Origin of the sequence: Anaerotruncus sp. DFI.9.16, assembly GCF_024461615.1 — a bacterium.
GTDB lineage: Bacteria > Bacillota > Clostridia > Oscillospirales > Ruminococcaceae > Anaerotruncus > Anaerotruncus massiliensis.
In genome coordinates this window covers 1-44038 of sequence record NZ_JANFZX010000023.1, presented here as the reverse complement: position 1 = coordinate 44038, position 44038 = coordinate 1, and the positions used below count along the sequence as shown (strand labels likewise).

Genomic DNA, 44038 nt, shown 5'->3' with positions numbered 1-44038 from the left:
CAATCTCCGCCGCCGAAGGCGGCACATTTGGAGCGCCCCGGAGGGGCGCGAAAAAAGCCTCGCCGGGCGCAGCGCGGCAAATCGAAAATCAGCGCGCGGCGGAACGCGCTCGTGATTCTTGCCGCTTGGAAAGCGGCAATTCCCGTGAAAGCTGGGCCGCTCGCTGGGCGGCATCATTCAAACCCCGTTGGGAGGGACCCGGATGAAATTCTATACGCTGAGCGACAACGTCGACACGCTGATGGGGATGCGCCTCGCGGGCATTGAGGGCGAGGTCATCCACACGGCGGACGAGGTGCTGGCTTCGCTGCGGCGGGTGATGGCGGACCCGTCGATCGGGATCGTGCTGATGACGGAAAAGCTGATCAACACCTGCCCGAACATCATCTACCGCTACAAGCTGACCCAAAAGCGGCCGCTGATCGTGGAGGTCCCCGACCGCCACGGGGAAGGGGACGTTTCACAGACGATCGAAAAATATGTGAGCGAGGCGATCGGCATCAAACTCTAAAGGGCGCGCGCCCGGAAAATGAGGTGAAACCAGATGGCTGATATGCAGGAAGATAAACTGGAGCTGTTTGAACAGGAGATCATGCAGCGCGCCCAGGCCCAGCGGGACGCGATCCTGAAGGAGGCCGAGCAGATGAAGCGGGATGCGCTCGGGCAGGAGGAAAACCGCCTGCTTGACGAGAGCTTCCACAGGATCCAGTCGCAGATTGACGAGATCAAGACGGAAAATATCAAGGAGATTTCCCGGGAAACGCTCGCGCTCAAGAAGGAGCTTTTCAAGCAGCGGGAGCAGTATCTCTCGCAGATGATCGCCGAAGCGCGTGTGGAGCTCGGGAGCTTTGCGAAAAGCGAGCGGTACGAGGCGTATTTCCTGGGAAAGATCAGGGAACTGGCCGCTTCCTGGAAGCTGGAGGGCAGCACGATCAAGGTGCGTCCGGAGGACACGGCGTTTGAGCCGCGCATCCGTGAAATTTACGGGGACTGCGCGGTAGAGGCGGACGCCGGGGCGGTTTCGCTCGGCGGCGCGGTACTGGTGAACCGGGAACGCGGGGTTGAGGTGGACCTGAGCCTCGACGCGGCGCTCGCCGGGCAGCGGGAGTGGTTTTACCGCGGCTCCAACTTCAATTTTGATTAGCGGCGGGGGGAAATGCTTTGGATAAGAATACCGTATATTCCATCAACGGGCCGGTCGTGACCGTCCGTGGCGCCCGTCAGTTCGAGATGCAGGAGATGGTCTTTGTCGGGAACAGCCGCCTCATCGGGGAGGTCATCAACATCTCCGACGAGCGCACGACCATCCAGGTCTACGAGGGCACCACCGGCATGCGCCCCGGCGAGCCGGTCACCGGCACGGGCGGGCCGCTCTGCGCCACCCTCGGCCCGGGTATCCTCTCGAACATCTTCGACGGCATCGAACGCCCGCTCAAGGAGATTGCAAAAACGTCGGGCGCGTTTATCCCCGAGGGCAGCGACATGCCCGCCCTCGACGTGGAAAAGAAATGGCCGGTCACCCTGAAGGTGAAGGAGGGCGACCGCCTCAAGGGCGGCGACGTCTTTGCCGTCTGCCCCGAGACGTCGATCATCGAGCACCGCTCGATGGTGCCGCCCGGGCTCGACGGCACCGTCGTGTCCGTCCGGCCGGACGGGGACTATACGGTGCTCGAGCCGCTCGCCGTGCTGCGGGACGCGCGGGGGACCGACCACGAGCTGGCGCTCGCGCACAAGTGGCCGATCCGCCAGACCCGCCCGGTGGCCGAGCGCCTGCCGATCGAACGGCCGCTCATCACCGGGCAGCGGATCATCGACACCCTCTTCCCGATCGCCAAGGGCGGCACCGCCGCCATCCCGGGCGGCTTCGGCACCGGCAAGACGATGACCCAGCACCAGCTCGCCAAATGGAGCGACGCGGACATCATCGTCTATATCGGCTGCGGCGAGCGCGGCAACGAGATGACCCAGGTGCTCAAGGAGTTCGGCGAGCTCACCGACCCCAAATCCGGCAAGCCGCTGACCGACCGCACCGTGCTGATCGCCAACACCTCCAACATGCCGGTCGCGGCGCGCGAGGCGTCGATCTACACCGGCATCACGCTGGCGGAATACTACCGCGACATGGGCTACCATGTGGCGGTCATGGCGGACTCCACCTCCCGCTGGGCGGAGGCGCTGCGGGAGATCTCCGGACGCCTCGAGGAGATGCCCGCCGAGGAGGGCTTCCCCGCCTACCTGCCCAGCCGCATCTCCCAGTTCTATGAGCGCGCCGGGTATATGGAAAATCTGAACGGCACCGAGGGCTCGGTCACGATCATCGGGGCGGTCTCGCCGCAGGGCGCCGACTTCTCCGAGCCGGTCACCCAGAACACCAAGCGGTTCGTCCGCTGCTTCTGGGCGCTCGACAAGGCGCTTGCCTACGCGCGCCACTACCCCGCCATCAACTGGACCTCGAGCTACAGCGAATATCTCGACGACCTCGCCCCCTGGTACGCCAAAAACATCTCCCGCGACTTCCTCCCCTGCCGCCAGCGGATTTCCACCGTGCTGCTCGAGGAGGCGAAGCTCAACGAGATCGTCAAGCTGATCGGCGAGGACGTCCTCCCCGACGACCAGAAGCTCATCATGGAGGTCGCGCGGCTCATCCGCGTCGGGCTGCTCCAGCAGAACGCCTACCACCGGGACGACACCTACGTGCCGCTGCCCAAGCAGCTCATGATGATGCAGGTCATCCTCTACTTCTACGACAAGGCTTCGGCAGTCATCGCCAAGGGGATCCCGATCTCCGAGATCACCGATTCGGGGCTGATCGATTCGCTCGTGAAGATCAAGTACGAGATCCCCAACGCGCATCTCGAACTGTTCGACAACTACTATAAAGAGATCGACGACAAGCTCGCCGGGCTCAACCAGCTGTAAAGGAGGCCGGAATATGCTTCAGTTTGTGGGGCTCAGCGAAATCAACGGCCCGCTGGTGGCGCTCGACCGGGTGCCGAAGGTGGCGTTCGAAGAGATGGTCTCCCTGAAACTCGATTCGGGCGAGACGCGCTTCGGCCGCGTCGTCGAGATCGACGGCGACCGGGCGGTCATCCAGGTGTTCGAGGGGACCCGCGGGCTCTCCCTCGAAAATACCCGCACCACCCTGCTCGGGCATCCGATGGAGATGCCCCTTTCCCTCGAGGTGCTCGGGCGCACCTTCAACGGCTCCGGCCGTCCGATCGATGGGCTGGGAGAAATCTTCTGCGAGCGCTCGGCGGACATCAACGGCAAGCCGATGAACCCCGTCGAGCGCGTCTACCCGCGCAACTACATCAATACCGGCATCTCGACGATCGACGGGCTGGCCACCCTCATCCGCGGCCAGAAGCTGCCGATCTTTTCGGGCAGCGGCATGAGCCACAACAAGCTCGCCGTCCAGATGGTGCGGCAGGCGCGGCTGTCGGGCACCGACGAGCAGAACTTCGTCATCGTCTTTGCCGCGATGGGCGCCAAGAACGACGTGGCCGACTATTTCCGCCGCTCCTTCGAGGAGTCGGGGGTCATGGAGCGGGTCGTCATGTTCCTGAACCTCTCCAACGACCCGATCATCGAACGCATCCTCACCCCCCGCTGCGCGCTGACCGTGGCGGAGTACCTCGCCTTCGAGCACGGCATGCACGTGCTCGTCGTCATGACCGACATCACCGCCTACTGCGAGGCGCTGCGCGAGTTCTCCTCCTCCAAGGGGGAGATCCCGGGGCGCAAGGGCTTCCCCGGCTACCTCTACTCCGACCTCGCCTCCCTCTACGAGCGGGCGGGGATCATTGAGGGGAGCCCCGGCTCGGTCACGCAGGTGCCCATCCTCACGATGCCCAACGACGACATCACCCACCCGGTCCCCGACCTGACCGGCTATATCACCGAGGGGCAGATCGTGCTTGACCGGCAGCTCGACCAGACGGGGGTCTATCCGCCCGTCTCGGTGCTGCCCTCCCTCTCCCGCCTGATGAAGGACGGCATCGGCGAAGGGTTCACCCGCGCCGACCACTCCGACTGCTCCAACCAGCTTTTCGCCTCCTACGCCCGGGTGCAGGACGCGCGGGCGCTCGCGAGCGTCATCGGCGAGGAGGAGCTCTCGGAGGTCGACCAGAAATATATGTATTTCGGCCGCATGTTCGAGGAGCATTTCGTCTGCCAGGGCGCGCGGGAAAACCGGGAGATCGGCGAGACGCTCGACCTCGGGTGGCTGCTGCTCTCGCTGCTGCCGCGCGAGGAGCTCGACCGGGTCGACCGGGAGACGCTCGATAAATTTTACCGGCCGGAACAGGCCGTGCAGAAATTCGGCGCGCCGAAGGAGTAGCCCCGGCGGGGAAAGGAGTGACGGCGGATGGCAAACGTACTGGGCGTGACGCCCACCAAGGGCAGCCTGATGGCGATCCAGAAGTCGCTGTCGCTGTCCACGCTGGGCTTTGAACTGCTCGACCGCAAGCGCAACATCCTCATCCGGGAGATGATGCTGCTGATCGACAAGGTCAAATCCCTGCGCGGGGAGATCAGCTCGACCTACCGCGAGGCCTACGAGGCCCTTCAGGAAGCCAACGTGACGCTGGGCATGGTGCAGGAGACGGCGATGGCCGTCCCGGTGGACGACGGCGTGACGATCACCTACCGCAGCGTCATGGGGGTGGAGATCCCCAACGTGCGGCTGGCGGAGAGCGAGATCCGCATGTGCTACGGGCTCGACCGCACCAACTCGAGGCTCGACTACGCCTATGTCTGCTTCCAGAAGGCCAAACGCGTGACCGCGCTTCTGGCGGAGGTGGAAAACAGCGTCTACCGGCTGGCCAACGCCATCCGCAAGACGCAGCGCCGCGCGAACGCGCTGGAAAACATCGTGATCCCGCGCTACGAGGAGACGGCGAAGTTCATCACGGACGCGCTCGAGGAAAAGGACCGCGAGGAGTTTTCACGACTCAAGGTCATCAAGGCCAAAAAACAGCAGGAGGCATAAAAACCCCCTCCGCCGCATGTCCGGCGGAGGGGGTTTTCTTTGGAGAATCCGGATTTTACAGGCCCGCGGGTATTGGCAAACGCCGCGCCGTATGGTAACATAAGCACATCAGGAATCGACAGGTCCCGCAGAGTGGAGACCGATGGGGGTGGCAGCGTGTTCAGGGAGCGGAAGCGTACGGCTGTGCGCACGGCGGTGGTCATGGCCGTTGCGGCGGCCACGATGGTTCTGTGCGCCGCGCTCTATATGCGCAGTGTGACCGGCACGCTGCGTGAGGAGACCCTCTCGGGCCTGCGCGAGGTCGCCCGCCAGAGCGCGGGGAACATCGCGATGCGGATCGAAAAGGACATGCAGATGCTCGAGGCGGTCTCCCGCTTTGTGGGCGCGCAGCCCGAACTGGATATCGACGGGGTGACGCGGGTGCTCTGCGAGGAGGTCGAGAGCACCGGCTTCAAGCGGATGGGGCTCATCACCCCCGACGGCACCGCGCACACCACCGACAGCGTGGAGATGGACCTGGGCGGCCGCGGCTACTTCCTGCGGGCGATGGACGGCGAGACGGTGATCTCCAAGGAGCTGACCGACTACGCCGACGGCGAGCCGATCTACGTCTACGCCACCCCCATCCTGTGCGGCGGGAGGGCGGAGGCGGTGCTCTTCGCCACCAACGCGGCCGACGCCTTCGCGTCGGTCATCAACGTGCGGATGTTCGAGGGGGCGGGCTACTCCTATCTCACCAACGCCGGGGGCGACGTGCTGGTCCATCCGGACAACCCCGAGAGCGAGCAGGGGATGTCCAACATCTTCGACCGCATGGAGGAGGGCCGCATGCTCCCCGACGAGGAGCTCGGGCGGATGCGCCGGCGGATGTCCTCGGGCGACAGCGGCGTGGAGGAGTATTTCCGCGACGGGGAGCGCCGCTACCTCTCCTACACGCCGATCGGGGTCAACGGCTGGTATGTGCTTTCGGCGGTGTCCGGCCACGTGGCCGCCAGGAAGTCCGTCTACCTCACCATGCTCACCCTCGTGGTATGCGTCGTCACGGTCACGGTGCTCATCGGGCTGTTCGGATACATCCTCTTCATGCAGAACAGCCGCCGGCGGGAGCTCGAGCGGATCGCCTTCACCGACCCGGTCACCGGCGGGTACAACTGGAACGGGTTCATCCGCGCGGCCAGGGAAGTTGTCGGCGGCGCGGCGGAATATGTGATGGTCTCCTTTGACATCGATAAATTCAAGGTCTTCAACGACATGTTCGGACACGGCACGGGCAACGAGCTGCTCGGGCAGATCTGGGGGATCCTTTCCCGCTCCGTGCGGGAGGGGGAGCTTTTCGCGCGGGTGTCGGCGGATACCTTCGACCTGCTGCTGCACGCGGCGCCCGACGAGGAGATCGTCCGGCGGCTGACGGAGATCGGCGGGCAGATCAATCCGCCCGGACAGCGGTACACCCTCACCCTCTCCTTCGGGGTCTACCGGGTCGGCCCGCAGGAGACGGACGTCAGCCTGATGAGCGACCGCGCGAGCATCGCGCGTAAGTCGGGCAAGGACGACAGCCGCACGACGGTCGCCTTCTACGACCACGCGGTGCGCGACCGGATCCTGCGGGAGAAACAGATCGAGGACGCGATGGCCTCGGCGCTCGAGAAGGGCGAGTTCGAGGTCTACCTCCAGCCCAAATACAGCGCCTCCACGCGGGAGATCGTCGGCGCGGAATCCCTCGTGCGCTGGAACCGCCCGGGGGTGGGGCTGGTGTCGCCCAACGATTTCATCCCCCTCTTTGAGCGGGACGGGTTCGTCGTCCAGATCGACGCGTTCGTGCTGCGGGAGACCTGCCGCATGCTCCGCGGATGGGCGGACGAGGGCCTGCCCGCGATCCCGGTGTCGGTCAACGTCTCCCGCGTCAACCTGCACGATCCCGGCTTTGTCGGCAAGGTGCGCGCCGCCGCGCGGGAATACGGGGTGCCCCCCGGGCTGATCGAGCTGGAGATCACCGAGACGAGCGTGCTCGACTTCGAGAACATCGGGCGGCTGACCGGCATCATCGGGGAGCTGCACGACGCGGGCTTTTTAGTATCGATGGACGATTTCGGCAGCGGCTACTCCTCCCTCAACCTGCTGCGGCGGCTGCCGGTCGACGTGCTCAAGCTCGACCGGGCGTTCTTCGCGGGGGACGCGGACAACGCCCGCGGGCGCACGGTGATCGCCGAGGTGGCCGACCTCGCCCGCAAGCTGGACATCCAGGTGGTGGCCGAGGGGGTCGAGACGGCCGGGCAGGTGGACTTCCTCACCTCGATCGGGTGCGACGTGGTGCAGGGCTACTATTTCGCCCGGCCGATGCCTGTCGGGGAGTTTGAACGGCTGCGGCGCCCGCAAAATAAAGACGACTGAATCGGACGGGCCCCGCCGCATGGCGGCGGGGCCCGTCCTTTTTTTGCTTTTTTCGACAGAATCGCCAAAAGGATCGGGCGCGGAGCCCGTTTTCTCAAATCTTTCCTGAAAAGTCAGGATTTCGCCGTTTGCGCAAATTGACTGTTCGCTCAATTCGTGTTAAGATGAGGCATAGCAAACTATACTAATATGGGGCAATTTGCCCCTTCCCGGGACGGCTGCGGGTTTGCGCGGCCGCCGCCGGTCTGATCGGCCCCGCAGGGACCGGAGTGAGGTGCTCTATATGGAACGGATTCCGGCGCGGATGACGATGGGGATCGACATCGGCTCCACCACGGTTAAAATCATCATCGTGAAGAACGGCGACGTCGTCTACCAGCAGTACGAACGCCACATGTCGCAGGTGCGGCCCAAGACGCTTGAGCTCATCCGCATGGCCAAGGACGTCATTGGCGGCGGGGAACTCACCGTCGCGCTCTCCGGCTCGGCGGGGCTTGGGGTCGCCAAGGCGGCGGGCCTGCCCTTCATCCAGGAGGTCTTCGCCACCGGCGAGGTGGTCAAGTCCTACGCCCCCGACACCGACTGCGTGATCGAGCTGGGCGGCGAGGACGCGAAGATCATCTTCTTCACCGGCGGGCTTGAGGAGCGGATGAACGGCTCCTGCGCGGGCGGCACCGGCGCCTTTATCGACCAGATGGCCACCCTGCTCGACGTGACCCCCGAACAGCTCGACACGCTCAGCCTCGGCAGCGAAAAGCTCTATACGATCGCCTCGCGCTGCGGCGTCTTCGCCAAAAGCGACATCCAACCGCTCTTAAACCAGGGCGCGCGCAAGGAGGACATCGCCGCCTCGATCTTCAAGGCGGTCGTCGACCAGACGATCACCGGCCTCGCGCAGGGGCGGCGGATCACCGGCAAGGTGCTCTTCCTGGGCGGCCCGCTCTACTATTTCAAGGGCCTCCAGCGGGAGTTCGTCCGTTCGCTCGGCCTCTCGCACGAAAACGCCGTTTTCCCCGACATGGGCCGCTACGCGGTGGCGCTGGGAAGCGCCCTCTTCGCCGAAAAGGCGGGCCAGCCGATGACCTATGAGGAGCTCGTCGGCAGGCTCGAGGCTGCGGCCAGCGAGAGCCACGCGGCGCGCTACCTCGAGCCGCTCTTCGAGAACGCGGACGACTACGCGGCGTTTTTAAACCGCCACGGGAAGGCGTCGGTCGGCCGCGCCGACCTCGACGCCTACGAGGGGGACGCCTACCTCGGCGTCGACTGCGGCAGCACGACGACCAAGCTCGTGCTGATGGCGGAGGACGGGCGCATCCTCTACGACTACTACAGCGCGAACAGGGGCAACCCCGTCGAGATCATCCGGGAGCAGCTCGTCAAGATCCTCGCCCGCTGCGGGGACCGGGTGACGGTCCGCGGCAGCGCCGCCACAGGCTACGGCGAGGACCTTGTGAAAAATGCCTTTTCGATCGACGCGGGCCTCGTCGAGACGATGGCCCACTTCAAGGCGGCGCGCTTCTTCGACCCCAACGTCGATTTCATCCTCGACATCGGCGGGCAGGACATCAAATGCTTCAAGGTCCGCGACAACGCGATCGATTCGATCATGCTCAACGAGGCCTGCTCCTCCGGGTGCGGGTCGTTTATCGGCACCTTCGCCCAGTCGATGGGCTACAGCGTCGAGGAGTTCGCCAAGCTCGGCCTCTTCGCCAGATACCCCGTCGACCTCGGCAGCCGCTGCACCGTTTTCATGAACTCGTCGGTCAAGCAGGCGCAGAAGGAGGGCGCGGGCGTCGAGGATATTTCCGCGGGAATATCCATTTCGGTCGTCAAGAACGCGATTTACAAGGTTATCCGCGCCCACTCCGCCGAGGAGCTCGGGCAGAGCATCGTCGTGCAGGGGGGCACCTTCTTGAACGACGCGGTGCTCCGCAGCTTCGAGCGGGAGATCGGCCACAACGTGGTGCGCCCGGCCATCGCCGGGCTGATGGGCGCCTACGGCGCCGCGCTCTACGCGCGGGAGCTGGCGCTGCCGGAATCGTCGCTCATCTCGGCGGAGGAGCTGGAGGAGTTCCGGCACGAATCCAGATCGGTGACCTGCGGGCTGTGCGGCAACCACTGTAACCTCACCGTCAACACCTTCGGCGGCGGCAAGAAGTTCATCTCCGGCAACCGCTGCGAGCGCCCGCTCGGCCGGGGGGCCGGCGAGCCGCTGCCCAACCTCTTCGCCTGGAAGCTCGAGCAGCTTGAGGCGCTCAAGCCCCTGCCCGGCAGGCGCGGCAAAATCGGCGTCCCCCTCGGGCTCAACATGCTTGAGAACCTCCCCTTCTGGCACGCCTTCCTCACCGCCCTCGGCTTCGAGGTGGTGACGAGCGGCGTCTCCACCCGCGAGACCTACATCAAGGGGCAGTTTTCCATCCCGTCGGACACCGTCTGCTATCCCGCCAAGCTGATGCACGGTCACATCGCCGACCTGCTGGAACAGGGCGTCACGACGATCTTCTACCCCTGCATGACCTACAACTTTGACGAGGAGAAGGGCGACAACCACTACAACTGCCCGGTGGTCGCCTACTACCCCGAGCTGCTGCGCGCGAACGTGTCGGAGCTTTCCGAGCCGGGCGTGCACTTCCTCTACCCCCATGTGGGCATCCACCGCCCCGCCAAGTTCGCCGACAAGCTCTTCCACAACCTGCGCGCCGTCTATCCCGACATGACGCTGCGGGAGGTGCGGGAGGCCGCCCGGACCGCCTATGCGGCCTACGACGACTGGATGAAGGCGGTGAAGGCGGAGGGCCGCCGCGCGATCGCCTGGGCGCGGGAGCAGGGCAAAAAGATCGTGGTACTCTCGGGCAGGCCCTACCACATCGACCCGGAGATCAACCACGGCATCGACCGGCTGATCGCCTCCTTCGGCATCGTGGCCGTCAGCGAGGACTGCGTGGCCGACCTCGTGGAGCCGGTGAAGGTGCACGTGCTCAACCAGTGGACCTACCACGCGCGCCTCTACAACGCCGCCAAATATGTCACCGCCCAGCCGGACATGGAGCTGGTGCAGCTGGTCTCCTTCGGGTGCGGCATCGACGCGATCACGACCGACGAGGTCCGCGACATCCTGGAGGCGGGCGGCAAGCTCTGCACCCAGCTCAAGATCGACGAGATCACCAATCTCGGCGCGGTCAGAATCCGTATCCGCAGCCTGCTCGAGGCGGCGGAAGAAAGGGAACGCAGCCATGCAGCTACAAAATGACGAACGCGTCCTCTTTACCAAAGAGATGAAGCGCGACTATACGATCCTCGTGCCCACCATGCTCCCGGTGCACTTTAAGCTGATGCTCAACATCCTGCGGGAGTACGGCTACCGGGCGGAGCTTTTGGAGAACAGCGGCCAGCGGGTGGTGGACAGCGGTCTGCGCAACGTGCATAACGACACCTGCTACCCGGCGCTGCTCGTCATCGGCCAGATGATCGACGCGCTCGAATCGGGCAGGTGGGACGTGCACAAGGTGGCGCTGCTCATCACCCAGACGGGCGGCGGCTGCCGCGCGTCCAACTACATCCACCTGCTGCGCAAGGCGCTGAAAAAGAGCGGCTACGGATTCGTGCCGGTCGTCTCCCTCTCGGCCAACGGGATGGAGAAAAACCCGGGCTTTTCCCTCACGCCGATGATGCTGGACCGCATCTTTTACGCGATGACCTACGGCGACCTGCTCATGCTGCTGGCCAACCAGTGCCGTCCCTACGAGACGGAGGCGGGCGTCACCGACGCGCTCGTCGACCGCTGGGCGAACCGGCTGACCGACGAGATGAAGGGGCGCGGCCCCCTCAGCTACCGGGCGGTGCGCCGCAACTACGACGCGATCGTCGCCGACTTCGCGGCCCTCCCCCGCAAAACGGAGGAGAAGGTGCTGGTCGGCGTGGTGGGGGAGATCTATGTGAAGTTCTCCCCCCTCGGCAACAACAACCTCGAGGATTTCCTCCTCTCCGAGGGGGCGGAGGTCGTCGTGCCGGGGCTGCTCGATTTCTGCCTCTACTGCGTCTACAACCAGCTCAACGACCACAAGCTCTACGGGGCGGGCGGCTTCTGGAAGACGCTCGTCTTCCGCAAGGTCTACGACATGCTCTGCAAAAAGCAGAAGGACGTCATCGAGGCGGTCACCCGGGAGGGCACCTTCCGGCCGGGGGGCTATTTTCCGCATACGGTGGAATTGGTCCGGGGCTATATCAGCCATGGCGTCAAAATGGGCGAGGGCTGGCTGCTGACGGCCGAAATGCTCGAGCTGATCGAGCAGGGGGTGGGCAACATCGTCTGCACCCAGCCGTTCGGCTGCCTGCCCAACCACATCGTGGGCAAGGGGATGATGCGCATCATCAAGGCGCGCAACCCCGATTCGAACATCGTGGCGGTCGACTACGACCCGGGCGCCACCAAGATCAACCAGGAGAACCGCATCAAGCTGATGCTGGCCAACGCCGCCTCGATCGCCGAGCAGCACGCGGCGCGCGAGGTGCCGCTGCCGCGGCACGAGGAGGAATACGGCGGCGAGCCCGCCGTCTCCTCCGGGTTTTTCAGCAATTCCCTGCATGAATAACAACCGGGAGGAGGGGTCTTTCTGAGCGCGGAAACCTTCTGCGGGACCGTCCTTTGCTTTTTCATCTACAGCTTTTTGGGCTGGTGCTGCGAGTGCGTCTACTGCTCCATCCCGGCCGGCCGGTTTATCAACCGGGGCTTTTTGAACGGCCCGCTCTGCCCGGTCTACGGCTTCGGCGCGCTGGCGGTCATCCACTGCCTGACGCCGGTCGCTTTCAGCCTGCCGCTCCTCTTTGTCTGCGGCCTGCTCGTCACGAGCGCGCTCGAATACTTCACCGGCTGGCTGCTGGAGACGATCTTCCACGCCAAGTGGTGGGACTATTCCAACATGCGCTTCAACATCCGCGGCCGGGTCTGCCTGCTGAACTCCGTCCTCTTCGGCCTGCTCGGCGTGTTCGTCATGCGGGTGCTGCACCCCTTTGTCGGGCGTATGGTCGGGTCCTTATCCTTTGTGATGCTCATCTGGTTCGCCTCGGCGCTGACCACCCTGCTCGCGGTCGACCTCTTCCTCTCGGTGCGCACCGCCCTGCAGCTTTCGGGCAAGCTCGACGCGCTGCGCGACGCCCTCGAGGACGCGCGCGCCCGCACCGACGTGGTCATCATGGAGAAGAAGCTCCAGCTGGAGGAACAGCGCGCGCTGCCCCTCTCCGACCGGATCGACCGGCTGCTGGAAAAGGGGGAGGGCCTGCGCCTGCACGAGCGGCTGAACGCCCTTGCCGGCAGCCACAACGCCCTCCACCGCCGCATGCTCGACGCCTTCCCGCACATGCAGTTCCCCCGCTCCCCCGCTTCGCTTGACGCCCTGCGCGAGGGCGTCGCCAGGATGCGCGCGGAGAAAAAAGAGCGGAAGGTCGCGAAAAGGGACGGAAAATAGAAAAAAGGGGCGCTTTTGAAAAAGCGCCCCCGTGACCCCGAAAACGCTGATCAGGCCGGGCTGATTGCCGTGCTGCCAAAAACCGGGCCGTCAATCCTTTGGATTGACGGCCCGGTTTCTTTCGTTCGTGGACCCGGGTGGAAATCGGCCTTATTTAAACTTGACGGCGGTGCCGTAGGCGATCACCTCGGCGGCGCCCTGCATGACGGCGGAGGAGGCGTAGCGCATGCAGACGACGGCGTCCGCGCCGAGCCCTTCCGCATCCTCGACCATCCGCTTGGTGGCGATGGCGCGGGCCTCGTTCATCATCTCGGTATAGGCCTTCAGCTCGCCGCCCACGAGGGTTTTAAACCCCTGCGTGATATCCCGGCCGATGTTTTTCGATTGGATGGTGCTGCCCCGGACGAGCCCGAGGGTCTCCAGCTCTTTTCCGCTGATCGTTTCAGTAGTTACCAAGATCATCTTCTTCACCACTCCTGATTTCTTTGATTCGTTCCGTCAGAACGTAGATGGATACGCTGATGAGCGCCAGAAAGACGAGGCAGCCCACCACCTTAAAAAAGACCGGCATGGGGACCAGCAGGCAGAGCGCCAGATAGCCGAAAAACCAGAGCACCAGAAAGGTCGTGATAACGGCGGGCGCAACGAGCTTTTTTCCCTTCAAGAAACCGCCTCCTTTTTATCCGCCGCAGCGTTTTTCCAGCGCGAGCAGCCCTTCCTTGACGTCCAGTCCGCCCGCGTAGCCGGTCAGGGAACCGTTTTTGCCCACCACCCGGTGGCAGGGCACGAGGATGGCCACGGGGTTCCGGTGGTTGGCCATGCCCACCGCCCGGCAGGCCTTTGGATTGCCGAGCCTTGCGGCGATCTGCCCGTAGGAACGGGTCTCGCCGTAGGGGATTTCGCAAAGCGCCGCCCAGTCGGCGCGCTGGAAGGCCGTGCCCTCCAGCGAAAGCGGCAAATCAAACGCGCGCCGCTCCCCGGAGAAATATTCGGCCAGCTCCCGCGCGGCCCGCCTGAGCAGGGGCGTCTCCGCCTCCGTGTAGCCCTCCGGCTTTTCGCCGCGCAGGAAGAAGAGGGCGCAGATGCCCCTCCCGTCCTCGGCGATGCCGACCGTCCCGAAGGGGGATTCGGTGTACAGGATCTGTTTCAATGCGTCGCCTCCCAACAGTCAATAAAGGGTTGTCTGGGCTGCTTTCAGGGATTTTGCCGCCCGGTCGGAGATGCGCTCCCCTCCGCGCGGCCAGCCGGTCAGCATGGGGGCGGCGGGGTCGTGCGCCGCCGCGCACCGCAGGGCGGCGGCCTGGCCGGTCGTGGCGTAGCAGTAGACGCAGCCGCCGGGGCAGGTGTTGTACGCGCCGATGTCGACGCTTTCGCAGCAGCCGCAGGCGGGGCGCTGGCCGGGGTCCTTCGCGGCCTTGACGGGGCAGCCGAGGATCCCGCCCACCAGCTCCGGGTCGATGCAGGCCGCGTGCCCGATGCCGAAGGCCGACAGGTCGATCGTTTCCGCGCAGGTAAAGAGGGAGAAGCCGTGCCGCGCCGCGATCTCCCCGAAGCCCCCGGCCACGTCCAGGCATTCCGAGCGGGTCATCTCGCGGTAGGCGCCGCCCGTGTGGCGGTAGGGGTCGACGAAGCTGAAGACGCAGCGTTCGGCCGCGCCCTCCAGCGCGTTGCAGAGCGCCTCGAAGCGTTCCAGATGCCATGCCGTGGGATACCGCCCGTCCACCATGACGGGATCGTACCGCCAGACGACCCGTTTGGGGCCGAGCCGCCGGGAGAGCGCCCAAAAGGCGCGGACGAGCTCCTCCTTTGGGGGCAGGCCGGGTTCCGTCCGCGGCCCGTAGGGGGTCAGCGTGAACTGGAAATAAAACGGGTAGCCCGCCGCTTCGATCCGCGGGAGGGCGTCCAGCATGGGGGCGGGGTTCTTTGTCCAAAAGACGATGCAGTCGACCGTTTCGGGCGAAAGCGGGATCCGGCTCAGCTGGCGGGGGTTATGCGGGTTCGGCACCAGGACGAAGCCCTCCGCGAGGCGGTTCAGAAACCACGCGGAATAATAGGCCGGAATATCCGTCCGGCGGCTTACGCTGAGGATCACGGTCCTTCCCTCCCCTCCGCCAGCATTACCTTTCGTTTATTGTACCCCAATTCCCCTCCGCTTACAAGCACGGATTGCGGGGAAACCGCACCCTGTTAACGAACTGCCGGGCGCGCCGGAATGGCCGAAAAAGCGGCAGACTTACGAAATGGCCCGGCCCATTCGGGAAAATGGGTCAATATTGGCACTATACAAGCCGGGCTAAACCGGCTATAATGGGAGAAAAGAGCTGGGAGAGGGGCTAACAGGCCATGCGGATTCGAATCAGGGAGCTGCGGACGGAGCATGGATACAGAGAACAGGAGCTGGCCCGGCTGCTGTCGATCAGCGTGAGGACCCTTCGGCGGTATCAATCCGGGCAGACGAGGCTCCCGGGGGATACGTTGATGAAGCTGTCCGCGATTTTCGGCGTTCCGCCGGAGGAGATTTTGATGGAGGAGGACGAGGCTGATGACCGGTAAGATCCTATTTTCGCACGAGGGGGCCCGCTCGGAGGACGCGCTCGACCGGACGCGCCCGTTTGTTTACGAGGGGTCGCTGCTCCTTCCCGGCCAGACGAACGATCCCGCCCGGGAGATTACGAATTCGATCACCATCCCGCGTGATATCGCCCAGAAGCTCAGGCGGATCAACGGGAAGTTTTCGCTGACCGAGGTAAAGGCGGGCTATAAAAACGCGAACGTCTTTTCCCGCCGCGCAAAGGTCTTCGACTCGGTCAACCGCGTCTGCTACCTCCGCTATGCCGACGGGACGCTGCAGGTGTGCGAGTTCAAGGGGACGCGCGGCTCCAACTACAGTGCGCTCTATCCCGCGCTGGCCGAGCTGCTCCGCCGGGAGGGCTTTGAGGAGAGGGCGGACGGCTTCGCCGTTCCGGACGACCGCGTGGACCTGCTGGTGGACCTGGTCAACGAGGTTTTCCGGATGCAGGAGGCCGGAGAGCTGCGGCTGGAGGCGGCCGACGAGGTGGACACGATGACCTTCCCCGACGGCAGGCACTACTACTTCAAAGCCTACTGGAGACCGGCGGGGGCCGGGACCGCTCCGCAGGAAGCCGCTGCGGATGCGGAGGATATCCCCGGTCAGGTCGCCCAGATCCGGGCGTGTATCCGCAGGCTCGCGGGGGCCGGCCTGCGCTGTGTCGGCAGGGAACAGCTGGAGGAGATCCAGCAGGCTGCGGAGCAGCTGAAAAACGAGCTGGACATCGTCAGCGGCGTCTGCCGAAACGGTTTGGATTCCTTCGACCGCGCCAGGCAGCTCGGACTCTGAAACAACAGCGGGAACCTATCACCGGGAGGACGCGGCCTCGGCCGCGTCCTCCCGGCTTTCGCTTTCGGCGGACAGCTTGCTTTTTGGCTGCCGGCAGGCTATACTGGGAGTACAAATGTTGTTTTTCCAACAAGGGAGGTGCCAAATGGACGATTATGAAGCCATTCTCCGGAGAGTCCCGCTCTTCGCCGGGATCCGGCCCGACGAGTGGGAACGGATGCTCGGCTGCCTTGGCGCCGTGCACCGGCGCTATCCCGCCGGGGAATTCATTTTAATGGCGGGCCAGCCCGCCGACCGGGTCGGCGTCCTGCTGGAGGGGCGCGCGCGGGTCCTGCGGGAGGAGTTTTCCGGCGCCCGCACCATCCTCACAGCCCTTGCGCCGGGGGACCTCTTCGCGGAGGCGTTTGCCTGCGCGTCGGGCGGCGGGCGGACGCTCCCGGTCAGTGTGCTTGCAACGTCGGACTGCCGCGTCCTGCTGATCGACTACCGGAAAATCATCACCGCCTGTCCGTCGGCCTGCGATTTTCACGCGCGGCTGGTCCGGAACATGCTGGCTGTGCTGGCGGACAAAAACCTGCTCCTCAACCGCAGGCTGAGGCACCTCTCCAAGCGCACCACCCGGGAAAAGCTGCTCTCCTACCTGTCGGAGGAGGCGGCGGCCCATGGCGGCGGGGAATTCGACATCCCCTTCGATCGGCAGGGGCTGGCGGACTATCTCTGCGTGGAGCGCAGCGCGATGTCCGCCGCCCTGTCCAAGCTGCGGGAGGAGGGACTGCTGGAGACCCGCCGCAGCCATTTCCGCCTGCTGCGTCCCCGGGACCGGGAGGACGCGGAGCTGTTCTGACGGCGCGGGTAAAGAACCTGAGACGGGCGCAAAAAGCCGCGGGGCCGTTCGGCCCCGCGGCTTTTCCGCCGTCCTGCAAAGCTGTTTGGGGACAGCTGCCCCCTGCCCTCGGGCGAGAGGTCAAAGGGAGGCAGCGGTTTATTTGGCGGAAGCGGTGGGATTCAAACCACGAGATGTTGCAGCCTATCTGATTTCGAGACAGGCTTCTACGCTTTTGACGAATACTTCAAACCCCATTTTTTTGCGTGCCGCGCCGTTTACATGGGTATCCTGAAAAGGGAAAAAGAACTTTCCGACTTCCTTCTCCAGGGTTCTGGCAATGTCGGGAAGCGCATCAACAGACTTCCCGTTCAGGAAAGCGTCCACCCCCTTGAATGGAACGGGTTTTGTCCCGGCGGCACCGAATATAACACGGCTTTCTGTGACGATCCCGTCCTGAATCTGCAGGCGGATGGCGCTTCCTGTCAATGGGAAATCAAACGATCCGCGCAGGGCCTTCCGGACATAAGCGCTGCGCTCGTTCGCCTGAAGCGGCGGCAGCTCGATACCGACAAGAATTTCGTTATGCGCGAGATTTTTGTTGTTGCGGCCCCATCTGCCATAGAGATCGAAAACAGGTGTTTTCCGCACCCCTTCAGGGGCGGAGATGACGCAGTGCGCATCGTACGCGATCAATGCCGGCGCGACATCAGACTGAAACAGTGCCAGACAGTCAGGGCTTTTCCTGGCCTGGTAGCAGCGGTCTCCACCCCATTTCAGGCAATGGTTCACATCCGACCACGGCACATGGTTGTTAAAGAACATGCAGCGATTTTCCTGCAAAATATTTCCGCCAATCGTGCCCTGATTGCGGATCTGAGGTGATGCGACCCGAGAGGCGGCCTGCCAGATCGCCGTGTAATCGGCAATAGCGCAATGCTGATTCAAGTTGGCAAGCAATTCTGATGCGCCGATGAAGATCCCGCCGTCTTCCGTCTTACGAATGCCATGCATCTCCGGATAACCGAACACGTAGCAAAGTTCCGTCTGTTCCTCCAGCTTCTGGTTCAGGCGGGGGATCAGATCCGTTCCGCCGGCTACGATCTTTGCCTGCGGGTGATCAGACAGGTATTGAATCGCCTCTGCGAGCGAGTTGGGATGAGCAACGATCATTTTTCCGCTTCCTCCTTTCCCATCCGCTCTGCCGCCAACCTGACGGCGTCTTCAATTTGAGCGTATCCCGTGCACCGGCAGAGGTTTCCGGCAATTGCCTCCCGAATACAGCGGCTGTCCGGATGTGGTTCGGATTCCAGAAGCGCTTTGGTGGTCATCACAAATCCGGGCGTACAAAAGCCGCACTGGACCGCACCGGCGTCCAGAAACGCTTCCTGAATAGGGTGCAGCGTATCGCCGTCGCTCAGACCCTCGATGGTCTCTATATTCCGACCGTTTGCCTGCATCGCAAGCATCACGCAGGAATAAACGGGCCGTCCGTCTAGCAGAACCGTACACGCACCGCATTCCGCGCTGCCACATCCCTTCTTGGTTCCCGTCATCTGGCGGATCGAGCGAAGGTAATCGATGAGCAACATACCGGTAGGAACCAGATCCCGGCAGGTCCTCCCATTGATCGTGGCTGAAAAATCAAACAGATTATCCATTGGCTTCCTCCTTCCGGGCAGAGGCTTCGCGTTCCCGTTTTAATTCTTCCGTCTGCTTTTCCATGATCTTCTTGCACACCACGGCAGGCGTGATCGGGACCTGATCAAATCGGATGCCCGTTGCATCATACAGAGCGTTTGCGATCGCTGGCGCGATGGAGATGATCGGGGGTTCGGCAATACACTTGGCGCCGAAGGGACCGTATGGGTCTACGGTCTCGACAAACGCCATATGGATCGGAGGAATGTCCAATGCGGTGGCGGGCTTATATTCAAGGATGGTGTTTGCCTGGTATACGCCCTCGGCATTGATCGACAAGTTCTCTGTTGTCGCGCTGCCGAATCCCTGTACGACGCCTCCATAGACCTGTCCGGCGGCCATCTGCGTATTGATGACTCGGCCGATATCGTGCACGGAAACGAGTTTTTCCACCTTATAGTTTCCATACTCGTCTACGCTGACCTCTGCCATCTGTACGCCGAACGGATAAGAGGGAGCCAGATTTCCGTACCCGGTTTTATCGCCATAATCTGTCCATGTCGGCTCAAACATACCAAATCCGACAATGGGGCTTCCGTTTCTCGTGTAGGAGCATTTTTTGGCGGCTTCATCAAGAGACATGATTTTCTGATCTGTAAAGCTGCCATATACCGCACCGTTCCGCACTTCGCAGTGCAGGACGCCGCAGTGATTGTTCAGGATCTGCTGGATCTGCTCTTTCAGGTTTTTGGCGGCGCTTACGGCGGCACTGCCCAGACTGCTCATCAACTTACTCCCATTGGTACCGGTGGAGAACGGCGTCAGAGCGGTATCGCCCATAACAATCTTGATTTGAGAAGGGTCGACGCCAAGCTCTTCGCTTACCAGCTGCACCAACCCGGTGCTTATACCCTGGCCGATCTCCGACTCGCCAACAAGAAGCGTGAGGTTTCCGGAGCTTTCCAACCTCAGCAGTGCGCTGGTTCCGCTGAATTCGTATTTTCCGGCCTTTGATCCAGAGCAGTGGATCAGGGAAGCAACGCCGAGTCCGCGGCCAGGTTTCTTTTCCGCCCTCTTTTTATCCCAGTCCATAAGCTCTTTGGCCTTCTGCATACATTCGGCGATTCCGTTGGTGGCATATTTAAATCCGTGGATCGAGGTGTCGCCCGCCTTGTGGTAGTTTTTCATTCGCAGTTCCGTCGGATCCATCTGAAGTTTTTTGGCTAGCATGTCGATGGTCTGCTCCAGCGCAAAATGCATTTGCGGATTGCCGAATCCGCGATATGCACCGGTGGGCGTATGGTTGGTATAGAGGCCGTTGCCCTCAACATAGGTGCTCTTGAACGTATAGTTATTGTCCGCACGGAAGCAGGCGATGGCTGTTACAGCGTCAGAATCGGAGGAATAGGCGCCAAAGTCGCTGAGCAGCTTCATTTTTTTGCTGATAAAATGCCCTTCCTTGTCAGCTGCAATCGACAGATCGAATTCCATACCCAGTGAAGGGCGGCAAGCGAGGAACTCTTCCAGACGGGTGTTGGTCATCTTCACAGTCCCCTTGACCAGACAAGCAAGCAGCGCCGCGACGGCAGGCATCGGCTGGTCATTGCGCGCACCGAATGCGCCGCCAATCATCTGTGCTTTGATCTCAATATCCTTTTCAGGAACGCCTGTGACGGCAGAGATATCCTCGCGGATATGGAACCACACCTGAGACGCGCAATAGACTGTCAGCTTTCCCTGATTATAGACAGCTGTCGCGCTATTGGGTTCGAGATGCAGCTGGTGCAGAGAGGGGAATACAAAATGCCCGCCGACTACAACATCCGCGCCGGCAAAATCACTGTCCGTATTTCCTCGTTCTACGATAAGCGGCATCGCCACGTTGCCGGGTTTGTCGTTGCGGGTCAGGTTTTCCGCCGCATATGCATCCTGCAGGGAGGCGACGATGGGCAGCTGCTCATATTCCACGTCGATATAGGCAAGGGCCTCTTCCGCCGTTTTTTCATCCACCGCAACGACTGCGGCGACTACATCGCCGATAAACCGGACATAATCCTCCGCAAATAGCCATGCGTCACCGATGGCGCCCATTCGAAAATACTTGCGGTTCATCGGAATGTCTTTTGCCGTAAATACACCGATGACACCGGGCAGCGCCTTTGCGCGGGATGTGTCAAGCTTTAGAATTTTGGCATGGGCATAGCGTGCATGCAGTTCTTTTGCGTAGTAGGTGCGCGGAAGGATTACGTCGTCACTGAAACAGGCCCTTCCCGTTACTTTTGCAACACCGTCCACACGGCGAACGGGCTTTCCGATATACTTGTATTCACTCATGCCATAGCTCCTTTCTTCATTGATGGACAGGCAAAATTGCGGTTCTCTACTTGCGGAATTAAAACAGAATAAGGACTTTATGTGTTTCCATTCCGATTTTTGCACTGTGATCGTCCTCGGGCAAATAGATTCAGAAATCGGAGGAACTTTCGTTTCCCGGTGTTGGCACAGCCGGGATATCCCGATCTATTATGTGATAGGCAGCCGCCGCGCCGTCGGTTTTTTCTGCGTTATAGCGCCGCAGAAATGCGTCGGTAAGCTGCTCGCAAATGGTGATGACATGTGCGATACCGTCCGTATCCAGATTGTCGAAGTGAATCCCGCAGCAGACGGAAACCGGTTCTCGAACGGACAAACAGATGCGTACAGCTGTTTTTTCCGCTGCGATGGCGTCCTTGTGCCCAGGGACGGGAGTTGTCCACACATCGCATCGGGAAAGGCGTTTCCCGTGTATTTCCGCTCCGGGTGTTGCCAGAGCACAGCCGCCAACGTGGGGCAGTTCACCGCCATACAAAAAGCAGCTCAGGCCGTTCCCGCCCGTTGTGTGGACGTCCAGGCAGATCGTGCATTCAGATGGATGAATATCTTCGGGGTGCTTTCCTTCCATGCGGGCCTCCTAATCCCCATAGTTGATCGGCGAATAGATATCCTTCAGCGCTTTTTGTGATAACACGATGTATCGCTTGCCGGCTTTCATGATGATCCCCTCTTTTTCCAGCCGTCCCATATGCCGGGAAACTGTCTCGCGGGAGGCGTTGATTTTGTTCGCCAGATCCTGATGCGTCAGAGGATGGTCCAGGCAGATCCCCTCGGGCACCGGTGTCCCGAATATCAGAGACGCGTGATACAGTTCACCGGCAAGGCGCTGATATACATTTCCAAACGAAAGATCCGAGATTTGCATGGCCATGACGTTGATCTTACGGATCAGCATGTTTAACACAACCTGATTCAGGGAAGTATCAGATGCTAGATATGATCTAAAAATCGGAACGCTGATCCGATACAGGGTTACATCTGAAATCGCTTTTGTACCATACAGGATTGGTTCGTTATGATAGATCGCGCTTTCTCCGCATATTGCGCCGACTCCCATATTGGTAACAATCTTTTCATCTCCATATATACCGATCAAAAATTGGATTAATCGCCCCGATTTTACAATATAGATACATTGGACGGTATCTCCCTGATTAAAAAGGAACTCTCCTTTTTTCAACTTGATCTCGTCCGCCCCCTGCAAGATGGCTCCCCAAATTGCCAAATCACACCGAATCCACGAAGACGATTCGGTCACATCGAACACCTCTTTCCATTGGGATCCATAAAGATACGCTTGTTCTATAGACATTGGGATCTTGGAATTACAGCAATTTGATTTTTATTGAAGCGTCAAAACAACGCAGGCGTTTTTGGTGCGATGCACCAGCGGCATTATACGGGCATACAGAACGGCTTTCGGCGGCTATTGTGGTGAGGCGTTCGGATCCGCTGCTTACCGGTGCGGAGCTTTTGCGGTGCCGTCCCAAGGGACGAATTTCTCATTTTTCAGACCAAATTGCATCAGTACTTTTCCGATGACATGTTCGACCTGATCATCAAGCGTTTTCGGGTCGTTGTAAAAGGTCAGCATGGGTGGAACGATAGAACATCCGGCATCAGCGGCGAGATACATATTTCGTAGATGTATTTTGGACATGGGAATCTCCCGTGGGACTAAAACGACCTTCCGTCCCTCTTTCAGGCAGACGTCCGCCGCGCGTGCCAGCAGGTTTCCGGCGTTCCCGGTTGCAATATTGGAAAGACTTTTCATACTGCACGGAATGACGATCATACCGTCTGTACAGAACGATCCGCTGGAGATCTTTGCACCCAGGTCATGGTCATCGTATACATAGTCAGCGAGAGCTTCAACATCCGCGATATCCATCTGCGTCTCTTCGTGAAAGTTTGTTTTTGCCCCATCGGAAATGACCAGATGCGTTTCCATCCCTTCCATTCGCTTGAGTATTGCCAGAAGCCTCGCGCCCATCTCGACCCCACTGGCTCCCGAGATTCCTACCACTAGCTTCATGTAAGACATCCTCCTTATTCAAGAAACCCCACAGATATATACGTTTGACAAAAAACGCCAGAAACGACGGCAGCTCCGCATTCGGGACATCGCCACCCCCCTTTGCTGACGGTCGCCTTAAATGTGGAGTGGCATGCTTTCATTTAATATATAGAAAACAGATAAAAACCGCAAGTATAATGATATTCAAACTACGAGCGGCCGCCACCTGGCACATAGGCGCTTCTCCTCAAAATTACGAAGATCATCCGCGGGTCAAGTTTGGTACCAGAGCCGCGATAAACATGCTGAAATCTCAGCGATTTGAGAATCCTTTCATTGCAATCCGGAAAGCCTGCGGAAACCAGCTTGAAAAGTCAGCGGGTCTTTTTGCAAGCATGCTTTCAATATCCGCCATAGAAAACCATCGGAGTTCAGAGACTTCCTGTGGATTCGGCGTTAAAGCGGAAAAAAGTCTGCTGTCAGGCTTATATAAAAACACATGGTCGATCTCATGCTCGGACAGGCCGTCATATTGTGAAAAATAATAAAAGCGATCGATGTATAACGGTATTCCCACGTCGAGTCTGCCTCCCTCAGAGAAGGAATCAATCCGAAGGTCTGGAATAAGGATTCCCAGCTCATCCAGAAATGTCCTGCGTATGGCCGTGCCGTAATCTTCGTCCTTATAGAGATGGGAACAGCATGTGTTGCTCCACTTCCCACCTGAATGATATTTGCAGAGCGCCCTTTTCTGGAGAAGAATCCGATCGTAATCATCTGCGACAAAAACAGAAAAGGCTTTATGCAGAAGCCCCTCTTTGTGAACGCTCATTTTTTCACCGTAGCCAAGAACATTTTCGTCGCGGTCAATCAGTATCAGCAGAGATTCCATATGTGCGGCCTTTCTATTACGCCCCGTTCCAGAGTTGCTGTTGAGATTCCTCTCTGATAACAGGATTGCTTTTAATCGTGAGGACGCCACAACAGCGGCATGAGATTCCGAAGGCCCGCGGGCCAATCCGCAGCAGCGAGCCTTCGGAATCTGGAAGCAGAGGTTGCTGTTTCGACAGATTAATAGTTATAGCGCTTCGGTTCCAGGGCCATGTGGATGTAATGGATCATCGTAACAATGTCAAACACAGGAAGTCCGGTCACACGGGCCACGTCAGCCGAATAGGGAGGCAAATTCGTGCACTCAATAACGATTGCCCCGATATCCCCATCTGATGTGAGCTCTTTCGCGGCTTTTACCATATCCGCCCTCAAAACCTCTGGGTCGAAGGTGGGATCCGGGGAACGCATGGCGGTAAAGGCGGCGCACCCGTCAAGCCCGACAATTTTTGACGGAATGTTCTGGATCCCGACCCCCTCAAGATGAGAAAGGCGGAGGGAGTCTTTTTCCGCCGTAATGATCCCCACTTTTTTGCCCGGGGGCAAAATGCTGTAAACATACTTTACCTGTATGAGGCTGGAAGTAAATATCGGTATATTCACTGCGGAGGAAAAGACGTCCTGAAAAGAGGCCAAAAAACCGCAGCTTGTTGTGATCGCTTTACAGCCTTCGGCTTCCAACTCCCTGGCGGCCTTAATAAATGGATTCAGAACAGATGGGTCGGTGTCTCCCACCACCTTGCTGATGGTAGCGCCGGGCACAACCTTATAGACCACCGGGAAATCGTAAGTGGCGGCATTGCCGATGTCACCGGGGATTCTTGGTATTTCGCTGTCCAGCACCAGAATACCAATTTTTAAGCCATAAACCGAATACCCTCCGTGAACCATCATATCGCTTTTCCCTCCGTCTCTCGTATCAGATAAACAGAAAAACAAGTGCTACCAGGATGAAATAAATGCACTGCGGACAAGAATACTTCATGGACTTCATGGGATTGATCTGTTTCCCGATGACGCCTCCCACGAGGCCGACAGTCAGGAAAGTGAGCATATCCGCAGGTGGGAGTCCCTGGCCTGCCATGGCAAGATGTGCGCCGGCAACCGTGGCATGCACGGGAGTGACGCCGATCTGGGTCAAGGCGGGCCCAAGAACCGTGAAGATGGTGGTTTGTGTCGAGGACTGGAGACCGGTAATCATGCCGGTCATCACCATTGTGAAGCTGCCGGTCAGCTTCAGCAGGGAGTCCTGGATGGATGCGGCAAATTCCTGCATGAACGCAACCTGCCCGCCGGCGCGAAAAGCGCCAATAAGGAAGGCGGAACAGACCATGATGACTTCGGGGAGGAGCATCTTTCTGAAACCGATTTTGATGATGTCTCCGGTATGGTCCCGGGTGGGTTTGTAGAGAAAACTAATGATAAAGGCGATTACCACCGCGAGAACAATTTTGTTTGTAATCCCGCCGATGATTGGAATTGTTTTTACGCCGGCAAGAGCGATGTCAAGGAAAGCGATGGGGTTGTGGCCCAGAGACTGGAACAAAACGATTACAAAAAGAAGCACGAAGGATACCATAGAGCCCCACGTATTCCGGAGGATTTCCTTGGGAGATTCCTTGGGGATGAGTTCTTCCGGAAGCTGCTTGATCTTTACCCAGCGGGAAGCGTAAAGGCTCATGAGAATAACTCCGATTCCCACAGTGAAATAGGTGAGGGTGATAGCGGGAGTCTCGTCTTTCAGCCCGACCAGAGAAGCGGCAAGCACAGTGGCTTGGCTGATCGGAGGCATAATAGAACCCATTGCCGAGCCCATGACGAGACTGGCGGTGATCTGTTCGGGTTCGAGCTTGAGTTCTGCCAGGGCATTGATTCCCAGGAACCCGATAATCGTTACCGCCGCAGTGGCATCTCCGAAAAGGGCGCCGCCGACAACGCAGAAAAGGATCATAACGACCAGAAGGCCCTTGGGCGTTCTACCAAAAGTAGAACGCATAAAGTTTAAAAAAGCTTCCATGCCTCCGTTATGTACCAACACTTCAGAAAACAGAGCGCCAAAGAAAATGAGCCATATGATGAACGATACGTTGTTGAGGCCGGAAAAACCAGCTTGTAACCATTCGACGGGGTTATAGACGCCGCCCATCAGCAGCGCGGCAAGAGCGCCAAGAATCAGAGCAAACCGCACATCTCCACCGATTTTCGGAATCTTCTTAATGACCATGATCGCAATGATCACTGCAAATGGGACAATAATTTTGATCATAGAAAATGTCCCCTTCTTTTATTTGTCATGTGAACGTTCCTTTTTATCCGATTCAGATATCTTGCTATTACCTCCGCCCAAAAGGTTAGCAGGCCCCTTTCTGCTCAGATTGGTTTCTATGATTTTTCAGCTTCTTCAGGGCCTTTTTTCCGGTGGGGGATGTATACATACCAAAATGACAGGTTATTCTTTACCCTCGCAGTCCTCCGGCGCGGGAACCGTCACTCGTGTGAACTCCTGCCACTCATTGAAAGGGGCGGTTGCATCGATGCCGAGCTTTGTGGTATGGATACCGTATTTGTCACGGCCGAAGCCCATGGCATTGGGCACCACCAGCAGCCCCTCGGCTGGACGCATCCGGGTAGCCATGGCCCAGAAGAGGTCGGCGGGATCGAAGACGTTTACATCCTCATCGACAATGATGCAGTTCTTGAGAAATTTGAAGCTGCCAAAGGCCATCATCAGGGCGTTCTTCACCTCAAATTCATACTGCTTATGGATGGCGATGGCACAGGTCAGATAGTTTTTGCAGACCATAATATTGATGGCGCGTACGTCAACATTATTAGCGGTCAGGCATTTCTTAATCTGTGCTTCACGGGGGGAGCCCAGGAGGGTGATGTCGTCTGTAGAACCTGCACGGATGACCTGGATCATGGGATTTTTCCGCATGGTTAAGCACTGGAAGTGTACAATGTGGTTTTTCATTGTTTCAATGTAGTACTCCTGGAAATCTCCGAAAGGTCCTTCGTCCTCCATCTCGCCGGGCATAATCTTTCCCTCGATAACGACTTCTGCATAGGCGGGAACTTCCATATCGATGGTCTTGCACTTTACGAGGGGAATAGGCTCGCCGCAAAGCGCGCCTGCGATCTCAAGCTCGTCCACATCTCTTGCAGGGCCGCAGGCAGCCGCCAGAAGGCACATGGGATGGCTGCCGATTACCACAGCGATCTCGAGGGGTTTTTTCATTGCGACGGCTTTTCGGTAATAGCTCTCCAGATCCTGCGTGGGAGACATACGGAGTCCGGTCTTGTCAGGCCCCTTAAGCTGCATCCGGTTAAACGAACAGTTCCTCACACCGGTCTCGGGATCTTTTGCAATTACCATTCCTCCGGTGATGTATCTGCCGACGTCATGCGCGGAGTGTACGATAAAAGGGAATTTACGGATATCAAAATCACCTTTATTAAGGACTACTTCATGTACAGGAGCGTGATCGACCATGACGGGTTTGATCCGTTGTTCCATACGCTCGCCGAAAATATCTACTACATTCTCAATGGGGCACTCGAAAACAGAAGCAAGAAACGCTCTTTTGCCGAAGAGGTTATTGAATATCGGATAATCGTAGCCTTCAATATTCTTGAAAATAACGGCATTCCCCGTTTTCTCCTGTTCAGCCAGAAGTTGCGGAATGTGAGAAAGCTTTACCCTGTCCTCCACCACATCCAGATAGCCCTGTTTGTTGAGATGATCCAGGTATTCTCTTACATCCTTGATCATTTTCATCCCTCTTTTCAATAGATACTATGAGTGAGGAAAGGATCCGAAAAGACAATTATCCTCTTTTCGGATCCTTTCAACTCTGCGGCATGCCGCAGACAAGACGTTATTTAAAGATAATCTTCAATGGAAATACGGTTCATGGTCTTCTCGTCAGGCATGACTCTGGTGGCAAATTCTTTCCCGACCGGTTTTGTCGCGTCAATGATGACCTTGGTGGTCATTGAGCCTCTTTCCAGTCTGGTCTCGTCATAGGACAGAGGGTCCAGGTGAGAGCCGCAGACATCAGGAATAATGACGATATCCTTATCTCCCTGTACGCGGGTTGCGACAGCCCACATAACATCACGCTCGTTGTAAACGTCGATGTCGTCATCAACCACGATCGCCATCTTCAGCATGCTTTCAGCCGCAATTGCCGCGAGGCCGGCCATTCTGCCCTCGCCCGGGTTGCGTTTCTTGATGGAGATGTAGGAATGGAACAGACATACGCCGGAGGGCGGAAGGTGAAGCGCTTTCAGAGAAGGCATTTTGCTCTTTACGGCTCTGTACAAGATAGACTCAAAGGGAAGCACGCCGGACATATTGTGTTCGGTGCCCGCCGGGTTGAGGTCATAGAAGATCGCGTCCTTACGCATCGTGATGGCCGTTACATTGATCATATAAGCGGGCATCTCGTGGCCGTAGTAGTGAGCAAATTCGGCGAACGGGCCGTCCTTTGCCTCGACGGCAGGGTCAATCCAGCCTTCGAGAACGATCTCCGCATCAGCGGGAACGAGGAGGTCGATCGTCTTGCCTTTGACCATGCGGACAGGTTCTTCCAGGAAACCGCCCATGACCTTAAATTCATCCATATCGATGCTGCCGCGTTCACAGGAAGCCAGAATAACTGCCGGGTGATGTCCGATAACGAGAGCGACCTCCATCTTCCTGCCAAGCTCCGCATAACGGCGGCCGATATGCTTGCCGTGGTTATTGGGGTTGATCATGGCGGTGATCTGGTTTGCGCTCTTTACAACATGGCGATACCAGCCCGCATTGTAAATCCCCGTATCGGGATCCTTGCATACGGTAAAGCCGGCGGAGACATAACGGCCTTCATCCAGGGGAGCATGGATGGGAATCGGGAGCTTATTGAGGTCAATGTCGGCGCCTTCCCACACGACTTCCTGACAAGGAGCATCTTTATCGATCACGACGGGATCGATGGGATTATTGCCACGCTTAATGTATTCCTGAAGAATCTGGTCCTTGCTGGTGTTGGCCTTTAGACCGAAGATCTGACCAAGCATGTCATAGCTTCCGAAAGTATTGGTAATAAGAGGCATATCGTAACCTTTAACCTTATCGAAGTACATCACAGGGAATTTGGCGGCGTCATCCATCTGCTGCTGAAGGGTGCTGATTTCCAGATTGCTGTCGACAGGCTTGGTGAGCTCAAGAAAATATTTCGGGCCCGCGGCTTTAACAGAATCGATAAATGTTCTTAAATCCTTTGCCATCTTCTTCTCCTCTTTCCATTCACAAATGGTTTAAGTGTTAATGAATTTGGATCCGGCTTCCGAACAGCACGGCTGTTCGGAAGCCGGTTTGAAACCGAATCGCCCAATCTTTATTTGTTCAGAGTCTCCATCAGCTCATCAAGGTCTGTATCGGCCAGCCCGAGGCTTTCCAGCGTGCGTCCGCTGGTGGTGTAATTCGAATCATTGAGGGCGCCCGCCAGCTTAAGCAGAGCGTCCGTGATCGGACAGTCCACACCGACCTTGTGTGCAATAGAAGCGTATAAAGCCAATCCATAAGGAGCGTCTTCAGTCACATACCGATGGCTGACGGAGTTAGGCCCCTTGTTGTTCATTCTTGCCGCAAGATATGTAGGCTCACCGAAGTAAGGAAGAGCCATTTCATAGCCAGGAGTCAGATTGTGGTGAGGGGCAGGCAGACCGAGCTTTTCACGGAGGGCGACACGCTCTGCATCGGCGCTGAGGATCAGCTTCTTGACGGAAGGCGTAAAAGCATGACGATACATGCAGTAATCTTCTCTTCCTTCCATCTGGCTCACGCTCATGAGACAGGGAACGACATGACCGGTGGGGTTTAAGTTGCACATTGCAACGTCAAGGAGGTTTTCTCTCTTCTCGACAGCCGGATCAACACCCTTAACGGCCTCAAACACTTCATCCGTCCTGGAAGCGGGATACACGCCCAGGGGGTTGCATACGGTTCGGACGGATATCATGACCTTTGTGGGACCGATGGCGAAGGTCCCGTAAGGAAGCGTGGCTGTCTCGGCAAGGATCAGGCTGTCTCTCCACGCGCCTTTCTTTTTCAACTCCTGCATGAATTCAAAAGAACCGAATCCGCCGGGCATGAAAAGATAGATCTGCCCATCCTCAACATGGGGAGCGATCAGCTCGGCAGCACGCTTGTGTCCGAAGCCGGGCATGACGACTACGATGAGCTTCTGCCCCTTTACAGCTGCAGCGATATCGGTGGTTACGCTTTTGAGCTTTCCGGTGGTCTCAACGCCATTTTCAGAAACCGTGATTTCTTTCTTTTCCATAATCTCTTTCAGCCCGCCGATAAATTCGGGAACCTCAAAAAGATTAACATCCCATCCCTTGTTGGCCAGATCGCCAGCCAGAGCCTTGCCGCCGTTGCCAGCGCCGACGATGGTTAATTCCCTGAGTTTGTCCATTAGAACGACCCCTTTCAAAAATCCTGAAAACCAGGTTGAACATAATAAGTGCCCGTTCCGCATTTGCGGCAGCAAATGAATGACCGTTGCCGCTTATTATGCTTCAGACATTTGTACCCGTATTTTTTTTGCTTTGCTCATCTGTCCAATATAAATGAGAAGGAAGAGTACGGCGCCGGCTGCGAACCAAACATAGCTGGCAACACCTTGGGCAAATTCAAATATACAGAACAGGAACCCGGATACAAGCAGCAACAGGCGTTCCATGAACCGCATACTCGTTTTTAAATGGCCGAGGAACGCCGCCTGCCATGCAATAATCAACATGAGGCATCCCAGAAGCGCTACGAAACCGTACAAATAATCCGTAGACTCGAATATGAGCATGGGACACCAGATAATGAAAAACGGCATAATCCATGCCAGCCATCCGCACTTGACGGCCTCTACTCCCGCTGTCAGGTAACTGACGTTGCAGAGCGGCGCAGCTGCTACGGCAGTGATCGCGACCGGCGGAGTCATTTGGCCAAATACGGTGAAGAGGAAAATAAAGTAGTGGGCCTGCAAAGTGGTGCAGCCAAGACTGACCAGAACAGGTGCGCACATCATGGCAACGATCATGTAGGAAGCAAAGGGAGGGATACCGCAGCCCAGGATAATCGTGATGAGCGCCACGAGGAGCAGGGCGATAAGCAGAGAACCGTTGGCAATTGTCTCAATCATGGAGGGGAACTTAAGTCCCAGCCCGGTGATGTCGAAACATGCCAGAACGATACCAATCATGCCGCAGGCCACAGCGATACCAGCGCCGGAAATGGCGCCGTCTGCGCAAGCGTTTGCCCATTCTTTGAAGGATTTTCTCGTATCCTTTCTGATGTAGCTCAGCACAAAGGTTGTTACACAGATGATGAACGAGATCATGCGGAGGGAATAGCCCCTGATCAGAAGGAAAATAATCTCAGCAAGCGGGATAAAGAACAGGTAGCAGGTACCAAAAATCTCTTTTGCACTTGTCTGGACGTCGCCTTCGAGCTTCTTGATACCGTTCTTCCTGGCCGCGATAATTACATAAACGGCAATGCAGAGATAATACAGGAGACAGGGGAGCACCGAGATCATGCAGATCCGGACATACGGTATGCCGATATAATCGGCCATAACAAAGGCCACAACGCCCATCATCGGAGGAACAAGAAGAGCTCCTGTAGCGGCGGTGGTCAATATGCCGGAAGTCTGCTTGTCGCTATACCCCACATTGCGCATCATAGGGACACAGAACGGCCCGCAGATCGACACGTTGGCCATACCGGAGCCGGTGACCATACCTACCAGCGCGCAGGATATGGTGGCGGTCATACCTGGGCCGCTGGCGGACCGCCGTCCGATCAGTTTGCCAATCTCAACGAAAAATTTGGTTCCGCCGGAAACGGAAAGAAAACTTCCAAATACCATAAAAAGGAAAATATAATCGGCGGAAATGGACATTGAAGAACCAAATATCCCGCTGAAACCAATACTGTACTTGGATATTGCCGAAGAAAATGGGATTTTGAAATGCCAGAGCATGCCATCGAGGAGATGCCCGAACTGTGTGTACAACGCAAATACAATTGCCAGGATGGGGAGCACATTTCCCACATGCTCTCTGCAAAGTACAAGCATGACCACGCAGAAAATAACACCTATCACGATGTCAGAGGAGGTATTCATGCCGATACGGTGCTCAAGCGCACGAAAATTTACAAAGACATAGCTGCAAGATACGATAGCTGCAATCAAAAGACAGATAAACAATAACCGGGTGAAAAGCCGCAAAGTCGGATTTTTTATACTGCCCGACTTTTTCCAGGAGATCAGTATGAGCAGGATCTCCGCCAGCAGGATATGCATATTCTGATGCTCTATCGGCCCCAGTATCAGTGTCTGTGTGTACAGAAGATGATACAATACCATAATCACTGAAAAGGCAGTGATCAGAGTATCAATCGAAAACCTTTTCACTTTTTTCATTGAAACTCCTCTTGTCTCTCCCCGGTGCCGCTACCGTATGGGGAAATGCCAAATCCGGGCTGCTGCTCACCGGGCAAGATTCATATTTCGGATATGTAAGAGTAAAATTCCATATGCAGGGGTTCTCGGCGAACGTGAATTATTTCGAGTTTGCTTCTTCCCAGACAGAGGGCCAGAGGCCGGCTTCCTTGTAATACCTGAGAGCGCCGGGGTGGATGTCTTCCTCGCCCTCAGCCATGTACAGCATGGAAAGCATCAGAGAAGGTGTAATCGGCTTGAGCTCGGTCATGTAATTACCCAGATCGGCATATTTTTCGCAGAGCGTCTTGGTGAATTCGTAAACGACTTCCTCGTCGGTATCCGCCCAGCATGCGACCAGGGCGGTAACGGAACCGTATGCCTCAAAAGACTCGGTATCTGTTTCCTGAAGGGAGCCCGCAGGGCAGATGATAGGAGAGTAAGCCCACTTCCCGTCAAGGCCGGCTTTGGTGACGGCCTCCGCCTGCAAATCGGCGGGGAAGGTAACGGCATAAACCTTGCCGCCCTTGTTGGCGATGAGCTCCTGAAGCGGGCTTGCGGGGACCAAGGGCTCACCATTGGGCAGGCCGGTGCCCAGATACAGGCACGCATCCACCAGACCATCGGAAAGGGCGGTGAACTGGTCACTGAAAGTAAGGGTTTTAATTTCAACATTGATGCCGAGAATGTCGAAAGCCGCCTTCGCCATCTGCTGGGGAAGCTCGTCGGCGAACATAGCCACCTTCTTGCCATCCAGATCAGAAAGGCTCTTGATGGAAGGGTCGGTGGTGACGAAACCGTTGACGCCATACAGCATGGCGGCTACAAGCCTCTGATCCTGGCAAGGCTCATAATCCTTGAAAGCGCCGATCCCTGTTTTCGCAGAAATATAAGGTGCGGCGGATGTCATGTAGAAGGTATTCGTATGCTCATCTTTTTCAAGCATCTGAACAATATTGGCCTCGGAGCTGTTGGTCCCGGTTGCGGCCATACGAATGAAGCCGCTGTTTTTGGTTATTACGTCCGCGATTGCAATGCCGACGTTCTGCACGGTGCTGGATGCCGCAAGAAGCTCTACGTCCACATTTTCGTGTTTGCCCTCAGCAGCAGGCTGCTCCACCCCTTCGCTGCCGCCGCAGCCGGTGAGAAGGGAGCTTACAGTGAGGGAAAGGGCTAATAAAAGTGCAAGTTTCTTTTTCATAGTTTCCTCCTTTTCTTCTCTGCTTTCGTTTTTGCTGAGGGTATTATGGGGGGTTATCTGAGCCCGCGATAGCGCGTACCGCCATGAGCATCATTCATTCATGTGGACAAATCCGATTCCTCGACATTTCTCCACTCCAAGGCGACCGCGCCGATAACGGTTCCGCTGTCAACGACTGGCTCGTAAGACACGCCCAGAGGCATCCAAACCTCATCGCTTTTTATGACTTCAAGATCTTCAAAAGCATTAAATACCTTCACAAATTCCTCTCCCGGCTGCATGAGCTTTCCACTTTTAGCCAAACCCATCAACAGACCGCCGCGGCTGACGGTGGGGAACTTGCGCTTTGTAACAATAAAGCGATCCTTATACAGGGGTACTACCGGATGGTCGATCATGTTGAGCGACCCCATCACGTTATAGATGCCTTTTTTGGTGATCTCAATGAATTCGGGCTGGAGTGCGCTGCCCGCGCCAGTCTCCGCCATAATAGCGGGGATACCGTTCAGAAGACAATTTACATCCATGTTCTTGGCAATGGCGCCAGGAAGCTCGGCGCTTGCAGTGGTGAGATCGACTTCGCAGATGGCCTGGTAACCAAAATTGACAGCCATGTCTGCAGCGGCCTGATTGATCTTCGGATCCACGCCGGGAAGTTTTTTATAGATTGTGTAGGGAAGGACATCATAGTGAAGTCCCAGAGCATGGAGGCTGATCATGTAGTTTGCATATTGCTTGATGTAACCGAAGTGGATATAAGCGACTCTCTCGGAGTGCCAACCGTTGGGATTCCCAGGATACTGCTGATCCATGTCGAGCCTGTCAATGCCGGTAAACTTATGACGCTCCTGGAACCCGGAAGGATTATTGATAGGGGTAAATACCAGCGAGCCCCGAAGAGTCTTAGGGTCAATTTCCTCGGCGAGCTCACGGCAGATCAGGATGCCGTTCACCTCTACACCATGAACGGTACTATTAATCCATAACGCGGGGCCGTCCTGCTCTCCTTGCAGGATCATAACGGGCATGCGAATCGGAGAACCCATGGCCAGCTCGCCGCAATCAATATAACCTTTTACAAGACATCCTTTTTTTGCTTCGGCAGTTCCGATTTTCATTGTTCAGGTTTCCTTTCCAAAAGAAATGATGGCTGCGCGGTATGCGGTTTCTTGAGACTACATGAAAGGCCGATCACATCAGAAAAACGATGACATACGAAACTTTTAAAATAGGCCCAATATACAATAAAAGTAAATTTGCACATTTTTTTATCGTATCTTGATTAAAATATATCATGTTTCCCCAAATTTTTTTGTGACAAAAATCACATTTCAATAAATGTTTGAAAGAATAAATGGCAGGCCAGACGACGAAATGTACAAAATCCGTTCTGATGATCGAAGGCAAATTAAAAGACCGGGACAAAACCCAACGGCGGCGGATCAAAGAAAAACAGCCAAGCAATCCAACAAGATCAAAAAGAAGAGCAAGATTTTGTGAAGACGGGGGGGGGGGGGGGGGGCGGGAGCGGCTGACGGCCGCTCCCGCCCCGTATACGATAAATCGTTCGATACCGCACGAATAACAGACGCATCGCCAACTTTGCACCCACGAGCTTTGACGGCTTTCCCTCTTTTCGGTGAAGGCGCTGTTATCGGGATGGTTATTTCTCCTCGTTGGGGTAAGGTTCAAGGAAGGCATGGAAATGTCGCATGGGGAGATTGTGCCCCCAGACGATCCGCATGTTTGGAATGTTCTCCCGGTCCTCGTACAGCGCCTTGACAGCGGCGATGACATAGTCCAGGTGCTCTTGTGTCAGTCGGCTGCGGTCAATGGCAAAACGCACGACGTTGGCGACTTCCGCCTGCTGCTCCGGCGTCTTCAGGTCATACTCCATGGAATAATCACCCAGCTCGGAGACACGGATGCCGTAGCGGCGGATCAGCTCCAGAGAGAAGCCTTCACCGGCAAAGGTCTCGTGACCGCGTTTGCCGTCAAAGAATTCGTCCATATTGATATACACGGCGTGGCCGCCGGCGGGAAGCACCACGCCTTTGATGCCGGCTTTGTAGAAACCCTCCGCCAAGTAGTTGCACTGTGCGATGCGTTCGTTCATATAGTTGAAATTGCAGCTTTCGTACAGACCCACGGAGAGCGCCATGATATCACGGCCGGACATGCCGCCGTAAGAGTCGTTGCCATAGCAGGAGATCTGCTTGACTTTTAGCAAAACGCCGACGTCGGTTTTGACGGAGCCGTCTTCGTTGAAGTCGGAAAAGTTTTTCCAGAACAAACCCTTATCGCGGAAAGCGAGCATTCCACCCATATTAGAGTGGCCATCTTTCTTAGCGGACATGGTAAAACCGTCACAGTAAGAGAACATCTCCGTGGCGATCTCAGCGATGGATTTGCCGGCGTAGCCTTCCTCATTCATCTTGATAAAATAAGCGTTTTCCGCCCAGCGGGCAGCATCCAGAATGTATGGAATATTATAGCTGTGAGCAATCCGGCTGATTTCCCGCAGGTTGGCCATGGAGACGGCCTGTCCGCAAACCGGGTTATTGGTAATGCAGGTAAAAATCAGAGGCACGTTCTCAGACCCGACTGCGGTAATCAGCTGCTGCAGTTTCTCCAGATCCATGTTGCCTTTGAACGGATTCTTGGGGTATACCCCACCCTCGGGTACTTCGTACAGCAGTTCCTTGTTGTACAGATTGCGGGGGACGGAGCCCATCTGCTTGATGTTACCCTCGGTGGTGTCAAAATGGCCGTTCGAGGGGATGGTAAAGACTTTGCCGGGATGACGCTGGGCAAGGACCTTTTTGACGATCTCCATCAAAACGGATTCTGCCGCGCGTCCCTGCTGAATGATGAAAGAGTTGGGGCGCTCCATCTGGGCCGCACCACCGTTGAAGAACCCGCCTTCATATTCACACAGATACAGCTCATCCATCAATTTCTCCACGTCCTGGCAGTCAGTGCGCACCAGATCAATGGATTTTTTCCAATTTTTCTCGCCGCCGCGCTCAAAGATGTCGCGGAAAGTATCCAACAGGACATAGTAGCCGGTGTTACGGCCGTAGGCCTCGTCGCCCAAGAACAGGGCCGCCCATTGCTGATTGGTCATGGCGGTGGTGCCGGAGTCAGACAGCATGTCGACCGTCAACATGCCGGAGGGGAAAGCAAATTCATTGTAGTGAGTAGCCTTTAAGGCCCGTTCACGCTGTTCGATTGTAACATTGGGAGTGTTGCGGACGGCATAGGTGAAGTGATGAGGGGCGGGGACATGCAGGGGATACGTTTTGCTCATAATACTGACCTCCAATAAAAATTTGACATTTCGTCATTTTTATAGAATACTCCGGTCGTCGAGGGGTGGACCCTTATGGGATTCAACCTCCACGCCTAGCGGACAGTATCTTTCACAAAATGATTTGTTGAATCGTTCGTTCGGAGCGGTGAGAAATAGATAAGCAGAGCTTTGACATGTCTCCAAACTCCGCCGGGTCACCCTTGGGAAGCGAAACGATCGGAACTTTTTTGGCCCTAGAGATCCCAATAAATTATTAGATATTTTTACTAAATACTATTCTATACGAAAAGAAAAAAATGTGACATTTATCACAATGCACATATTCTTTTACATAAGTTGTTGCTGACGCAGGTTAGCAGACGATAAAAACGAAACGCGGGATTTTCAAGACAAAAATTATATTCACAAAGTGCCGGCCAAAGATGGACTCGACGAGGATGGATGAAAAAGCTCCCATCGTCAACAATTCTTTCACCGGAGCTCCTTTGCAGGATAAAAGAAACGGACTGTTAGCAAAAGCTGACAGTCCCTCACCCGACGGGCAATAAAGCCAAAATATTCACCTGTTAATGGAAGCGGCAGGATTCTACCCGCGGGCGGGGAAACATACCACGGCGAATTCCCCCGGCCCGCGGGCCGCCGCCCTGCTCTACCAAAAAGAAAAGGCGCCAGCCGCAGGCTGGCGCCTTTTCTTTGCCACTGCTGTGCTGTTCCGACGCTCACAGGCGGCATCCTCAGGACGGGACACAGCACAGTGGACACGCTTCCAAAGTAAAATACACGCCGTCTGGCTGAGAACAAGTGTCATTGTCTGTTTTCACCCTTTCTACCAAGAAGGACGATTTTCCCCTGCGAGCTCTATTGATCAACTTCATAGGCTCATACCACAACACGGACATGGCGGCGAGGCAGAGAGCGCCCCGCAGCATCGGCATCGCCGTCAGCTTCAGCACTGCGGACACCGGCGTATACAGCACAAGGCCCAGCAGGACCAATGTGCCGAGATGAGCCGCCCACATCACCTTGTCTTTCACCAGACGCCGGGTGGAGATGTAAACGGGGTCGCGGTCGGAGCTGTTGACCCAGGAAAAGATTCGCCTGCATGGTGACGGCCGCCCCATGGAGCGGGCCACAGGCACGTTGCCGCTGCCGCATTCCAGCACGACGAAGCAAGAGATGAAGGATGCGGCGAATATGGCAAGTCTCTGGAACACGCTTCTGACCAGACGCCCGGCAGTCAGCAGCTTCTGGTCCCGGGGGCGGCGCTCCATCACATGGCCCTCGGCGGGCTGGCGTTCCAGGACGATGGAGCAGGTGGGGTCGATGATCACCTCCAGCGGCACCACATGGAGCGGCAGCAGAAACGGCGCGGCCGGGGCGATGCCCGGAAAGGGGGCCGGCAGGGCGGAGAGGTCGATGGGGATGTGGATCGTGATCACATAGCCCACCGCCTTGCGGATGTTGTCATAGATGCGCCGGGCATTCCGGACGGTATCCGCGATGGTGGAAAAGTTATCGTCCATCCGGATGAGGTCGGCCGCCTCGCGGGAGACCTCGCTGCCCCGTTTGCCCATGGCAATGCCGATGTCGACGTATTTGAGGGCGGGGCGTCGTTCACCTCGTCACCGGCCATGGCGACGATCTCGCCGTTCTCCTTGAAGGCCCGGACGATGCGCATTTTGTGCTCCGGGGTCACGCGGGAGAAGATGGAGGCGGTCTTGACCGCCTCCCGAAGCGCCCCGTCTCCCATCCCGTTTGTCATAAAAGAATCCTCTGTTTCCTGCCTATTGGCAGTGTCTTGATTTCTCTTATGGCACTCCAATTTCAGAAGTCGGCTGTTCCGCGATACGTTTGATCTGGGTAGAAAAATACACATCCGCGGAACAGTTACTGTCCTGCGGATGTGTCGATGAAAACTCCACCCGCTGCCGCCACAGGGCGGCCCGGTCCCACGCCCTTCCGGACTAGGGACATCGCCTGCTCAGTTTGTACTGTTGATCTCGCGTCCCTTGCCGGAATGTAATGCAGTGCAAAGAGATTTCGTTACAGTATATGTGAACGGGACCGGTGAGTCAACAAAATGATGTGCCCAACCCTCTGGATTTCGCGAGGAGCGCCTTGGCCTCGTCCTTGGTCAGCACCTTGCCATAGGACAGCACCTTGCCGTCCACCACCAGGGCCGGGGTAGTCATAACCCCGTAGGCCGCAATCTGGGTAAAGTCGGTCACATGGTCGATGGCTGTGTCCATTCCTAGTTCAGCTAGAGCCTCGCGGGTGGCCGCCTCCAACGCGTTACATTTGGCGCAGCCAGACCCCAGCACCTTGATCCCGCTCCTGCCCGCCTCCGCCTCGGCCTGGGCCATCACCTCCGGAGTGCCGTTTCCGCCACAGCAGCAGGATTTCACTTTCTCTTTTTTCTTTCCAAACAGTTTCATAGAAGCTCCCTCCATTTTTATGATTCAGCGACATCCGTTTGAACAGCAGCACGAACCGTTTTTAGAATCCTTCCCGGCAAAAAAGGTTTTCAGATTATCCGGCAAGGTGTAGCAGCTACAGCAAGGAGCGCCGTTTGGGGTAAACACGCTACGCAGAATGGCTTCCGCCAGCATTGCTTTGGGCGGAACCTCGTAGACGCTTCCCTCGTATTCAAATACACGGCAGTCTACGGCCGTGCCGCTGATTTGACTGCAACACCCACACTCGCTTTCTTTTACCGTTGTACAGATATCCTGCCCATTGACGCGGATGGTCGGTGAAGACAGAAAGCGGTATTTCTCCGCAAGCCGGGCGGTCGTCATTTCAATTTTCTGATATTCGACCTGATAGCCCGCCAACTCCAGCACAGGGGTGATCGTTTCCACGACTTCATCCAGGACTTGATCTGTCCCAATACAGCGGTCACACGTTTGGAGGTCCAGAAACAGGTATTCGATTTTAACCGACTTTGACATTAATTTATACCCCCCAAACTAAATCAATAGGAACTGGAACGCATTGAACAGGTAGCCCACAAGGATGATCCCCACCGTGCAGATCCCGATGAACAGGGCCAGCAGCTTCGGCTTGACCGCCTTGCGGAGCATGATGATAGACGGCAGGCTCAGGGTGGTGACGGCCATCATAAAGGCCAGGATGGTTCCAAGCTGGGCCCCTTTGTAGAGCAGAGCCTCGGCCACGGGGATGGTGCCGAAAATGTCCGCGTACATGGGGACACCCACCAAGGTGGCAAGAATAACGCCAAAGGGGTTGTTGCTGCCCAGGACGGCCTCGATCCAGTGTTCGGGAATCCAGTTGTGAATGACGGCCCCAATGCCCACGCCCACCAGGATATAGGGGAACACCTTCTTGAAGGTGGACGCCACCTGTTCTTTTGCGTACTGGACCCGCTCCCGCTTTGTCAGCGTGGGGGATTCAATATCCACACCGCCCGCGCTCTTGATGAACTCCTCCACATACCGCTCCATGCGCAGCTTTTCGATCAGCGTACCGCCGACCACCGCAATGGCCAGCCCCACGACCACATAGATGATGGCTACCTTGGCCCCGAAAATGCTCATAAGCAGAACCAGACTTCCCAGGTCTACCATAGGGGAGGAGATCAGAAAAGAGAAGGTCACGCCCAGAGGCAGCCCCGCGCTGGTGAAGCCGATGAAAAGGGGGATGGACGAACAGGAGCAGAAAGGTGTTACCGTTCCCAACAGGGCCGAAATGATATTGGCCCAAACTCCATGAAAGCGTCCCAGGATTTTCTTACTCCGCTCCGGGGGAAAGTAGCTTTGAATGTAGGAAATGAAAAAAATTAAAAGGCAGAGCAGAACCGCAATCTTCACTACGTCGTACAGGAAGAACCGGATGCTCCCGCCCAGCCGGGATGTGGTGTCCAGGCCGACAAAGGAAAGAGCGTTGCCGATCAGAGCGTCCAGCCATTTCATCCCCAGTATTTGATCCTGTATGAATTGCCAGATGGATTCTAAAACATACATTGAGATCCCTCCAAAATACATCAAAAAAAATTGATATGTTGTGCCGAAGAAAAGCCATCCTCCAGAGATGGGCTTTCTCAGCAGCAGGCACATTGCCCCTGCGCCGTATCAGGCGTTGTGATTTGTTTGAGCAGTTCAAGGGCGTATTGACTGCCCGCTTCGCTCAGTCGGTAGTGCGTCCACTTGCCCTCCTGGCGGCTCTCGACAATGCCGGATTCACAGAGGATCTTCATGTGGTAGGAGACAGCGGACTGCCCCATTCCCAAGGCTTCAATCAACACACAGGCACATTTCTCACCGCTGCGGAGCAATTCCAAAATCGCCAGCCGCTTCTCGTCACACAGAGCCTTGAACACCTTTGCGTTTCTTTGATGGGTGGTCTGCAGTCTTCTCACCTCACATCAAAAATTTTCGATGTGAATAGTATATACAAATATCGCAGATTTGTCAACATCCAAGGGAGAGCTTAAAAGCACGGAGGGCCTTTGCAGGCTGTTGGACACAGACGCCTTCGATAAATCCGAAGCAGCAGAAAGCATCGGCCTTCTTCTCGTTCAGGAAAATGACACATTGAAGATAGCGTACAAAGAACAACGTTTCTCCCAGAGTATAAACGACTAAAACGACATTATTATGCTGCGGTTTTTCCGGAATCATGTTATAAAATAGCAACAGACCCGTCTTTTATCTTTCAATAAAAAACAGGTCTGTATCGTTGGCGGAAGCGGTGGGATTCGAACCCACGAGACGTTGCCGTCTACCTGATTTCGAGTCAGGCCCGTTATGACCACTTCGATACGCTTCCATAATAGAATATTATTATATCAGATCGCATGTCCGAAGTCAACGCATTTTTCACCTTCCGGGGCGGCCGGCGCGCAAAAAATAGACGCCCGCGCGGGGGAATTCTATTGATTCTTCGGGAAATCTGTATTATGATAAAGGTGCTGTCATTTGGCGGCGCCACGGTGCCGGCGCCGCAAAGATTGGACTTGTATGGTGAAAGGAATGAACGTGAATGGATCAAAAACGCGCGAAGGAACTGGCCATTATTGCGACCAGAATCCGCCTCGCGGGACTGGACGCGGTACATACCGCCGCTTCGGGACACATCGGCGGATCTCTGTCGGTCGCTGATATTCTGGCGGTCCTCTACTTTGAAAAGATGAGGGTGGACCCCAAGGATTCCAAGAATCCCGGCCGGGACCGCTTTGTCCTTTCCAAGGGACACTGCACCCCCGCCCTCTACCCCACGCTTGCTCTGCGCGGCTTCTTCCCGGAGGAGGATTTAAAGCTCTTCCGCAGCATCGAGGGACATATTTCGGGACATGCCGAGATGCGGCACGTCAACGGCGTCGATATGTCCACCGGCTCGCTCGGACAGGGCCTTTCGGTCGCGGTCGGCATGGCGCTGGCGGGCAAGCTCGATAAAAAGGACTACCGCGTCTACGCGGTCATGGGCGACGGCGAGATCGAGGAGGGCCAGATTTGGGAGGCCGGCATGGCCGCGGCCAAATACGGCCTGGACAATCTCTGCGGCGTTATCGACGTCAACGGCCTGCAGATTGACGGCTCCACCTCCGACGTCATGCCCACCGAGCCGCTGGATAAAAAGTGGGAAGCGTTCGGCTGGAACGTGATCAAGATCGACGGGCACGACTACTGCGCGATTTCCGACGCGTTTGACGCGGCGGCTGCCTGCAAGGGCAAGCCCACGATGATCCTGGCCAAGACGGTCAAGGGCAAGGGCGTTTCCTATATGGAGAACAACGCGGGCTGGCATGGCAAGGCGCCCAACGACGAGCAGTATGAGATCGGCCGCGCGGAACTGGAAGCGGCCCTGAAAGGTCTGGAGGGTTAATCATGGGAGAGGTAATTGCAACCCGCGCCGCATACGGCAAGGCGCTTGTGACATTCGGCGGGAGCGATCCCGACCTGATCGTGCTCGACGCCGACCTTGCGGGCGCGACGATGACCAACAGCTTTGCGAAAGCGTATCCGGAGAAGTTTTTTGATATCGGCATCGCCGAGGCGGACATGATGGGCATTGCGGCGGGCCTCGCGACCTGCGGCAAAAAACCGTTTGCCAACTCGTTCGCGATGTTTTCCGCCGGCCGCGCCTATGAGCAGGTGCGCAACTCGATCGCATACCCCCACCTCAACGTCAAGGTGATCGGCTCCCACGGCGGCCTCTCGGTCGGCGAGGACGGCGCCACCCACCAGTGCATCGAGGACTTCGCCCTTATGCGGGTCATCCCCGGCATGACGGTGCTCTGCCCCTGCGACGGCAACGAAATGACCGCCGCCGTCGAGGCGCTCCTCAACTATGATGGACCGGCCTATATGCGCCTTGGCCGCCTTGCGGTCGAAACCGTAACCGACGCCATCCCCGGCTATCGGTTCGAGATCGGCAAGGGCATCCAGCTCGTGGACGGAAGCGACGTCACGATCATCGCCATCGGCATGATGGTCCAGGAGGCCCTCAAGGCCGCCGACCTGCTCAAGGCCGAGGGCGTCTCCGCCCGCGTGATCGATATGCATACGATCAAGCCTCTCGATACCGAGCTCGTGCTCAAGGCCGCGAAGGAAACCGGCTGCATCGTCACGAGCGAGGAACACAACGTCATCGGCGGCCTCGGCTCCGCCGTCTCCGAGTTCCTCTCGGAGACCTGCCCCACCCCGGTCGTCAAGCACGGCGTCAACGACGTGTTTGGCCGCTCCGGCAAGGCCCCCCTCGTCATGAAGGCCTACGGCCTCACCCCCGAGGGCATCGCCGAAAAAGCCCGCGCCGCGATTGCTTTGAAAAAGTAACAAAAAATAATGAGCCGCCCGTCAGGGCGGCTCTTTTCTTTGCCGCTCGGGGAGCGGCGGAGGTTGTCGGCGGCCAGCCGACAGCGATCCTTAGACTTACCGCTCAGCGAGCGGCACAGTTTGCCGGTAGTCGACCGACAGCGATCCCTCAGGCTTCTGCCCAGCGGGCGGAGGGCTTTTGTTCGCGCCCCTTCGGGGTGCTTTAGGGGAGCCGCCTTCGGCGGCGGGGGATTGCCGGGTCCCGCCCCGGCGGCACTACTTAGGTTTGCCGCTCATCGAGCGGCGG

At 57.4% G+C, this 44038-nt stretch carries 39 protein-coding genes, 1 tRNA gene and 1 riboswitch; of the genes, 14 read left to right on the top strand and 26 right to left on the bottom strand.

Going from position 1 to position 44038, the window contains the following annotated elements; genetic code table 11:
- The first annotated feature begins 202 nt into the window (after positions 1–202).
- From NE609_RS10290 to NE609_RS10250, 9 genes are all read left to right on the top strand, one after another.
- Positions 203–511 (top strand): V-type ATP synthase subunit F, encoded by a 309-nt coding sequence (locus NE609_RS10290; RefSeq protein WP_101553104.1) that lies wholly within the window; start codon positions 203–205, stop codon positions 509–511.
- Between the two features lie 33 nt (positions 512–544).
- Positions 545–1144: a V-type ATP synthase subunit E gene (locus NE609_RS10285; protein WP_256152447.1), complete on the top strand. Its 600-nt coding sequence runs from the start codon at positions 545–547 to the stop codon at positions 1142–1144.
- Between the two features lie 17 nt (positions 1145–1161).
- Complete coding sequence (locus NE609_RS10280; protein ID WP_256152446.1) at positions 1162–2919, top strand: V-type ATP synthase subunit A; 1758 nt, start codon at positions 1162–1164, stop codon at positions 2917–2919.
- Between the two features lie 13 nt (positions 2920–2932).
- On the top strand, positions 2933–4339 hold the full coding sequence (locus NE609_RS10275) for a V-type ATP synthase subunit B (RefSeq protein ID WP_256152445.1): 1407 nt from the start codon (positions 2933–2935) through the stop codon (positions 4337–4339).
- 27 nt (positions 4340–4366) lie between these two features.
- The gene (locus NE609_RS10270) at positions 4367–4990 is read left to right on the top strand and encodes a V-type ATP synthase subunit D (RefSeq protein ID WP_101553100.1); all 624 of its coding nucleotides are present in this window, start codon (positions 4367–4369) and stop codon (positions 4988–4990) included.
- A gap of 156 nt (positions 4991–5146) precedes the next feature.
- On the top strand, positions 5147–7381 hold the full coding sequence (locus NE609_RS10265) for an EAL domain-containing protein (RefSeq protein ID WP_256152444.1): 2235 nt from the start codon (positions 5147–5149) through the stop codon (positions 7379–7381).
- Positions 7382–7664: 283 nt separating this feature from the next.
- Complete coding sequence (locus NE609_RS10260; protein ID WP_256152443.1) at positions 7665–10631, top strand: acyl-CoA dehydratase activase-related protein; 2967 nt, start codon at positions 7665–7667, stop codon at positions 10629–10631.
- On the top strand, positions 10615–11973 hold the full coding sequence (locus NE609_RS10255) for a 2-hydroxyacyl-CoA dehydratase (RefSeq protein WP_121586287.1): 1359 nt from the start codon (positions 10615–10617) through the stop codon (positions 11971–11973). Before NE609_RS10260 ends, NE609_RS10255 begins: the two co-directional genes overlap by 17 nt.
- Before the next feature lie 21 nt (positions 11974–11994).
- On the top strand, positions 11995–12846 hold the full coding sequence (locus tag NE609_RS10250; RefSeq protein ID WP_305144891.1) for a hypothetical protein: 852 nt from the start codon (positions 11995–11997) through the stop codon (positions 12844–12846).
- A 150-nt stretch (positions 12847–12996) separates the two neighbouring features.
- On the opposite strand, the gene NE609_RS10245 is transcribed toward NE609_RS10250, so the two are convergent.
- From NE609_RS10245 to NE609_RS10230, 4 genes are read right to left on the bottom strand one after another with little or no spacing between them, the layout of a single operon-like run.
- Entirely contained in the window at positions 12997–13308 is a 312-nt protein-coding gene (locus NE609_RS10245; RefSeq protein WP_101553095.1) for a YbjQ family protein, read from the bottom strand.
- Positions 13289–13510 (bottom strand): hypothetical protein, encoded by a 222-nt coding sequence (locus NE609_RS10240; protein WP_101553094.1) that lies wholly within the window; start codon positions 13508–13510, stop codon positions 13289–13291. The genes NE609_RS10245 and NE609_RS10240 overlap by 20 nt, the downstream gene beginning before the upstream one ends.
- Before the next feature lie 15 nt (positions 13511–13525).
- Positions 13526–13996 (bottom strand): methylated-DNA--[protein]-cysteine S-methyltransferase, encoded by a 471-nt coding sequence (locus NE609_RS10235; RefSeq protein WP_121586289.1) that lies wholly within the window; start codon positions 13994–13996, stop codon positions 13526–13528.
- A gap of 18 nt (positions 13997–14014) precedes the next feature.
- Positions 14015–14938: a DUF1848 domain-containing protein gene (locus NE609_RS10230; RefSeq protein ID WP_256152442.1), complete on the bottom strand. Its 924-nt coding sequence runs from the start codon at positions 14936–14938 to the stop codon at positions 14015–14017.
- Between the two features lie 251 nt (positions 14939–15189).
- On the opposite strand from NE609_RS10230, the gene NE609_RS10225 reads away from it, so the two are divergent.
- The 3 genes from NE609_RS10225 (at position 15190) to NE609_RS10215 (ending at position 17048) form a co-directional block, all read left to right on the top strand.
- Positions 15190–15399, top strand: a complete 210-nt coding sequence (locus tag NE609_RS10225; protein WP_101553091.1) for a helix-turn-helix domain-containing protein — start codon at positions 15190–15192, stop codon at positions 15397–15399.
- The gene (locus NE609_RS10220; protein ID WP_256152441.1) at positions 15389–16204 is read left to right on the top strand and encodes a hypothetical protein; all 816 of its coding nucleotides are present in this window, start codon (positions 15389–15391) and stop codon (positions 16202–16204) included. The genes NE609_RS10225 and NE609_RS10220 overlap by 11 nt, the downstream gene beginning before the upstream one ends.
- 145 nt (positions 16205–16349) lie before the next feature.
- Positions 16350–17048, top strand: coding sequence for a Crp/Fnr family transcriptional regulator (locus tag NE609_RS10215; protein WP_256152440.1), 699 nt, complete (start codon positions 16350–16352; stop codon positions 17046–17048).
- Between the two features lie 183 nt (positions 17049–17231).
- On the opposite strand, the gene NE609_RS10210 is transcribed toward NE609_RS10215, so the two are convergent.
- The 22 genes from NE609_RS10210 to NE609_RS10105 all read right to left on the bottom strand — a co-directional run bounded on the left by NE609_RS10210 (position 17232) and on the right by NE609_RS10105 (position 41746).
- A complete protein-coding gene (locus tag NE609_RS10210; protein ID WP_256152439.1) occupies positions 17232–18200 on the bottom strand; it encodes a xanthine dehydrogenase family protein subunit M in 969 nt (322 codons plus the stop codon).
- Positions 18197–18688, bottom strand: coding sequence for a (2Fe-2S)-binding protein (locus NE609_RS10205; RefSeq protein ID WP_256152438.1), 492 nt, complete (start codon positions 18686–18688; stop codon positions 18197–18199). The genes NE609_RS10210 and NE609_RS10205 overlap by 4 nt, the downstream gene beginning before the upstream one ends.
- Entirely contained in the window at positions 18681–21002 is a 2322-nt protein-coding gene (locus tag NE609_RS10200; protein ID WP_256152437.1) for a xanthine dehydrogenase family protein molybdopterin-binding subunit, read from the bottom strand. Before NE609_RS10200 ends, NE609_RS10205 begins: the two co-directional genes overlap by 8 nt.
- A 130-nt stretch (positions 21003–21132) precedes the next feature.
- Positions 21133–21609, bottom strand: a complete 477-nt coding sequence (locus tag NE609_RS10195) for a hypothetical protein (RefSeq protein ID WP_256152436.1) — start codon at positions 21607–21609, stop codon at positions 21133–21135.
- Positions 21610–21618: 9 nt separating this feature from the next.
- Positions 21619–22299, bottom strand: coding sequence for a Crp/Fnr family transcriptional regulator (locus tag NE609_RS10190; RefSeq protein WP_158595573.1), 681 nt, complete (start codon positions 22297–22299; stop codon positions 21619–21621).
- A gap of 198 nt (positions 22300–22497) precedes the next feature.
- Entirely contained in the window at positions 22498–23076 is a 579-nt protein-coding gene (locus NE609_RS10185; protein ID WP_256152435.1) for a UbiX family flavin prenyltransferase, read from the bottom strand.
- 295 nt (positions 23077–23371) lie between these two features.
- Positions 23372–23950 carry an isopentenyl-diphosphate delta-isomerase gene (locus NE609_RS10180; protein ID WP_121586299.1) on the bottom strand — a complete coding sequence of 193 codons (579 nt, stop codon included), beginning with the start codon at positions 23948–23950 and terminating at the stop codon, positions 23372–23374.
- A 179-nt stretch (positions 23951–24129) separates the two neighbouring features.
- Positions 24130–24843 carry an aspartate/glutamate racemase family protein gene (locus tag NE609_RS10175; protein ID WP_121586300.1) on the bottom strand — a complete coding sequence of 238 codons (714 nt, stop codon included), beginning with the start codon at positions 24841–24843 and terminating at the stop codon, positions 24130–24132.
- A gap of 25 nt (positions 24844–24868) precedes the next feature.
- Positions 24869–26215 (bottom strand): TRAP transporter large permease subunit, encoded by a 1347-nt coding sequence (locus tag NE609_RS10170; protein WP_256152434.1) that lies wholly within the window; start codon positions 26213–26215, stop codon positions 24869–24871.
- Positions 26216–26398: 183 nt separating this feature from the next.
- Positions 26399–27721, bottom strand: a complete 1323-nt coding sequence (locus NE609_RS10165; protein WP_256152433.1) for a UbiD family decarboxylase — start codon at positions 27719–27721, stop codon at positions 26399–26401.
- Positions 27722–27831: 110 nt separating this feature from the next.
- Complete coding sequence (locus tag NE609_RS10160) at positions 27832–29223, bottom strand: UbiD family decarboxylase (protein ID WP_121586303.1); 1392 nt, start codon at positions 29221–29223, stop codon at positions 27832–27834.
- 110 nt (positions 29224–29333) lie between these two features.
- On the bottom strand, positions 29334–30416 hold the full coding sequence (locus NE609_RS10155; protein WP_158595575.1) for an NAD/NADP-dependent octopine/nopaline dehydrogenase family protein: 1083 nt from the start codon (positions 30414–30416) through the stop codon (positions 29334–29336).
- A gap of 96 nt (positions 30417–30512) precedes the next feature.
- On the bottom strand, positions 30513–32426 hold the full coding sequence (locus NE609_RS10150; protein ID WP_121586305.1) for a TRAP transporter fused permease subunit: 1914 nt from the start codon (positions 32424–32426) through the stop codon (positions 30513–30515).
- Positions 32427–32565: 139 nt separating this feature from the next.
- Positions 32566–33645 carry a TAXI family TRAP transporter solute-binding subunit gene (locus tag NE609_RS10145; RefSeq protein WP_256152432.1) on the bottom strand — a complete coding sequence of 360 codons (1080 nt, stop codon included), beginning with the start codon at positions 33643–33645 and terminating at the stop codon, positions 32566–32568.
- 98 nt (positions 33646–33743) lie between these two features.
- Complete coding sequence (locus tag NE609_RS10140; RefSeq protein ID WP_256152431.1) at positions 33744–34763, bottom strand: succinylglutamate desuccinylase/aspartoacylase family protein; 1020 nt, start codon at positions 34761–34763, stop codon at positions 33744–33746.
- A gap of 545 nt (positions 34764–35308) precedes the next feature.
- Complete coding sequence (locus tag NE609_RS10135) at positions 35309–36955, bottom strand: tryptophanase (RefSeq protein WP_121586308.1); 1647 nt, start codon at positions 36953–36955, stop codon at positions 35309–35311.
- Between the two features lie 737 nt (positions 36956–37692).
- On the bottom strand, positions 37693–38481 hold the full coding sequence (locus NE609_RS10130) for a cation transporting ATPase C-terminal domain-containing protein (RefSeq protein WP_370867160.1): 789 nt from the start codon (positions 38479–38481) through the stop codon (positions 37693–37695).
- A 365-nt stretch (positions 38482–38846) separates the two neighbouring features.
- A riboswitch (NiCo riboswitch) is annotated at positions 38847–38953 on the bottom strand.
- 77 nt (positions 38954–39030) lie between these two features.
- The gene (locus tag NE609_RS10125) at positions 39031–39393 is read right to left on the bottom strand and encodes a thioredoxin family protein (RefSeq protein WP_256152430.1); all 363 of its coding nucleotides are present in this window, start codon (positions 39391–39393) and stop codon (positions 39031–39033) included.
- A 24-nt stretch (positions 39394–39417) separates the two neighbouring features.
- On the bottom strand, positions 39418–39909 hold the full coding sequence (locus NE609_RS10120) for a DUF2703 domain-containing protein (RefSeq protein ID WP_256152429.1): 492 nt from the start codon (positions 39907–39909) through the stop codon (positions 39418–39420).
- An 18-nt stretch (positions 39910–39927) separates the two neighbouring features.
- Positions 39928–40941, bottom strand: coding sequence for a permease (locus tag NE609_RS10115; RefSeq protein WP_256152428.1), 1014 nt, complete (start codon positions 40939–40941; stop codon positions 39928–39930).
- 77 nt (positions 40942–41018) lie between these two features.
- Positions 41019–41327 (bottom strand): helix-turn-helix transcriptional regulator, encoded by a 309-nt coding sequence (locus NE609_RS10110; protein ID WP_256152448.1) that lies wholly within the window; start codon positions 41325–41327, stop codon positions 41019–41021.
- A gap of 330 nt (positions 41328–41657) precedes the next feature.
- Positions 41658–41746: transfer RNA gene (locus NE609_RS10105), tRNA-Ser, on the bottom strand.
- 213 nt (positions 41747–41959) lie between these two features.
- On the opposite strand from NE609_RS10105, the gene NE609_RS10100 reads away from it, so the two are divergent.
- Both NE609_RS10100 and NE609_RS10095 read left to right on the top strand, forming a co-directional pair.
- A complete protein-coding gene (locus tag NE609_RS10100) occupies positions 41960–42802 on the top strand; it encodes a transketolase (RefSeq protein WP_121586312.1) in 843 nt (280 codons plus the stop codon).
- 2 nt (positions 42803–42804) lie between these two features.
- The gene (locus tag NE609_RS10095) at positions 42805–43752 is read left to right on the top strand and encodes a transketolase family protein (protein ID WP_101553080.1); all 948 of its coding nucleotides are present in this window, start codon (positions 42805–42807) and stop codon (positions 43750–43752) included.
- Positions 43753–44038: the final 286 nt, after the last annotated feature.

Bases quoted from the DNA above. Each gene is read 5' to 3' on its own strand.
- NE609_RS10255 (WP_121586287.1), top strand. From the start codon at position 10,615: ATGCAGCTACAAAATGACGAACGCGTCCTCTTTACCAAAGAGATGAAG.
- NE609_RS10210 (WP_256152439.1), bottom strand. From the start codon at position 18,200: ATGATCGTTGCTCATCCCAACTCGCTCGCAGAGGCGATTCAATACCTG.
- NE609_RS10175 (WP_121586300.1), bottom strand. From the start codon at position 24,843: ATGATGGTTCACGGAGGGTATTCGGTTTATGGCTTAAAAATTGGTATT.
- NE609_RS10135 (WP_121586308.1), bottom strand. From the start codon at position 36,955: ATGAGCAAAACGTATCCCCTGCATGTCCCCGCCCCTCATCACTTCACC.
- NE609_RS10180 (WP_121586299.1), bottom strand. From the start codon at position 23,950: ATGGAATCTCTGCTGATACTGATTGACCGCGACGAAAATGTTCTTGGC.
- NE609_RS10260 (WP_256152443.1), top strand. From the start codon at position 7,665: ATGGAACGGATTCCGGCGCGGATGACGATGGGGATCGACATCGGCTCC.
- NE609_RS10125 (WP_256152430.1), bottom strand. From the start codon at position 39,393: ATGAAACTGTTTGGAAAGAAAAAAGAGAAAGTGAAATCCTGCTGCTGT.
- NE609_RS10215 (WP_256152440.1), top strand. From the start codon at position 16,350: ATGGACGATTATGAAGCCATTCTCCGGAGAGTCCCGCTCTTCGCCGGG.
- NE609_RS10100 (WP_121586312.1), top strand. From the start codon at position 41,960: ATGGATCAAAAACGCGCGAAGGAACTGGCCATTATTGCGACCAGAATC.
- NE609_RS10115 (WP_256152428.1), bottom strand. From the start codon at position 40,941: ATGTATGTTTTAGAATCCATCTGGCAATTCATACAGGATCAAATACTG.
- NE609_RS10225 (WP_101553091.1), top strand. From the start codon at position 15,190: ATGCGGATTCGAATCAGGGAGCTGCGGACGGAGCATGGATACAGAGAA.
- NE609_RS10155 (WP_158595575.1), bottom strand. From the start codon at position 30,416: ATGGACAAACTCAGGGAATTAACCATCGTCGGCGCTGGCAACGGCGGC.
- NE609_RS10195 (WP_256152436.1), bottom strand. From the start codon at position 21,609: ATGGAAGGAAAGCACCCCGAAGATATTCATCCATCTGAATGCACGATC.
- NE609_RS10170 (WP_256152434.1), bottom strand. From the start codon at position 26,215: ATGATCAAAATTATTGTCCCATTTGCAGTGATCATTGCGATCATGGTC.
- NE609_RS10145 (WP_256152432.1), bottom strand. From the start codon at position 33,645: ATGAAAAAGAAACTTGCACTTTTATTAGCCCTTTCCCTCACTGTAAGC.
- NE609_RS10275 (WP_256152445.1), top strand. From the start codon at position 2,933: ATGCTTCAGTTTGTGGGGCTCAGCGAAATCAACGGCCCGCTGGTGGCG.
- NE609_RS10185 (WP_256152435.1), bottom strand. From the start codon at position 23,076: ATGAAGCTAGTGGTAGGAATCTCGGGAGCCAGTGGGGTCGAGATGGGC.
- NE609_RS10120 (WP_256152429.1), bottom strand. From the start codon at position 39,909: ATGTCAAAGTCGGTTAAAATCGAATACCTGTTTCTGGACCTCCAAACG.
- NE609_RS10285 (WP_256152447.1), top strand. From the start codon at position 545: ATGGCTGATATGCAGGAAGATAAACTGGAGCTGTTTGAACAGGAGATC.
- NE609_RS10200 (WP_256152437.1), bottom strand. From the start codon at position 21,002: ATGAGTGAATACAAGTATATCGGAAAGCCCGTTCGCCGTGTGGACGGT.
- NE609_RS10220 (WP_256152441.1), top strand. From the start codon at position 15,389: ATGACCGGTAAGATCCTATTTTCGCACGAGGGGGCCCGCTCGGAGGAC.
- NE609_RS10130 (WP_370867160.1), bottom strand. From the start codon at position 38,481: ATGGACGATAACTTTTCCACCATCGCGGATACCGTCCGGAATGCCCGG.
- NE609_RS10165 (WP_256152433.1), bottom strand. From the start codon at position 27,721: ATGATCAAGGATGTAAGAGAATACCTGGATCATCTCAACAAACAGGGC.
- NE609_RS10270 (WP_101553100.1), top strand. From the start codon at position 4,367: ATGGCAAACGTACTGGGCGTGACGCCCACCAAGGGCAGCCTGATGGCG.
- NE609_RS10095 (WP_101553080.1), top strand. From the start codon at position 42,805: ATGGGAGAGGTAATTGCAACCCGCGCCGCATACGGCAAGGCGCTTGTG.
- NE609_RS10205 (WP_256152438.1), bottom strand. From the start codon at position 18,688: ATGGATAATCTGTTTGATTTTTCAGCCACGATCAATGGGAGGACCTGC.
- NE609_RS10290 (WP_101553104.1), top strand. From the start codon at position 203: ATGAAATTCTATACGCTGAGCGACAACGTCGACACGCTGATGGGGATG.
- NE609_RS10140 (WP_256152431.1), bottom strand. From the start codon at position 34,763: ATGAAAATCGGAACTGCCGAAGCAAAAAAAGGATGTCTTGTAAAAGGT.
- NE609_RS10150 (WP_121586305.1), bottom strand. From the start codon at position 32,426: ATGAAAAAAGTGAAAAGGTTTTCGATTGATACTCTGATCACTGCCTTT.
- NE609_RS10245 (WP_101553095.1), bottom strand. From the start codon at position 13,308: ATGATCTTGGTAACTACTGAAACGATCAGCGGAAAAGAGCTGGAGACC.
- NE609_RS10160 (WP_121586303.1), bottom strand. From the start codon at position 29,223: ATGGCAAAGGATTTAAGAACATTTATCGATTCTGTTAAAGCCGCGGGC.